Here is a 42,724-nt window from a genome sequence, read left to right as displayed (position 1 = left end):
AAGCGCTAGACGATGCGCGTCCGGTTCATGGTCATCCAGATCGTGAACCGGACGCGCTTTTGCGTGTCGCTTCGTTTCAGTGCCCGCGCTAGTGCTCGGAGCCCTCGTTCTCCTTATCCGCGTCATCCGAGCCGCGTCCGGCTTTGAACACGCGCTGGTACCGTTCCTGCGCTTCCTGAACTGCCTTCTGCCCGATCCAGCCGAGCGCTTTGACGTCCACGACCAGCGGCTCGTGGTCGGGACCGTTGCCCACTACCCGGCCGAGCAGCACCCACGGCCGCTGATCCGGTCTGCCGTCGCTGAGATCCGCGTACTTGCACACCCGCCGAGCGACCCAGTGCGCGGTCGGCCGTGACCACCACGGTTCAGGGGTCAGATTCGTCACGGACAGGCCCGGCAACTCGACCTCGGCCTCGTAATCCATGCTCTTCGGCCCGTCGGTCTGCGGCCCGCGAGAGTAGCGCACGAACACCTGCTCGTGCCCGATCACCAGGTCGACCAGTGCATCGAAGTCATCGATGACCGGCAGATCCGGCGCATCGTCCCCGGCGCCCTGGCCACCGTTCCGCGGGCTCTCCTGCGTTTCAGTCTGCTGGGTCTCACTCATGGTTCAGGTTCCGGTCAGGATGGCTCGCCGGGCGGGATCTCGGCAAGGCGCTCGCGCTGCGGCACGACCGTGTACTTCGGGTCCCGAGCGCTGGCCACTCCCGCCTTGAAGATGCCGAAGCGGGTGACCGCCGAACCGGCGAGCAGCGCCGCCCCGGACGCCCGCCGAAGCAGGGCGCTGCGACGTGACACGGCCGCGCCGACCGCCCCGGCCGTGGTCAGCACCTCTGCCGCCCTGATCAGCTGACCCGCCGCGCCCTCGTGGTAGCACTCGGCGGCTAAGCCCATGCGCTCCTCCATGAGCTTGGACATGCTGACCTCGGCCATCCCGGCGATCGCGCCGAGGCGGCGCACAGGCTCCGTTTCCGCGGCCGGTGCGGCCAGCAGCCCCAAGCCGCAGGCGGCCGCGGTGGCCGAGGACGCGAACACGAACGGCATCTCGCGGTGGCCCTCGTGCCAGGCCGGAACGGCGGTGTTGGAAATAAGCGCGGCCGTGTACGTCGCCAACGCCGGACCGAGCGCGCCCGCGCCGTAGGTCGCGGCAGTGCCGATCGGACGCAGCTTGCCGGTCACCGCGCATGCGGCGGCGGCGCCGGAGAGCGGCGCGAAACCAGCCAGGATCCACGAACCGACGCTCATCGGCGAGGTCGGCTTGAACATTCGCAGCATATTGAGGAAGCGCGCGGGTCGACCGAGGTCGTGAACGAGCGCGGCCAGCGACAGTCCGGCGGACCCGGCCACGCCGGCCTTCATCACCCGCGCGAGTCCGGGCCGTCCGCTCGCCTGCGCCGCAGCCGCGATCGTGGCGCCGGCGCCGGCCAGACCGCCCAAGAACAGATAGCCCGCGATATCAGCAGCCTGCCAAGTTGGTTCGTTCAGGATCGGTTTGCCGTAGTAGGACTGGAACTCGGCCCGCGGGACCATGAGTTCCTCGCGCTTCCCGCCGCCCCGGCGCGACGCGTGGCCGTTCGCGTCAGGCTCAGGCCTCTTAGACGCGGCCTCGGCGACCACGGCCGAACCGGGTACCGCCTCGCGCCCGGGCTGCGCCATCGGCGACAGGCCCTCGCGGGTGACCGCGTGCGCATGCCCGTTGCCGTCGTGCGGCGCCGTCGCCGCCCGCCGGGCCTTCTTCGTCTTACTGCTCATCGCCGCACTCTCCCCACCGCTGTCCCAGCTCCCCGGCCCGGCGTCGCGGCGAAGACCGCGGCCACGCCTCCGGCCAGTGCGAGCGCCGCCATACCGACCCGCCGCCACATCTGCGGCAGATCCCTCGTCGTCACCTTCGGATCCGGCGGCAGGCCGTACACCTCCGGCTCGTCCAGCAGCAGGAAGAACGCGCCGTCGCCGCCCACTCCGTCGCCAGGGTCGTGACCGTACAGCCGCGCCTCCGGGACGCCGGACCCGTGCAGCTGGGCCAACCGCTCGTCGGCGCGGGCGCGCAACTCGTCGAGCGGTCCGAACTGGATCGAGTCGGTCGGACAAGCCTTCGCGCACGCGGGCTCGGCCCCGACCTGGAGCCGGTCGTAGCACAGCGTGCACTTCCACATCCGGCCGTCATCAGGGCGCTGATCGATCACGCCGTACGGGCAAGCCGGAACGCAGTACCCGCAGCCGTTGCACACGTCCTCCTGCACGACGACGGTGCCGAACTCGGTGCGGATCAGCGCACCGGTCGGGCACACGTCCAAGCACGCGGCCTCGGTGCAGTGCTTGCACACGTCCGAGGCCATCAGCCAGCGCACCGGGTTGTCGCCGTCGCCACCGTCGCCCGCTGTCGCAGGGAGCTGAGCACCAGCACCAGCACTATCCCCGACCTGCGCCGGCGTGGTGATCTGCGCGCCCATCGACTTGGTCTGCTCGATGAACGCGACATGCCGCCAGGTGTCCGCACCGAGGCCCTGCGTGTTGTCGTAGGACATCCCGGTGAAAACCAGGCCATCCTCCGGAACGTGGTTCCACTCCTTGCACGCCACTTCACAGGCCTTGCAGCCGATACACACCGAGGTGTCGGTGAAGAAACCCATGCGCGGCGGCGCGTCCTGGTACCCGGTCGCACGCGCCGGATCCCGACCGTTGTCGAAGGCTGAGATCTCAACGTCCACGATGGCCATCAGCGCACCTCCATCCCGGTCTGCTCGGTGATCCCGGCCCGCCGGCAGTACGCCTCGACCAGTTCCCGCCTGGCCTTGCCGATCGGGCGGCGGCCCGGCTGGATGTCCACGGCGAACGCCTTGTCCTCCTGGATGTGCACGTTCGGGTCAAGGGTGACCGCGAGCAGATCGTTGGCCGAGTCACCTTTTGAAAGGCCCGAACGGCCCCAGTGGAACGGCAGGCCGACCTGATGCAGCGTGCGGCCGTCAACTTTCAGCGGCTTGATTCGCTCGGTCACCAGCACTCGCGCCTCGATCGCGCTGCGCGCGGTGATGATCGTGGCCCAGTCGCCGTGCACCAGGCCGCGTTCCTCGGCCAGTTGCGGCGAGACCTCGCAGAAGAACTCCGGTTGCAGCTCGGAGAGGTACGGCGTCCAGCGGCTCATGCCGCCCGCGGTGAAGTGCTCGGTGAGCCGATATGTGGTCGCCACGAACGGGAACACCTCGGCGCCCGGCTCGTTGCCGCTCGGCTGATACCGGTTGAGCTCGCGCGAGTACACCTGCCGTACCGGGCTGCGCTGCTGCCCGTAGAGCGGATTGGCGACCGGCGATTCCTGTGGCTCGTAATGCGTAGGCAGCGGCCCGTCGATCAGGCCCGCCGGGACATACAGCCAGCCTTTGCCGTCGCCCTGCATGATGAACGGCTGCGTGCCGGAGATCGCCTCGGGCCCGGTCGCCCCGGCCGGCGGGTTGTAGTGCGGCGACTTCGGCTTCTCGAAGTCGGGGATATCGTGGCCGGTCCATTCGGCCTCGTCCTCGTCCCACCAAACCAGGGTCTTGCGTTCGCTCCACGGCTTGCCGTCCGGGTCGGCCGAGGCGCGATTGTACAGGATGCGCCGGTTCGCCGGCCAGGCCCAGCACCACTCGGGGCCGAGCCAGTTCTGCTCCTTGCCCGGCTTGCGCCGCGCCGCCTGATTGACGCCGTCAGCGTAGACGCCGCAGTAGATCCAGCAGCCGCAGGCCGTGGAACCGTCCTCGTTGAGCTGGTCGTAGGCGGCCAGCGGACGGCCTTCGGCGTCCCAGCCGTTGATCTCGGCGAGCACCGCCTCCGCCTTCGGCTCAGCGATGGCGCCTTCCACGGGGTAGTCCCAGGTCAGGTCGAGGACCGGCCGGTCGCGCTCGTCCTGGGAGCCGTCGAGCAGCGCGCGGATCTTGTTGCCGAGGTGGTACATGAACCACAGGTCGCTGCGTGCGTCACCCTCCGGTTCGACCGCCATCCAGTGCCATTGCAGCATCCGGTTGGTGTTGGTGAAGGACCCAGATTTCTCGGTGTGGCTGGCGGCCGGGAAGAAGAACACCTCGGTGGCGATGTCCTCGGTACGCAGCTCCCCGGACTCGATCTCCGGGCCGTCCTTCCACCAGGTGGCCGACTCGATCAGGGAGAAGTCGCGCACCACCAACCAGTCCAGCTCGGCCATCGCCATCCGCTGCATCCGGCCGTTCGCCGACCCGACCGCAGGGTTCTGACCCAGCAGGAAGTAGCCCTTGCACACCCCGTCGAGCTGCGCCATCACCGTCTCATAGGTGCTGTGCGAGCCGGTCAGCCGCGGCAGATAGTCGAAGCAGTAGTCGTTCTGCGCCGTCGCGTGCGGACCCCAGTAGGCCTTCAGCAGGCTGACCATGTAGGCCTTCATGTTGCCCCAGAAGCCCTGTTCCGCCGACTCGCCCTTGACGTAGGCATCAAGGTCCTCATGCTCATGCGCGTGCGGCATCGGCAGGTAACCGGGCAGCAGGTTGAACAGCGTCGGGATGTCGGTCGAGCCCTGGATGCTGGCGTGCCCGCGCAGCGCCTGGATGCCGCCGCCGGGGCGGCCGATGTTACCGAGCAGCAGTTGCAGGATCGAGGCGGTGCGGATCATCTGCGAGCCGTCGCTGTGCTGGGTCCAGCCGACCGCGTAGGCGAAGGCGCTGGTGCGGTCGCGGCCGGAGTTGCGCACCAGAGTGCGGCAGACCAGGTCGAACAGCTCGCGCGGTATGCCGCAGACTCGCTCGACCATCTCGGGTGTGTAGCGGGAGTAGTGCCGCTTGAGGATCTGCATCACGCAGCGCGGGTGCTGGAGCGTGGGGTCGGTTTCCGGCTGGCCGTGGAAGGCCGCGCCACCGGAGCCGTGCGACTCGGAACGGCCGGCGTGTCCATGGCTGCTTCCGCCCCGGCCGCGACTGCCGTTGCCCTTGCCGTTGCCATGACCGCCACCGTTGCCGCCGCTTTCCGCTTCCTCCCCGCCCGAACCCTCCGCGGCGCCCTGGCCGACTTTCTGTTGCTCCTTGTACTGCTCGTCGCGTTCGCCGGCCGCGGACTGCATGTCCAGGCCCTCGTACTGCCAGGCCTCGGTGTTGTATTCGCGCCCGTCCTCGGACAGCCCACTGAACACGCCGTCCAGGTCCTCGGTGTCCGCGAAATCGTCGCGAATGATCGTCGATGCGTTCGTATATGCGAGCACGTAGTCGTGGAACCAGGCATCGTTGCTCAGCACGTAGTTGATGATCCCGCCGAGGAAGGCCACGTCGCTTCCGGCCCGCAGCGGCACGTGGACGTCGCTGACCGCGCTGGTGCGGGTGTAGCGCGGGTCGACATGGATCACGGTCGCGCCACGTGCCTTCGCCTCCATCACCCATTGAAAGCCGACCGGGTGCGCCTCGGCGAAGTTCGAGCCCTCAATCACGATGCAGTCGGCGTTCTGCAGGTCCTGCAGGCAGGTCGTCGCGCCGCCGCGGCCGAAGGAGGTGCCGAGTCCGGCGACCGTGGAGGCGTGGCACAGCCGCGCCTGGTTCTCCACCTGGATGATGCCGAGCGCGGTGAACAGCTTCTTGATGAGGTAGTTCTCCTCGTTGTCGAGGGTCGCGCCGCCGAGGCTGGCGATGCCGAGAGTGCGGCGAACTCGCTTGTCCTCTTCGTTCCACTGCCAGGTATCGCGCCGCGTCTCGACGACCCGCTTCGCCACCATGTCGAGCGCGGTGTCCAGCGGGATGCGCTCCCACTCGGTGGCGTGCGGGCGGCGGTAAAGCACGTGGTGCTCACGGGATTCGCCGGTGGTGAGCTGGAGCGAGGCGGCGCCCTTCGGGCAGAGCCGGCCGCGGCTGACCGGCGAGTCCGGGTCGCCTTCGATCTGGATGACCTTGTCGTCTTTGACGTACACGTTCTGGCCGCAGCCGACGCCGCAATACGGGCAGATGGACTTGACTACCTTGTCGGCGGTGATTGTTCGCGGCCGCAGTTCTTCGGTGCGGCGGGAGCGCGCCGCGGCTCCGCGTCCGGTGCGGTCGCTGCCGGTGATCTGGCGCAGGACCGGCCATGGCAGGTTGGCGATCGTCATGGTTCAGCCGGCCTTTCCAGTAGCGGCGATGCTTGCGGAATTTGCGCTGCGCGCGGCCTTGAACCGCCGGCCGGCCTCCTCGCGCGCCGCTTCGTCGACCCGCTCGCGCAATTCGGCGAGCACGGTGTCCTCGAAGGCGACGTGCTTGCGCAACGCGCTCGTCAGCGTCCTGACGAGTTCGTCAAACTCCGGCGTGGCCGGATCCGCCGACTCGATCTGCGCCAGCAGCCCCTCGGCCTCGTGCTCCTGCTGCTCGGCGCGCTGGGCGAGGTCCCCGCCCTTCGGCAGTCGATCGCGCACCAGCGGCCAGAACACCTCTTCCTCGGCATGCTCGTGTGCCTTGAGCTTGGCGCGCAGAAGGGCAAAGGCCTCGGCGCGGCGGCGCAGGTCGTCGGGCCGGCCGCCAGAGGAGGCACCGGGAAGGGTCTGCAACTGAAGCTGAAGGTGTCGGGCCTGGCCGTGGTCGTGCCCGATCACGTCGATGATGTCGTCGTCGTCTTCCGCGAGCGCCGACGGCGCGACGCCGTGCGCGGCCCAGGCGGCGCGTAGCGCGGGATCGGCAAGCGCGCGCTCACGAATCCAGGCGTCGGTTTGCTCGTCCCGCTGCGGAACGATCGACTTCGGGTTGCTCAGGTGTTGTGTGCTGGTCGATAGCGCACCCGGCCGCTTATCGGTCTCCCATCCGGGCGCATCACCGCCGTCGGCAGGCAGGCCGGTGGCGATGAGATAGGCCAAGCCCGGCGTCACCCCGAGCCGCTCGCCGATCTGCGGGTAGCTCAGGCCTGAACGCACCAGGGTGAGTATGGACTCCCGGGTCGGCATCGCGGCTCCTCTCGCGCGCGTCCCACCGTCCGCTCCCGGCGGGGCGCGATTGTCTACCCGATACCGCGCGGGAAATGCGCACCTTTGACCCGACCGCACTAACGAGCGTCGCCCGCGCCCTGTGTCGCCCTGTGCTCCTCGTGGACCTGGCCAGGTCGCCCGGTCCAGCCATTCGTCCGGGCGGGTCTGCCTCGCTGGTCGTGATCACCCCACTCGTCATCGCGGAAGTTCACGATCTGCTCAGTACGGCTGGCCAGCACGAGGCAGCCCACGACTTTCTCGATGATGTCTCCGGGAGGCCGGCGGGCCACTCAGTGCGTCGCAGGGCCCTGTCTCATCTGGTTGAGGCGGCGGGCCGCGCGATCGTTCAGCGCCGTCATCGCCCCGACCAGCCGTGAGTCGAGGCGGCGCGCTGCCGCAGCTCCAACCGCGCTCTCGGCGGCGGGGTCCTCGGCACGGCTCTTGCCCAGTGCGAGCTGCTGTTGCGGTGACTCGGTCGCGGCACGCATCAGCCGCGCCGTCGCGGTCAGCACGCGCGTAGTCGTCGCGGGTGCGATTCCTTGTATGCGCACAATCGCGTGGGCTGCCGCGCCGAGGATGATCTCGGGGCGGCGGTGCTCTGCGGCCCGGACCACGGCACGCGCCGCGCGGTCGGCGTCCATGGAAAGCCCTGGCAGGCTCGCCGCGGCCGCGAACCAGGCGTACTCGCGCTGCGTCTGACCACGGAACTCGGCCCCGAGATGGGAGCCGGTGCGCATCAAACCGGGGATCACCGTCGTCACGCTGATCTTGTCGGCGGCCAGTTCGGCGCGCAGCCCCTCGGACAGGCCGGCGAGTGCGAACTTCGCGCTGTCGTACGGCAGCAGGTGCGGGGCCGCGATCCGGCCGCCGAGCGAGCTGACGTTCACGATCGTGCCGCCACCGGAGCGCCGCATGATCGGCGCGATCGCGAGCACCAGACGCAGTGGCGCAAAGAACATCGCCTCCATCGCGGACCGGAAATCCGCCTCGTCCATGGAGGCGAGCGGTCCGACCTGGATGATGCCGGCGTTGTTGACGAGTATGTCGATGCCGCCGTAGCGCAGTTCCGCCTCCGCGATCAGGCGCTCTGCGGCGTGCTCGTCGGTGATGTCGCAGGGTACTGCGTAGACCTCCGCGCCCGCGTCATGCAGCTTCCACGCCGCCTGGTCCAGCGCCGTGGCGTCGCGGGCACAGATCAGCAGGCGTGCACCGCGGTTGGCCAGTTCGCGGGCGATGGCGAAACCCAGGCCGCGTGAAGCCCCGGTAACCAGTGCCGAGGCGCCCTTGAAGCGGTTCATGATCTACCTTCCGGCTCAGTGGGTTCGGCCCAGTTCGCTCAGCGCGGCATGGCCGCGGCGATCGCCAAATACTCATCGTTGGTGACCTCCACCGCGAGCCAGGCAGTGCCCTTGGATGCCAGCTCGACGCCGGGCACGACGTACACCGGCCCGCTGCGGTGCTCACCGATCCAGGCCTTCACCTCGTCGGTGTGCAGGCTGGGCAGTCGCACGTCCTCCCAGATCAACCCCTCGGGCACGACTTCATCCGGTCCGACCGCGATGACCGAGACGACCGCGTCGTGCAGTTTCGGAGTGTGCATCTCGCTCTCCTGTGTGCTCGAGTAATCAGGCTTGCGCAGCCCAAGCCCACGTAACCTGAGGACGGCCGGCTATGCGCAGATTCGATCGTTTACCGGGCGAACCTGTCGATCACCGCGGGAGCGGCGGCGCCAGCGACCGTCGCGGCGAGTGAGGACGCGCCAACGATGCCCCACGCCACCGGTCCGAGCGGAGTGCAGCCGAAGAAGCGGCTGACGACCGGTGTCTCCACGACCACGACGAGCGCCGCCGCCGAGGCCACGCAGGTGCCGATGACCAGCGGGCTGTGCCGCCCGGTCACGAGGGTCTGGCCTAGCTGGGTGCCGACGAGCGCCGCCAGACCCATGGTCGAGGCCCGGCGGCTGCGGCCAGTCACGCGGCCGGCCTGCCAGGCGAGCGTGGCGCCGAGCGCGGTCGCGCTGCCGCGTGCGGCAAGGTCGCGGGCCAGGGCCGGACCCCACACGCCGCCGAGTGAACCGGAGTCCGCGTTGCTGGACGCGGTGGCCGCGCCTGCGCTCGCGCCCTCGCCGTTCGTGGGCGGTCGGGCCGGGGCGAGCGCGACTGCGAGCGCAGGCAACATGTCCGTCATCATGTTGACCAGCAGGAACTGCCGTGTACCGAGTGGCGCACGTCCACCGATGGCGGTCCCGAGCACGGTGAACGCGACCTCACCGGCGTTGCCGCCGACGAGAATCGAGACCGCGTCACGAACGCTGCGCCACAGCGCCTTGCCCTCGGCAAGCGCGTCCACGATGCGCGCCGGGTCGGGGGAGGAGAGCACCAGGTCGGCCGCGTTGCGCGCGGGCATGGTTCCCTTACCGGCTAGCGCGATTCCCACATCGGCGAGCCGGATCGCTGCGGCGTCGTTGCTGCCGTCTCCGGTCATCGCCACGACGCGGCCGGACCGCTGAAGCGCCTGAACGATACGCACCTTGTGTTGTGGCGAAACACGAGCGAAGACACTGCTCGCGGCGATGCGGGCCTCGCGCTGGGACTTCGGCAGCCGGTCGAGTTCGGCGCCGGTGAGTACGTGCTGGGCGTTCGGGATGCCTAGCTGCCGCGCGATCGCCACGGCGGTCCGCGGATGGTCACCGGTGATCATGATGGTGCGGACTGCGGTGGCCGCCAGGCGCTCGATGGTCTCGGCCGCGCCAGGGCGCGGCGTGTCGGCGATGGCGACGAAGCCGACCAGGGTGAGCTTGGTGACCAGGTCCGCGAGGTGTTCCGGAGAGTCACCGCGAGCCGCGCCCTCGTTGGTGACCGCGCCGGTCTGCGCGATGGCGAGCACGCGCAGTCCCTCGTCGGCGAGCCGCTTCAGCGTGGCGGAGGCGGTGCTGCGACGCTGCTGCGTGAACGGCTTCGCGCCGCTGTCCGTCACGACACGGTCGCAGCGTTCGAGGATAACCTCTGGCGCGCCCTTGACAGCCAGCAGCATGCGACCGTCCTGCTTGCCGAGCGAGGCCGAGTAGCCCCGGGTGGTCTCGAAGGGCAGTTCCGATTCGAGATGCCAGGCCTCGTGTTCCGTTGCCGCATGCTCTCGCGCCGCCTGCACCACCGCGATATCCGTGGTGTGCACCAGGGTTCGCGCCGGATCGTCGCCGATATCAGGACACGCACACGCTGCGACGTGCAGCACATCGCGACCTCGTTTCGTGTCCAGCGGAAGATCCTGATCGAATGCTGCGATGCGACTGACGGAAAGCCGGCCCTCGGTCAGCGTGCCGGTCTTGTCGAAGCAGACCGTATCCACTCGGCCGAGCGCTTCCAGCGTGCTGGACGAGCGCACCAGCACGCCGTAGCGCGACAGCCTGCGCGCGGCGGCGAGCTGCGCGACGGTCGCCACCAGCGGCAATCCTTCCGGGACTGCGGCCACCGCGATGGCGACCCCGGATGCGACCGCCTGGCGCAGCGGCACTCCGCGCAGCACGGCCAGGCCGGTGACCGCCAGTCCGCCAATTCCGGTGGCAGGCAACGCGATCCCGGCAAGTTCGCTCAGCCGGGCCTGGATTCCGACCCGCGGCGGGGCAAAGGCGCTCGCGACCGTCGCGGCGCGGCCCGCCTCCGTGTCTGAGCCGATCGCGGTGACCACGGCGTATCCGGTCCCTGCGACGATGGTGCAACCCTCGTAGACCATGCAGGTTCGGTCCGCGAGCTCGGCTCCCGCGGTGGCCTCGACGGACTTGGCCACAGGCAGCGATTCGCCGGTGAGCGCGGATTCGTCGACCTCCAGCTCCTCGGCGCGGATCAGCCGGGCATCGGCGGGCACGATGTCGCTGGCCCGCAACACGATCACATCGCCGATCCGCAGCCGTTCGGCCGGAATGGTTTTTGTTCGGGCGCCGGTCAGCCCGGCGGTCCAATCGGCGTCAGAGTCCGCGTTGGCGAAACCGCTCGAGTGCTGATTCTCCGGACCGGACCAGCCGGCGATGCGTGCATTGGTCCGTTCGCCGAGCATCAGGCGGCGTAGCGCGCGCCGGGCCCGCAACTGCTGGCCGGCGCTGATGACCGCGTTGCCGCCCATCACGCCGCCGACCAGGATCGCGTCCACGCTTGAGCCGACCACCGCCGAGGCAGCCGCGCCGAGCGCGAGCACGGGGGTGAGCGGGTCGCGCAACTCTTCGGCGATCGCTCCCGCGAAGGTTGCCGTGCCGCGAGCCGGAGTGACGACCAGCTGTCGTATCGGCGTCGTCGACGCGGCTCGGCTCGCCGTACTGCGTGCGGCGCGAATCAAAGCCGGGGCCTGCGCCGCAGCAGCCTGCCGGTCCGCTTCCAGCCGGTACTCGCGCAACCGGGCGAACGCGTCCTGCGCCGAGAGCACGTGCCAGGACTCGTATACGGTGCCGCGGGGCTTTGCCGCACGCCCGATCCGCAATCCGCTGTACGCTCCGCCGGCCACGGCGATCATGGCTGCGCTGTGTACCGGAGACACCTGCGGTCCACGTCCACGCCCACGGCGCCGGTTCCCCGTCGTGGCCAGCAGCGCACCGAGCGCGCTGCCGCCCCAGGCGAGCCGGCTGGAGCGCTCGCTCACCGCGCGTGCGATCGGCACCGCGTTCAGGATCCGCCAGGCCTGCTCAAGTCCGGGGCCGCAGATCAGGTCGGCCGACCAGCCGACCGCGCCAGTAACCTCGCCGTTCGCGTGGCGCAGCACTGCGACGCCCACATCGGCCGCGCCAAGAGCGGCGTCGTGTGCGTTGGAGATGAGCAGCACACCGTGACCCTCGCCCTGAAGGCGCCGCACATGGTTGTGCAGATAGCCGTCGCTAGGCAGTACCTCATCAGCCCACTGCATCAACTCGCCGACGCTCGCGTGCTGTGTCAGCACAACTCGGTCCACGGCCGCGTGTGCGGCGGCGAGGACCGCGTCGGCCAGCGGATCGAGGGCGCAACCCACCTGGACGGTTCCACGCCGCGTGCCAGCCTCGTCCAGAAGGTCCAGCGTCAGCGCTCCTGGCTCGGCGGCCGATCGCGGTTGCTTCGACCGGCCTCGCGCGGACCGCGCCGAATAGCGCAGCCTCCACTGGTCGCTTGTCCACAGGTCTGTGGACCGATCGGGCGGCGAGCCGAGGAGCGCGGCTTCGACAACGGCCGCGCTCACCCGCTCGGCTTCCGCCGAATCAGAATCCGACGATGTATCAGATCCCTTCGTGCCGACGGTGATCAGGCGCGCGGCGATCTGCCAGACCTCAGCGTCATCGAGTCCTGTCTCTGCGTCCGCACCGCCTATGGCCGAAGCGGAGAGCACGACCGGCTTGGGTGCGCACAGCACCGACGAGTCGATGACCACCGTGTCGATCCGGTCCAGGCGGCGCAGTGCGGTCCCGTCCATCGGCACGACACCACGCCTGGCCAACTCCCAGCCGAGCGCGGCCGCGAATGCCTCACGTCCCTGCCGTCCGGCCTTCGGCATCGTGGCCAGCATCAGGTCGGCCGCCCGGCCCGGATTCCGCGTGAACGCGAGTGCGCCACCCGCGCCGAACAGCGAAGCGATCGACGAGCGCTCGCCAAGTCGCTCCACGGGCCCCGGCGGCAGTGGCGCGGGACGGGGCGTGTGTTCGTGTGCCTCCCGTACCAGCCCCTGCCCGTCGCGCACCAACTCGGACTCGCGCTGCCGCCAAACTGCCTGCCGGCTCAACCGCTCGATGAGCCGCACCGCGTGCTGAAAGCTGTCCACGGCCAGCGGCCCCGGCCCGCTGCTCGCCGCATTCACTGTCGAGGTCGCGAGCGAAACCAAGAGTTCCGCGTGCTGATGCCCTAGTCGAGTCGCCAGCAGTTCACGCAGCCGGGGATACGTGTCGGCGAACAGCAGCGGTATACGGGCACTGCGAGGCAAGAGCGAGACGTGCAGAAGCTGAGCGGTCGTCGCTACACCGAGCCCGGCCAGGTCGGTCATCAGCGCTACCGCCATGATCGCGACCGGTGCGTCATCCGCCGGATGCTCCGGCGTGCATCCGGCGCCCTCACCGGTGGAGAAGTCGCAGTCGCCGGTGCCGTGAATCTCCTCCACGGTCTTGATTACGGAGAGGATGTCCTCGATGTCGACGCGGTCCTCATCGAAGGCGAGCAGGACTTGCTGCGTAACAGCGTTGACCTGCGTCCACTTCACGCCCTTGAGCCGCTGGAGCGCGGCCGTGACGTCATCCGCGATGCGGCGATGCTGCTCACCGCTCCCCGTCATGCCCTTGACCTCGATGTGCGCGCGTCCACGCCGAGTCCACACCCGCCGGACCCCGCGGCTCGGCCCGACGTCGGTCAGCGAGCCCAGTGCCGAGACGTAGCGATACGGCAGGTTCTTCGCGGCGCGCGATGCGGCCTGGGAGGTGACGTGGGCGGTGGTCCCAACGGCGGTGGCAGCCGCCTGGCCGGCCGTCGCGCCGGCGACTGCGCGGGTGACGGTAGCGGTACCTCGGGCGGTCGCGGCGGCGAGGCGCGCCGATCCCGCTGTCGTGGCGAGTGTGTAAGCGGCTGCGGCGCGAGCGGTCGATAGGACGGAACGCTGTGAGCGAGACCGTGCATTGTGAAGCCGTGCATTGTGAGGCTGTGCATTGTGAGGCTGCGCAAGACGAACCATCGAGCTGACCGCCACTCCTCGACTGACCCGGGTGGGCCCGCCTAGTACCCGGCGAATCAGGGCTAAACGCGCGAAGCGGCTGTCCGGTGGATAGGTGCGGACGGCGCGGCGCAGGCGCGCAACGCCTGGTCTAGGTCCTCCCACAGGTCTTCCACGTCTTCCAGGCCCACGGACATCCGCAGCAGCCGGTCGCTGATCCCCGTCGCGGCCCGGTCCTGCGGATCCATGATGTGGTGGCTGATCGATGCGGGGTGCTGAATCAGCGTGTCGACACTGCCGAGACTCACCGCGGGAGTGATCAGACGGACCGCGCTGATCACGGCGTGCGGGTCGCCGATCGTCTCGAAGGACACGAGCGCGCCGCCCGAGGCCATCTGCATCGCAGGACGCTGATGGTCGCGGCCAGGGTAGTAGACGCGGCCGACCGCGGGGTGCCTGGCGAGCCGGTTCGCCAGTTCGGCGGCCGTCGCCGAGGCGGCGCGAACACGTAGTGGAAGCGTCGAAAGGCCGCGCAGCAGCAGATATCCGGCGAGTGGGTGCAAGACCGCGCCGGTGAGGAAGCGGATTTGTCGCAGTGTACGTGCATACTCCTCATCGCAGGCGATGACTCCTCCGAGCACATCGCCGTGGCCGCCGAGGAACTTCGTGGCGCTGTGCAGCACGAGCCGGGCACCGTGCTCGGCCGGCCGTTGCAGGACCGGGGTGGCGAAGGTGTTGTCCGCGAGTAGCGGCACCGGTGCGCACGCCTCGGCTAACTCGCGCAGGTCCACCTCGTTCAGCGTCGGGTTGGCCGGGCTCTCCACGATGACCAGACCGGTGTCCGGTCGCAGCGCGGTAGCTGCCTTCTCCGGCTCGACAAAGGTGACCTCGTTGCCGAGTAAGCCGGAGTCGATGAGGTGATCGCTGCTGCCATAAAGCGGACGCACGGCGACGACGTGCGGCTTTCCGGCGCTGACCGAGGCGAGCAGGCACGCCGTCAGCGCGGCCATGCCGCTGGCGAACGCGACCGCCGTCTCGCAGCCTTCGAGTTCGGCGAGCGCTTCCTCGAACCGGGCCACGGTCGGGTTGCTGATCCGCGCATAGACCGGCGGCCCGGGGCAGATCTCGCCGGTGCCCAGGACGTCAAGGCGCGCGGCCTCGCCGCGGCTGTCGCGGGATGGGTACGTGGTTGACAGGTCCAGCGGCGCCGCATGCAGGCCGAGATCGGCCAGGTCGTCGCGGCCTGCGTGGACCGCGCGCGTGGCGAGGGCGGCGGCGGGCACGCCGCGGCGGGTGGTCGGCTTCGCGGAGAGACGCTGCGTCATGAACCTTCATGCTCGGCACTTGCACGGGCCGACACCATATGTCCCGTATCTTGTTCGGATGAACGGCGAAAATGCCCGGCTTGATCCGGTAGACATCGCGATTCTGCGTGAGTTGCAGAACGACGGCCGGATGCCGAACAAAGACCTTGCCGACAAGGTCGGGATCGCGCCCTCGACCTGCCTCGATCGAGTGGCCAGACTGCGCCGCGTCGGCGCCATCACCGGGTATACGGCGCGGGTCAGCGCGCAGGCGATCGGGCGCCCGATCGAGGCGCTGCTCGCGGTGCAGGTCCGGCCGCACGCGAGGGCGGTGGTCGATCCGTTCATCGCGCACGTGCTGGCGCTGCCGGAGACCCGGTCGCTGCACCACACCAGCGGGCCGGACGACTACTTCGTGCACGTCGCCTGCGGCAGCGTCCAGGATCTGCAAAGCCTGGTACTCGACCAGTTCACCGCCAGGCCCGAGGTCGCCAGGCTCCAGACGCACCTGATCTTCGCGACCTGGGAGGGCAGCCCACTGTTGCCGTACGACGCGACGGGCGGCGCGGGTAGTAAAGGCGGCGCGGGTAGTAAAGACGGCGCGGGTAGTAAAGACGGTGTCGCCGGTCGGCGGCAGGATGGGGAGAAGAGAGCGAGAAGGTGACCGCAGCTCGGCGGCGGGAGGGTGATGAGCGTGGCAGGCGAGGAGGCACTGAAGTGCGCGGTCGTTGCGGTTGACCGCCTGCGCGCGCTCTGCCTCGCGTTGCCGGAGGTCGTTGAACGGCTCAGCCCCGGCGAGCCTGATCCGAGAGCTTGACGCGGACTGCGCAGAATCTCGCTGATCGCGTCTCGTCTCTGGTCTAGTTAATTCCCTTCACTCAAAGGGGTGCCCTCGGGCGAAGGTGCGAGTACATTCGGCTGCGTAGCCGTGATTCACATAGATGCCTACGATTCATATATGTGAAAGGTGCGCTGTGTCGAAGAGGACCGCAACGCAGAAAGCTCCGCTGAAGAAGATCACCGCCCTCGTCCTGGCCACCGGCGTCGCGTGCGCCGTGGCCCTCGTACCCGCGTCCGGCGCATCAGCGGCCACCGCCACCGCTGACACTGCGGCCAACATCCCGCCCAGCATCTCAGCACACTGCGGTTGGCCCGAGCCGCAAACGCTCTGCCCGCCCGCAACCGTGGTACTGGACGGAAACCGGCTCTTGCTGAACCGCCTAGGCCTACTCGTCGGCGACCCCACCCTGCACAAGTCGCTCAACAATCTGCTGGCCATCACGCAGCCCGAGCTGACCGCGGGACCCTGGTCAGTTACCGACAAGACGATGCTGCCGCCAAGCGGTGACAAGCACGATTACCTCAGCCTCGCGCCGTACTGGTGGCCCACGCAGCCGATGACGCCGGCCAATCCCTGGGGCTGCCCATATATCCAGAAGGACGGCCAGCGCGACCCGATCGTCGACAGCATTCCCGACCACGCCGAACGCGGCAGCGCCTTCTCAGCCATCTACGATCTCTCGCTCGCCTGGTACTACACCCGCGATCCGCGTTACGCGCAGCGCGCCGAACTTGACGTGCGTACATGGTTCCTCGACACGGCGACGAAGATGAATCCGAACCTGAACTACTCGCAGGGAATCCCCTGCCAGGTGGACGGGCGCGGCATCGGCATCATCGAGTTCTCCGAAGCACTCACCGACGTCGTCGACGCCACCGCGATCCTCGACGATGGCGCGCCCGGCTGGACCCGGACCGACCACAGCGGCATGACCGATTGGTACTCCGCGTTCCTCACCTGGCTTCGCACCAGCTCGAACGGAAGCGATGAAGCGTCCCAGCAGAACAACCACGGCACCTTCTACGACATGCTGTGCGCCGCGCTCGCGCTTTCGGCCGGCCAGCGGGATACCGCGCGCGCCATCGTGCAGCAGGCCGAAACGAAGCGAATCAACGTTCAGATCAGCGCGTCCGGCAGCGAGCCGCTTGAGATATCAAGGACGCGCAGCTGGCACTACTCCACCTTCAACCTGGTCGCGCTGACGAGACTCGCCCAAGTCGGCCGCCATGTCGGTGTCGACCTTTGGGATTACAAGTCCCCGGCTGGCAGCGGCCTGGCCAGCGCGGTCGACTTCCTGCTCCCGGCGGCAGTAGGCGGGAAGTCCGCGTGGCCGTACCCGGAACTCAGCTTCCAGCAAGACGCCGCACTCGACATCGTGCACGAGGCGGCCGATGCCGGGGATCGTCAGGCGAGGGCAGCGCTGCCGAACATTCCTGCCCCGTCATTCGGTGACCTATATCCGATCGCTCCGGCGGCAGAGCAGTTAGACGATATATCTGGCTCCTGATTATCCGGTACCGTCCGGAATCCGATTTACAGAGCACTGATGCCGGCCGTACCGTGCGGCGACTCCTCCGCGCGGTACCGCCAGCAGTTGTGCTCGCAGAGCAGCACCCCGTCTGCATCATGCAGTTGCAGAGAGATCAGGTGCGTTGCCGAGAAATACGCCGGCCGGGAGACGACGAATCCGGCCGCGACGGATAAGGGCTCGATGGTGACTTCCCGCTGCTCGATCTGGCTCAGCTGCTTACCGAAAGGCTCGTAGATCCGCGCCGAGATGCTGGCTGCGACGATGGGTACCGCGGTGTGGTTGATCGCGAAGATCTGCCACGTCACGGGATCGGCCTGGACATGAAGCGGCGGGCAGTCGGCGAAGCACGGCGGCACAGTGACGCCGAGGTCGATCCGCGGCCCGGTGAACAGTTCGTCGACCGTCGCGAGATCGGTCCACGTCTGGCCGTCGCCGGACACCGCAACTCGCAGTGCGAGATCGCTTGTGTCCGGTGCGTCCGATGCAACGCAGACTTGCTCGAAGAACACTGAATCGCCGAGATCGACCTGTATCCACGGCCGATCGTCATGAGGAGCGGGCAACCACCGGGTACACGGATTGCCGTCGACCGCGCTGGCTGGGGCCATGGGGTTGTCGGCTATTGAGCCTCCCGGTGCCATGGAAGACGCGGACACCTGCTTGCGCAGCGCGAGATCGATGGAGGGCGAGGACCCGTCGAGCACTGACAGGGCTCTGATCGGCGCAGGCAAGATCGCGTGGTCGGCTGATTCCAACGAGACCCGCACGTGCCGCGCCTGCTGCCTGGGGAATGTAACGATGCGCGGCGCAGCGCCGACCCGAGGTACTCGTGTCCGCGGCACGGACGCCGTCCTCTCGGCGAACAGGACAGGTCGCGCGCGGTTCCCTTCAACAGTGCCCGCTTCTACGGCGCCCCCGGGAACACTGCTTCCTTGAGGTGGAGCGAGCAGGGTGGCGCCGCCGAATTGGAACCCTGGGCGAGACACGGCCATGGTGCAGGCCCTACCCTTCTCGGGTATGACAACGTTGTCAGGGGAATCCTCGCCGTCCGCCGGAATGCTGTCAACCCTTCCGGCGCGCGCCGGACCGCAGGGGTCACCGTCGACTTGAGCGCACGCGAACGACCCCGGATAAGACAGGAAGCCAGATGAGCGGGCCAGCGCCGACCGAGCCGAGCCGACCGACGCTGCGGCAGGTCGCCGATCTGTCCGGAGTGAGCCTCAAGACCGCCTCGCGCGTGTTCAACGAGGAGCAGTATGTCGCGCCCGAGACCGCGGCCCGAGTGCGCGCTGCCGCGGCCCAACTCGGCTTCCGGCCGAACACGATCGCTCGCGAGCTGCGGGCCGGTGCCCGCTCAGCTCTGGTCGGCCTGATCATCGGTGACGTCGCGAACCCGTTCTACGCGCGGATCGCGCGTGGGGCTGAGCGACGGCTGCGTGACGCCGGCCTACGGCTGATCACCGCGAGCACCGAGGAGGACCCGGCGCTGGAGCGGGCGCTGGTCTCCGATCTGCTGGAGCGGCGGGTGAGCGCGATGTTGATCGTGACCTGCGGCTCCGATCACGGCTACCTGCAACCGGAGCGCAATCTCGGCACACCGCTCGCATTCCTGGACCGCGCGCCGCAGGACATTGACGCCGACTCCGTGGTGCTGGACAACCACGCGGGAGTGACCGACGCCGTTCGTCAGCTACTCGATCGCGGGCATCGCCGAATCGCTTTCGTCGGCGACCTAAGCCGGCTGCCGACGCACCTCGAGCGTGTCGCAGCCTTCGAACAAGCCGTTACCGAGGCGGGTATTGCTGACTGGCGCCGCTACATGCGCGATGGAGCGCACGAGACGGACAGCGCGGAAGCGGAAGTGCGGGCGCTGCTCTCGCTGCCGATCCCGCCGACCGCCTTGGTGACCGCGAACAACCGGATCACCATCGGCGCGTTGCGCGCGCTGCGCGGCTCGACGCAGCCCCCCGCGCTGATCGGGTTCGACGATTTCGACCTGGCCGACCTGCTGGGTGTGACGGTGATAGCGCACGATCCAGAGCAGATGGGGCAGCTGGGAGCCGAGCTGCTGCTCGACCGGCTGGCCGGCCGCTGGGGCCCGACCCGCAGGGTGCTGATGCCGACCCGGCTGCTACCCCGCGGCTCCGGCGAGCGCGAACTGGCCGTGACCGCCTGAGCACTTCTTGGGTCCTTAGCTGTTGCCCTGCACTACTGCCGCACGCGCTGCGCGACAACCGACGCGGTGTAGGTGATGCCGCCGACTGCGGCGAGCCAGATATACGGAGAGCCGGAGTGCCCGCGTTCCAGTTCGACGACTGCGGGCGTGATCCAGAAAACCGCACCGTGCTTGCGGCCAAGCCTCTTGGCCGGCTTACCGCTCTGCGACATGGAAGACCTTCTCGACAGTGGTTCCGAAGAACCTGGCCAGAGCGATGGACAAGGCGAGAGACGGGGTGTAGCGGCCGGTCTCGATCGAGTTGACGGTCTGCCGGGACACCCCGAGCGCCGCGGCCAGGTCGGCCTGCGACAGGTTCTTCGCCGCGCGCAGTTCGCGCACGACATTCCCGGTGACCACTAACTCCATCGCCCGACGCTCCGCTCGTTCGCCTGCTTGCCCGCCGCACACATGTAAAGCTTGCTTGACATCGCCAGTGTCGCCAAAGCGCGGAGAGATGTCAAGCAAGCTTTACAGTGCCGGTTGCGCGGGTCGCCGACCCGAGTCAGTGGTTGCCGCAGCTACCGCCTTACAGTGGCGGGTATGACGGGAAGCTGCACGACGGGACGCTGCCGCTGCCCGAGATGTTGCTGACCGTCACGCCGGTGCCTGAGGCGGTGATATTGGAGTTGTAGAGCCCGATGTTCGCGTACTGAGCCGTCGTCTTGGTCACGTCGAGCTTGATGTTCTCCAGCTTCAGGCCGAGCGGGTGCGACGAGTCGTACCCGTCGAGCTGCGAGGTGGCGCTGGACGCCGAGCTGACCGAGACCACGCCGTTGAGCGTGATGTCGGAGAAGTTCGGGATCGCCGAACCGTTGCCGCTGGAGTAGTTGGGATCCATCACGATCAGGTCCTTGACCCCGGTCATGCAAATATTCTGATACACGACCTGCGAAACGGTGCCGCCGGCGCTCGAATCGCTCTTGACCCGGATGCCGTTGTTGCTGGAACTGGTGATCCCGCCGGTGTCCGTACCCGCGACCGTGTCGTTGAGGAAGGTCACGTTGTTGACGCCGCCGGCCGTCTGGCTGCCGATCGACAGGCCGTGCGTGCCCCAGCAGTGCGTGTTCTCGACCGTGATGTGGCTGGTCAACGAACCGGAGTCGGACTTGACCGCGATGCAGTCGTCGCCGTCCTGGATGTAGGAGTCGTTGATCAGCACATTGGTCGTGTTCTGCGGGTCCACGCCATCGGTGTTGCGCGAGTTGGCCGGTGTCTTGATCCGGATGCCCCAGACCGTGATCCCGCTGCCGCCCTTGAACAGCGCGTGATACATCGGTGAGTTGATCAGGTCGATGTCATACAGCGTCAGATTGCTCGCGCCGTTGCTCTGGACCAGCTTCGGGTTGTTCTGCGAGCCGCCGCTCTTGGCCGCGGTCGCCAGCTGCCACCAGGTCTCGCTGGTGCCCAGCATGGCCTGGCCGCCGCGTCCGTCGACGATGCCTTGGCTGCCCGAGGAACTGCGGGTGCCCATCAGCCCGGCGCCGGAACCGCTCAGCGTGATGAACGGAGTGCAGCCGTTGTCGCTGGAGGTGATGGTGCCGCAGGTCGACTTGCCGGAGATCTGGTAGTTGGCAGGGTTGCGGGAGGCGTACAGCGTCACGCCGGCGTCAACCAGCAGTACCTCGTTGCTGCCGATGCTCAGCGGGCCGCTGAGGAACGCGGTGTTGCTTCCGCTCGCCTTCAGCTCGACTGCCTTGCCGCTGCCCGCGCAGCTGCTTAGCGCGGACTGGATCCGCGCGGTGTCTGGCGGGGCCGACTCAGCGCTCGAAGAGAACTGCTCGTTGCTGGTGGCCAGGGTCGCGCTAAGCGGCTGACAGGTCGCCGGCACGCTCGGCTGCCCCGGCTGGCCCGGCGAGGAGGAAGGACTGGCCGATGGACTTGCCGAGACGGATTTCGACGGCGAGGCCGACGGGCTCGGGGTGCTGCTGGGAGTGGACGAGGAGCCGGACGCCGACGGGGTCGGCCCGCCGCCGCCGTTGCAGGCGACGCCGTTCAGCGTGAACGCGGTCGGGTCGGTGTTCGAGCTCGTATAGGTGCCGGTGAAGCCGATCGAGGTGCTGGCTCCGGTGGCCAGCGCGCCGTTCCAGCTCGCGCTCGCCACGGTCACGTTGTGCCCGCTCTGCGTCCAGGTCCCGCTCCAGCCGCTGGCGACCTGCTGGTCGCCGGGGAAGGCGAAGGCCAGGGTCCAGTTGCTGATCGGCGAGCCGTTGTTGGTGATCGTGATCCCGGCCTGGAAGCCGCCGGGCCAGCTACCGGTCACCGAATACGAGACCTGACATGGCGCGGTCGCGGCGGTGGCGCTCATGGACACCGCGGTCAGGCCCGCCGCGACGAGCGCGGTGACGCCGGTGACGCACGCCAGGGCGCGGCCGGTCCTTCGGTGGTCCGGCCGAGAATGTGTGGAGTCTGCGGAAGGTGGTCTCATCGCGTTCCTTAGCTGCCTTGGTCCGGCGAGAACAGTGGCCGCCACCCTCGAACGGCACGCGCAATGTAGACGGGGTCGCAGAGGCGGACAACGAGCGTCCCGGCCTTTCATACCTGCAGCGGCGTCGAATATCCGTCGAACACTGAGGTGGCACCACGCGCTGCCGCCCAAGCCCATGCCAGTGACCGGAATCGAAACTTTCACTGACCGTTGACGAGCCGTCGTGTGATGGATACTTTGCATCGCACGTCATATATGAGACTTCGGATCTGGTCCGAGCGCGCGCGGCTGCGAGCCGGGTCTCGATGGCGCGGTTCCATCCGAAACACCTAGCCCGCGCGGGCGGCCGGCCTTCACCCTCATTTAGGGCCGGCTTCCCGCGCGGGACCTTTGTTTCCGGGGCGGAATCGGGCGAATCGGCACAAGCGGTCGAGGGCCGAATCAACCCGCGGCGACCTATTGACCTGTGCGTTCCGACGGCGTAGCTTCAGCACATCGTATATGAAATATTCAATGACAAATCTTGATCAGCGGACGGACGGCCGCGCACCGAACGGAGTCAGATGTCGAACACGGTCGTGCCCTCGGTCTCGGTGCCCTCGCGCACCGAGGCGGTGCTGGACGCGCTCAAGCACGCGATCCTCACCGGGCGGCTGCCTCCCGGCCAGCCGCTGATCGAGAACGACCTGGCCGCGCAGCTCGGCGTTTCGAAGACCCCGGTCCGTGAGGCGCTCAAGACGCTGGCCGGCGCCGGCCTGGTGACCATGAGCCCGTATAAGGGCGCCATGGTGCGCACCGTGGACGACGCGCTCGCGCACTCGGTCTACGACATCAGGCTGCTGCTTGAGCCGGAGGCGGTGCGCCGGGCCGTGGCCAGCGGAGCCGCGGCGGCCGCGCACTGGACGGCCGCGGGCGATGCGCTCGACCGGGCCGACGCGTGCAGCGACCGGGCCGACCGCTCGCTGGCCAACCGCGAGTTCCACCGGGCGCTGTACCTCGGCTGCGGCAACGACCTGATGGTCGGCATCCTCGACGGCCTACGCGACCAGACCGCATTGGTCTCGGCCGTCGTGTGGAATCGCACGCCCACCTGGGAGCAGGAGGCCGCCGAGCACCGGGCGATCCTCGAAGCGGTTCTGGATGGATCCGCAGCCCGGGCCGCACAACTGCTGCGCGAGCACATCGCCGCGTTCGTCGAGCGCAACTTCGGCACGGCGTTGCTCACAAAGCTGTGAACGAACCGGCACGAACCCGGGCTGCCCGATCCGGCCCGAACAGAACGGCCTTGATGTACGGCGGTCCGGCCCGCGGCAACGGACCGGACCGCCTCTGAACCGCACACGCTCCGCACCGCACCGTGAAATGAAGTTGGAGCAGCATGCAACCCGATGATGACAGAGGTACGGCCGTCCCGGGACTGGAACGCGCTCGCGCCGCTCTGACGGGCGTGGTCGCCATCCCGGTGACCCCGTTCGCCGCGGACGGCGGGGTCGATTGGGACCAGCACGGCGCCCTGCTGCGCCGCCTGGTCTCCGGCGGGATCGGCGTGGTCACCCCTAACGGCAACACCGGCGAGTTCTACACGCTGGACCCGGCCGAGGCCCGCCGCGCCGTCGAGAACACGGTCAAGGAGGTCGGCGACCGGGCGGCCGTAGTTGTCGGCATCGGCCTCGACACCGCGAGCGCGATCGCCGCGGCGACGCACGCCCGCGACTGCGGCGCGCAGATGGTGATGATCCATCAGCCGGTACACCCGTACATTTCCGGTGAGGGTTGGACCGAGTACCACCGCACCATTGCCGACGCGGTGCCGGAACTCGGCGTCGTGCTGTACATCCGGGACGCGCGCATCACCGGCGAGCAGATCGCCCGCCTCGGCGAGCTGTCCCCGAATGTGATCGGCGTGAAGTACTCGGTCGCCGACCCGGTCCGCTTCGCCTCGGTCGCCCACGACGCGGGACGCGAGCGCTTCGTGTGGATCGCGGGCTTGGCCGAGCTATCCGCGCCGGGGTATTTCGCGGTCGGCGCCTCTGGCTTCACCTCAGGACTGGCGAACGTGGCGCCGGTGGTCTCCTTGGAGATGTACCGGCTGCTCGCGGCCGGTGACTACCGCGGCGCGCTCGAAGTCTGGGACCTGATTCGCCCGTTCGAGCAGCTGCGTGCGGCGGATTCGGCGGCCGACAACGTGAGCGTGGTCAAGGAGGCGCTGGCGCAGCTCGGCCTCTCCCGCCGCGATGTGCGTCCGCCATCGCGCACTCTGCCCGGGCCGCTGCGTGATCACGTCGAGTCGATCCTCGCCAACTGGGGCGCCCGATGGCAGTTCTAGACAGTGTTGTTTCAGACCGTGCAGCCTCAGACAGCGCCGCCTCAGGCAGCACCGGTTCACCCTCGCCCACCGCACAGCCCGCGCTGCGCAGCGCGGCCTGGTTCGGCGAGGGCGAGATCGGCGACCACATGCGCGCCTTCAGCCACCGCTCGCGGATCAGTCAGCTCGGCTACCAACCCGAGGAATACCTGGGCAAGCCGATCATCGCGATTCTGAACACGTGGTCTGACATCAACCCGTGCCACATGCACCTGCGCGAGCGCGCCGAGGCGGTCAAGCGCGGAGTCTGGCAGGCCGGCGGTTTCCCGCTGGAGTTTCCGGTCTCCACCCTCTCCGAGACCTTCCAGAAGCCGACCCCGATGCTCTACCGCAATCTGCTCGCCATGGAAGCGGAGGAGCTGCTGCGCTCCTACCCGGTGGACGGCGCGGTGCTGATGGGTGGCTGCGACAAGACCACGCCGGCGCTGCTGATGGGTGCGACCAGCGCGAACCTGCCCGCGGTGTTCGTGCCGGCCGGTCCGATGCTGCGCGGCAACTACCGCGGCAAGGTCCTCGGCAGCGGAACGGATCTGTTCGGGTACTGGGACGAGCACCGCGCCGGCCGGATCACCGACTGCGAGCTAGCCGAGGTCGGCCGCGGCCTGGCCCGCTCGCCAGGGCACTGCATGACGATGGGCACCGCCTCGACGATGACCTCGGTCGCGGAGGTGCTCGGCGTGGCGCTGCCCGGCTCGGCTTCGATTCCCGCGGTCGACTCGGCGCACCACCGGATGGCCGCGTCGGCCGGGATGACCGCGGTGCGGCTGGTCCAAGAAGGCCGGGTCATCCGCGACTACCTGAGCCGCGAGGCCTTCGAGGACGCGGCCGCGACCGTGTTCGCGCTCGGCGGCTCGACCAATGCCCTGATTCACTTGGTGGCGATGGCCGGGCGCGCCGGGGTGGAGTTGAACCTCGACGACTTCGACGCGATCTCCCGCCGGATCCCGGTACTGGCGAACCTGCGGCCCGGCGGCGAGTACCTGATGGAGGACTTCTACTACGCCGGCGGCCTGCCCGCGCTGCTCGCGCAGCTGGCCGAGGCGCCCGGGGCGCTGCACCTGGATCGTCCGACGGTCGGCGGCGGCACCGTCGGCGAGCATCTGGCCGACGTCCACCCCAACAACCCAGACGTGATCCGCTCGGTGGAAGAGCCCTGCGACCCCGAGGGCGGCCTCGCGGTGCTGCGTGGCAACATCTGCCCTGACGGCGCGGTCATCAAATACATCGCGTCGCGCAAACCCAGCCTGCTCAAGCACACCGGCCCGGCGGTCGTCTTCGACTCGTACCCGCAGTTGCGCGAAAACATCGACGACCCCAAGTACAACATCACGCCGGACACGGTGCTCGTGCTGCGCGGCGCCGGACCGATCGGTGGTCCCGGCATGCCCGAGTACGGCATGCTGCCGATCCCCAAATACCTGCTGGAGCAAGGCGTCACCGACCTGGTCCGGATCTCCGACGCGCGGATGAGCGGAACCAGCTACGGCACCTGCGTCCTACACATCGCCCCCGAATCCCATGTCGGCGGCCCGCTCGCGCTGGTGCGCACCGGCGACCAGATCAGCCTTGACGTCGAAGCCAGAACCCTGACACTCGACGTCGGGCAGGACGAACTGGACCGCCGCCGCACCGAGTGGCGCCGCCCCGAACCCCGGTACGAGCGCGGCTACGGCGCGCTGTACCAGGACCACATCACCCAGGCGAACCAGGGTTGTGACTTCGACTTCCTGGCCCGCCCGGGCGAGAACCCGCAGCCCGACCCACACTGAACCGGCCCACTGCGCCCACTGAGGAGCATGCGCCCACTGAGAAGCACCGGCACGCCGCTAGTCCCGGGCGGTTCCCGCACTGAACCGCCCGGGCGTACCGCTCGCCACCACCATTGTCCGGCACGACCGCACGGCTCAATTCCTTGTACGACGACGTAGAAGGTGTGAAAACCGATGTCCGCTCAGCTTCCCGAAATCAGCCGCCGCGCCCTGCTCGGCACGATCGCCGCCGGCGCCTCGGTCCCGGTGATCGCCGCCTGCGGGGCACCGAGCAGCGGCACCTCGACCTCCTCGAGTAGCAGCCCGGCGGCGTCCGTCGCCGCCACCCCGAGCAAGCCGGTGACGATCAACGTCCTGGACGTGGCCGGAAACCTGGCCCTGACCAAGCCGGCCATCGAGGCGTTCAAGTCGGCGCACCCTGAGATCATCTCCTCGGTCACCTACTCCACCGGCACCGCGCCGCAGCTGGCCTCGAAGATCCAGGCGCAGCAGCAGGCCGGCAACGTGCAGATCCACCTGGTGCTCACCGGCACCGACGGCCTGGCCGCCGGGATCAAGCTCGGGCTGTGGGAGAACCTCAAGAGCTACTACGGCCAGTTCTTCCCGGGCCTGATGAACAACTACCAGCCGGCCGCCGCGAACATGGCCACGCTCGCGCAGGATCAGGGTATTGAGATCGTCTGGTACCCCTCGGGCCCGCTGATCGAGTACAACCCGGCGAAGGTGGCCACCCCGCCGGACTCGACCGACGCGCTGCTGGCGTGGGCCAAGGCCAACCCCGGCAAGTACCAGTACGCCCAGCCACGCAACTCAGGGCCCGGACGTACCTGGCTGATGGGCCTGCCCTACCTGCTCGGCGACTCGGACCCGACCGACCCGACCAACGGCTGGTCGAAGACCTGGGCGTATCTCACGGAGCTGAACAAGTACGTCACCAGCTACCCGAGCGGCACCACGGCCACCATGAAGAACATCGCGGCCGGCACCGTGGACATCATCGCCTCCACCACCGGCTGGTACATCAACGGCCGCGCGATCGGCACCGTGCCCGCCCCGATCAAGGTGGCCAAGTTCCAGAGCTTCACCTGGGTCACCGACGCGCAGTACGGCGTGATCCCCAAGGGCGTCTCCAGCGACGTGCTGATCGCGAATATGCGGCTGCTTGAGTGGATCCTGACCCCCGAGCAGCAGGCGGTCACCTACGACAAGGGCTACTTCTACCCCGGGCCCGCGGTCAAGAACGTGCCGCTCAGCGCCGCCCCGGCCAGCTCGCAGCAGGTCATCCAGCAGTACGGCGTCCCGGACTTCGACACCTGGATGACGCAGTACCCGATGAAGAACTCGCTGCCCGCCGACGCTCAGGTCACCGCGTTCGACCTGTGGGACAAGAACATCGGGTCCACCAAGTAGGCACAGCCCCGTACACAGCCCTAGACCGAATGATCAGCCGAGGCGGACCTGGTGAGTACCGTGACCGACACGACCTTGACCCCGCAGCCCTCCGGCGGCACCCGGGCCGCGGCCCGGGACCGCGCCGGGCATTTCAGCGAGCTGCGCCTGAGCGGCATCAGCCGGGCGTACGGCGCGCACGTCGCGCTGCACCCGCTGGACCTGACCATCCGCGGTGGCGAGTTCATCGCGCTGCTCGGGCCGTCCGGCTGCGGTAAGACCACGGCGCTCAACAGCATCGCCGGGCTGCTGCCGCTCACGGCGGGCTCGATCGAGCTGGACGGCCGCCGGATCGACACGCTGCCGCCGGAGCGGCGCGGGTTCGGGATGGTCTTCCAGAACTACGCGCTGTTCCCGCACCTGACCGTGCGCGCCAACGTCGCGTTCGGCCTGAAGATGCAGAAGCGGCCGAAGGCCGAGATCAAGCAGCGGGTCGAGGACGTGCTGAAGCTGGTGCGGCTGACCGAGCACGCGCACAAGCACCCCGGGCAGCTGTCCGGCGGTCAGCAGCAGCGCGTCGCGATCGCCCGCGCCATCGTCCTCGAGCCGCCGCTGGTGCTGATGGACGAGCCGCTATCCAACCTGGACGCCGCGCTGCGCCTGGACATGCGTGCGGAGATCCGCCGTATCCACCAGGAGTTCGGCCTCACCACGCTGTACGTCACGCACGACCAGGAGGAGGCGCTTTCTCTCGCCGACCGGCTCGTGGTGCTCGACTCCGGGCACGTCGCGCAGATCGGCACGCCGGCCGAGCTGTATGAGAGCCCTGCCAGCGCGTACGTGGCCGCATTCATGGGATACCGCAACATCCTGACACTTACGGTGGACTCGGTGACCGCGGACGCTGTGCGCGCCAGCCGAGGCGGAATCTCGTTGCTCGGCAAGCCGAGCGCGGGCGCGAGCGTCGCCGAGGGTTCCGAGGTACAGGCCGCGATTCGCCCGGAGGACGTCCGGATCGTCGGCGGCGACGGCGCTGACACGACAGCCGGGCACTCCGGAGTGTTCGATGCGGTGGCCGAAATCGTCGAGTACCACGGCCGTACCTTCCACATCGACGCGCTCACTGCGGCCGGGGACCGCGTGCACCTGCGCACCGACCAGCGCGTCGCGCCAGGCGACCCGCTGCGGCTGACCGCGGCAGCCGAGCGGGTACTGGTCTTCCCGGGCATCGCGCCGCTGCCCGAGACCGGAGCCGACGAATGAGCACCCTGACAACTGAGCCGAGCGTGGCCCCGCCCGAGCCGACCCGCACCGCGCTGCGGCACCGCATGGCCGAGCGCGGCGTGGACCGCACGCTGCTGCTGCTCCTGCCGGGTGTCGTAGCCGTCATCGCGCTTTTCGTCTACCCATTCGTCTACGGACTCCAGCTTTCCTTCCAGCCACAGGGAGTCAACGCGCACGGCGGCGTCTTCGCCTCCTACAGCGCTTTCTTCCACGACAAGTTCGCTCGCGGCTCCATCGGCACCACCTTCTATCTCGCGATCCCGGCGTCGCTGATCAACGTCGGCTTCGCGGTGCCGATCTCGTACCGGATGCGCTCGGACTTCCGCGGCAAGCGACTGTTGCTGACCATCCTGGTCGTGCCGATCACGCTGGGCACGGTGCTGACCGCCGAGGGCATCATCGAGTACTTCGGTCCGGTGGGCTGGTTCAACTCGACGATCCAGTGGCTGCACCTGAGCAATCACCCGCTCACCTTGACCAACAACTACTGGGGCGTGCTGTTCTCGCTGATCATCAGCGGGTTCCCGTTCGCCTTCCTGCTGACTCACTCCTACCTTTCCGGCATCCACCCCTCCTTGGAGAAGGCCGCGGCGACGCTGGGCGCGGGCTGGTGGCAGCGCTTCCGGCACGTGACCTTCCCGCTGCTGTTGCCGGGCCTGCTCACCACTTTCTGCCTCACCTTCGTGCTCGCCTTCACCGTCTTCCCGTCGGCCATGATGGTCGGCGATCCGGACGGCAAGACCCACGTGATCTCCATCGAGGCGTACGAACAGGCGCTGCAGAAGTTCAACTACTCGCAGGGCTGTGCGATCGCCATGGTGATGACCGCCCTGATGTTCGCGGTGATCGGCGTCGCGATGGCGCTGCGCTCCCGCCTCTACACCGGTTCCACAGGAGGCAAGGGATGAGCACGGCGATCGTCGATCCGACCGCGGCGCCCGCGCCGAGCACCGGACCGCAGCGCGCGCTGCCGCACCGCCGTTCGGTGGCGCTGCGGCCGGGCACCTGGCTGGTGTGGGCCGTGGTCGCCTTCTTCCTGATCAACCTGTTCGGCGTGATAGCCACAGTGGTGCTCGACTCCTTCGGCCGCACCTGGTTCGCCGGCTGGCTGCCGAAGGGATATACGGGTTCGAACTACTCGGACGCGTGGAGCGAATTCTCCCTTGGCCAGGTCATGACGGTGACCTTCGAGCTCTCCTTCCTCGTGGTAGTCGTTTCGCTGCTGCTCGGCGTCCCGGCGGCGTACGCGCTGGCCCGGCGCGACTTCCCGGGCAAGAAGGCGGTGATGCTGCTGTTCGTGCTGCCGATCCTGGTGCCGCCGATCGCCTACGGCATCCCGCTGGCCACCGTGCTCTACAAGTTCCACCTGGCCGGCTCGCTGACCGGCGTGCTGCTGGCCAACCTGGTGCCCTCCATCCCGTTCGTCGTCTACACCATGACGCCGTTCATCGAGCAGGTGGACCCGCGGCTGGAGGCGGCGGCCCGGATGTGCGGCGCGCCGACCCGCGCCGTGCTCGGCCGGATCATCGCGCCGCTGTTGCTGCCAGGCATGCTGGCGGCCGCAATCCTGGTGCTGGTGCGCACTTTCGGCATGTTCGAGCTGACCTTCCTCACCGCGGGCCCGACCAGCCAGACCCTTGTGGTCAGCCTGTTCTCCGCGGTCTTCTCCGCCGGCATCCGCAGCGCGCAGTCCATCGACGCGATGGCCGTGGTGTATACGGGCTCGATGCTCGTGCTGCTGGTTCTGGCGCTGCGTTTCGTCAATCCCACTCAGCTGGTCGCGCGCACTCGCGACTAGGCGCTGCGCACCACGAAAAGTTAATCCCGTTCCATTCACCCTCATCCGCCAACCCTCGCGGAGAATGGATCCTTCATGTCCACACCCTTCGATCGGCGTGCCTTTTTGCGCGCAAGCACCGCAGCCGCAGCACTCGCCGCGGTTCCCTTCACCGGCGCGGCGGCGCACGCCGCAGCCACCTCATCCAACGCGAACACCGCAGGTCCCAACTGCGGCCCCAACCCGGACCGCGCTCTCGACGAGGCGGCCGACGCGATCATCCGCCGGATTCGCAGGCCCCGCATTCCCCGCCGCGACTTCCCGGTGACCCGCTTCGGCGCGGTCGCGGACGGCGCCACGGACAACACCGCCGCCATCGCCGCCGCGGTCGCTGCGGCGTCCCGGTTCGGAGGTGGCCGCGTCGTCATCCCAGCCGGACCGACCGGCACCGCGAGCTACGCGACCGGCCCGATCCACCTCAAATCCCGGGTCGAACTACACGTCGAGACCGGCGCCACGCTGCTGTTCTCCACCGACCCGAACGCGTATCTGCCAGCTGTCTTCACCCGCTGGCAGGGCATCGAGTGCTACAACTACTCGCCGCTGATCTACGCCTACGGCCAGACGGACATCGCGATCACCGGCGGCGGCGTGCTGGACGGCCAGGCCTCCACCGCGAACTGGTGGGCGTGGAAGAGCCTTGAGACGCCCGACTTCAACCAGCTCGTCGCGCAGGCCGACGCGGGAGTGCCGGTCGCCCAGCGCATTTACGGCGCCGGGTTCCATCTGCCGCCGACCTTCGTCGAGCCCTACAACTGTCAGCGGGTGCTGATTCAGGGCGTCACCTTCCGCAACTCCCCGTTCTGGCACCTGCACCCAACGCTGAGCAGCGAGGTCACCATCGAGGGCGTGACGGTCAACTCCACCGGCCCGAACACCGACGGCTGCGACCCGGAGTGCTGCGACGGCGTGTTGATCGACGGCGTGACCTTCGACGTCGGCGACGACTGCATCGCGATCAAGTCCGGTCGCAATACCGATGGCCGCCGGGTCAACGTCCCCAGCCAGAACATCGTCATCCAGAATTGTTCCTTCGCCGCGGGCCACGGCGGGGTGACCATTGGCAGCGAGATGACCGGCGGCGTGAAGAACGTCTACGGTCGCGACCTGACCATGAACAGCCCGATCCTGCAGTCCGGACACCGGCTCAAGACCAACTCGGTGCGCGGCGGCTACATCGAGAACAGCAACATCTACCGGGTCACCGCCGGGCAGATCGGCGGGCCGGTGTTGCTGATCGACTTCAACTACGGTGAAGGCAACACCGGCACCTTCCCGCCGACCGTCACCGGCATCACCCTGAAGCACTGGACGGTCAACACAGCGGTCGCGGGCTGGACCGCCGCAGGCTACTCGACCGACCACATCGGCTCGATCCTGCTCGACGATGTCACGATCACCACGATGACCGGCAAGAACTCCTCGCAGTACGTTGACGACTTCCAACTGGTAGACGTCACGATCAACGGGCAGCCGGTGACCACCCCGTGAACCGGACACGAGCCTTAGCCTCGATCTCGTGCGCCGCGTTCCTGCTGATCACCTCAGCCGGCGCGGCAGCCGCCGACACGAGCGTCATCGAAAGCAACGCCGCCAGGCAATCCGAGAGCATCAGCGGTCTGTTTCTCGTCGCACCCGCAACCACGCACCTTCCCCCTGGCGTGCACGCCTTCACCTCAATCCAGGCCGCAGTCAACGCGATCACGCCGGGCACACACCGCCACACCACCATCGTGGTCGCGCCGGGAACGTACATCGGCCAGGTCTACATCCCGGCCGACAAGCCGGACGTGACGATCATCGGCGCTACCGGCAAAGCAGCTGACGTGACGATCGAAGACAACATCGCGCACGGCATGTACGCGCCCAACGGAAACCTCTACGGCACCGATTGCTCGGCGACACTCACCGTCGCAGGGGACGAATTCCAGGCGTACGGCGTCACCGTCGCGAACACCTTCGATCGCACCGCCGACCCGGCCGATGCCGCCCGCGGTCCGCAGGCGGTCGCGGTCAAAGCAGTAGCCGACAAGGTGATCTTCGCGCACGACACCTTCACCGGCGTACAGGACACCGTGTTCGCATCCTCATACGCGGACAACTTCCAGCCCCAGGAGTGCTTCACCGAGGACGGCGTGGCTCAGCCGCCCGCGACCAGCCCGCCCGCGACCGCCACCCCGTCACCGGCGCGGCAGTACTACCTGGACGACACGATCAGCGGCTCGATCGACTTCATCTGCGGGTCCGCGACGGCCGTATTCGACCACGACGACATCAACATCCTCGGCGGCCACTCCGGCGGCTCGGTCTCCGCGCCGGACACGCCAACCGCGTTCACCTACGGCTATCTGATCACCAACAGCCGCATCGACAACGCGGACGGCACGCTCGCCGCCGGCGCCGACTTCCTCAGCCGGCCCTGGCGGCACACCGGAACCACGAACCCGGTGGCGCAGATGACGATCCGGGACACCTACCTCGGCGCCGCCATCTCCTCAGCCCACTACGAGAACTGGTCAAGCCCGTTCTTCAAGTGGACCGACGCACGCTACTTCGAGTACCAGAACACCGGACCGGCGGCAGCGGACGTCGCCGCAGACGTACCGCAGCTCACTGACTCACAAGCCGCCTCGTACACGATCCGAACCTACTTCGGCGACTGGCGCCCGTTCACGCCCTAGCCAGCATCGCCGTACCCAGCACCATCATCGTCACCGCGATGATCCCGTCGAGCACGGACCAGGCGCGCGGCCTGGCGAAGAACCGAGCCAGCCGCCGCGCGCCGAATCCGAGCCCGCTGAACCAGATCGCGCTTCCGGTCGCGGCCCCGGCCGCGAAGAACCAGCGTCCTGATCCGTAGCTGTTTGCGGCCGAGCCGATCAGCAGCACCGTGTCCAAGTAAACGTGCGGATTCAGCCAGGTAAGCGCAAGGCACGTAAGTACCGCCGCGCCGAGGGAGCCCCTGCTGCCTCCCTCGGCGCGCGCCGCGTCGAGCTTGTCCGGCCGCACAGCACGCACCGCGGCGCGCAGGCCGTAGCTGATGAGGAACGCCCCGCCGATCCACGCCACGACGGCGACCGCGTGCGGCCAATGCCGCACCAGCGCCCCGAGTCCGCCGATCCCGGCCGCGATGAGCGCCACGTCCGAGACCGTACAGATCGCGACGATCACGCCGACGTGCTGACGCCGCAATCCCTGTCGCAGCACGTACGCGTTTTGCGCGCCGATCGCCACGATCAGCGAAAGACCAGTTCCGAGTCCGGCCAGCCCGGCCGTCAAGCCACTCACCTGGTCGATGCTAGAAAGCCGCTCGCCAACAGGCCAGCTAAACTTTCTTATCTATCATTAGCAATTGTGATGACCGATCTCCCGCTCGACCACGTCCGCACCCTGCTCACCGCGGTGGACGAGGGCACCTTCGAGGCGGCCGCCCGGGCGCTCCACGTCACGCCCTCGGCGATCAGTCAGCGGATCAAGGCGCTCGAACAGCGCACCGGCCGGGTCCTGCTAGTGCGCTCGAAGCCGGTACGGCTGACCGAATCCGGGACAGCCGTCGTCCGCTTCGCGCGGCAACTCGCCGCGCTAGAACGTGACGCCGCAGCCGAGCTCGGTCTGCCGGGCGGGGACGAACCGGTCGCCCTCTCCATCGCGGTCAACGCCGACTCCCTCGCGACCTGGTTCCTCGCTGCGCTCGCGAGCGTGCCTAAAGATCCGCTGGTCTGCTACGAACTGCACCGCGAAGATCAGGACTACACCGATCAACTGCTGCGCCAAGGCCTGGTGATGGCCGCCGTGTCCTCTTCGCCGCAACCAGTGCAGGGCTGCATCGTGCGTAAGCTCGGCCGGATGCGTTACCGCGCGATGGCGACGCGGTCCTTCGTCGATCGCTGGCTATCGCAGGCTCCACTGAGGCAGGCGCTCAGCAGCGCGCCAGTCGTGATCTTCAATCGAAAGGATGATCTTCAGGATCGATTCCTGCGCCGCCTCGGTCCACGCGTCACCTCGGGACCCCGGCATTACGTGCCGGCCTCCGAGGCCTTCTTCGAAGCGGTGGCGGCGGGATTCGGCTGGGGCATGCTGCCGGACATCCAGGTCGTCGAACGCGGCAGCGGTGATCTGGTCGAGGTCGCGCCCGAGCACCCAGTCGATGTGCCGCTTTACTGGCAGCAGTGGAAGCTCGGCTCGCCGGCATTGGCTGCCGTCGGCGATGCGGTGACCGCGACCGCCGCCCGCGTCCTGAACTAGTTCGCGCCAAGCCTGTCCAGCTGAACGGGACAACCTGCTTTTCCCACCCTCGAGCCGCCGGCCGCCATCCCGCTTTCCCCATACAAACCCCGCGATGTCATCTCCGCTACGCGGCTTGAATGCAGCGGCGAGTCTCGTTTACGGCGGCGCTGGGCCACAGACGTCCTTGCGCGCTGGTTGTCTCGCGATAGCTTCGCCGACGGCGGTTGACGGTAATGCGGGACACGCGTGCACGGACTTTAAAAAAGGCGGGCACCAGCGAACCCGCCGGTTCTAGCGGAGATGTCATCGCGGGGGTTTTGTATGGGGGAAAGCGGGATGGCGGGCGGCGGTTGGTCCGGAGGGGAAAGCGGGTTGTCCAGCTGAACGGGACAGCGCGACGGCTTCACTTGGCCAGTGCCGCGTACACGACGATGTTGTCCAGATAGTGTCCGTCCGCGAACGCACCTCCGCAGGTGATCAGCCGCAGCTCCGGATCGGGCCGCGCGCCGTACACGTCCTGGGTCGGGAAATCAGTCTTCGGATAATGCTGCACCAGCATCACCTGGAACGCCACACTCTGACCCGAGCTGAGCCCCACGGTGATCCGATCTCCCGGATTCAGTGACTTGACATTGAAGAAGACCGCCGGGCCGTTGAAAGAGTCCACGTGTCCTGCGATGACCGACGGTCCATTCTGGCCCGGCACCGAGCTGCCGGTGTACCAGCCGGCCTCGGTCAGGTTCGTCGGCGGCTCCAGAGCGCCCGACGCGTCGAGGCCGAGCGTTTGCAGCGTGGTGTGCACGTTGATCACTGGAATGTCGATCGACACCGGATGCGCATCGACGGCCGGGGAGCTGCTCGCGCTCGCGTCGTCGCCGGTGGGCGAGGCGATCGGTACCACGACCACTGCCGGTGACTTCGCCTTCGGTGCCGGGGAGGAGGCGCCGCGCGCTATGGCGGCCGTTACTCCGACAACTGTGGCCACCGCGAGTGCGGCCGCGGCGACGCGTCCTAGCGAAGGCCGGCCGTCCTTGACGAACCACTGGTGCGGCCTGGCGTGCTTGGGATGCCATCTCATCGCGTGCTCACCCGGATTGCCGACGCCGGTTGAGTTGTCTGATCGCGGCGAGCCCCAGCATCGCGGCCAGCAGCGAGAGCTCCAGGGCTGGCGCGTAGTCATGCCTCGTGTTGGCGGTACCGCCGAAACCGGTGGCTACACCGCCTTTCGGCATTGCGTTCATTCCGGTGGCATCACCGACCACGAGCACGCGTGCGATGTCCTCCGCTCCATCCAAGATCACTACGCTGTACGTACTGTTCGCGACCAGGTTGGTGGAGATTGTCTGCGTGGTGACGGCCTTGGTCGTGACCAGCAGTGCGCCCGCTCCCGGATTGACCGCCTGGTAAGGCGAAGCGCCCGGCGAACGCAGGTTGGCGGCCAAGGGCTCGGTGCCCAACATGACGGACGCGGTCGGGCTCAGCCGTGACGCTTCGATGACGCGGACGCTCGCCTTTCCGGCTGGCGCGGTCAGTGCGTCGTCCAGCACCTGGAGGTTGGCCGCCGTACCGAAGGCCGCGACCGTGTACGCCTGTCCGGCCGTCACGGTGAGCTGGGTCGTGGCCAGCGGGTTTGCTGTCGCGGAGCTGCCGGCCGCGCGGAACGCCGCGATATAGCTTCCCGGCGCGACCGGTTGATACTGCGAAATCGTCCCGTACGCGGCGTGCGCCATGGCTGGTTGTGTCTGCGCACTCGGGGAGAGGTACCCGTCGACGGGCGCCATCGTTGGGGAAAGCTGCGCGAGCCTCACCCAACCCACCGTGGACGTGGCGGCGCTCGCCGCGATCGGCTGAGCGTCGATGGCGAGGAGGAGAGCGGCGGCGACCATCGATGTTCTACGTATTCGGGTGCGCACCGGTGGCTCCTTGGGCGGCCGTACTTGACCTGATCCCCGCCTCGCGGACGATGTGGCGAAGGACCGACGCCGGATCGGCCCTTCGGGTTCGTCGCGAGCCATGCCACAGATTGTCATCCAGGCCGACTTATGGGAAGAGTGTGGCCGTGGCCAGCGTCTTAAGTCATCACGCGTCGCGCCTCCGCAGCACATAGTTGGCCAATGCGAGCAGGACGACCGGATAGGCGACGATCATCACGAACGACCACGGCCGGGAAAGATCGTTGGCATGCGGTTGCTGCGAGATCAGCTGCCCAAGGCAGTCCGTGGGCAGGAACTTGCCGATCCGGTCGCCCCACGGCGCCGGGAACGCGGAAATCACCCCCGGCAGGATGAACACGAGGCCGAATACCGCGCAGATCGCCCAGGCCGTGTGCCGCAGCAACACCCCGAAGGCGAGCCCGATCAGCGCCAGCACGGCGAGGTAGAAACCGGCGATCAGTACGGCGCGCAGGGCTCCGGGTGAGCCGAGCGACACGCCAACGCCGACCTTGTGCATGATCGCCTGGACGGGGAAGAACACGGAGAAGGACAGGATCTCGCCGCACAGCAGCGCCAGCACGCCGATCATCACGGTCTTGGCGGCGAGCACCGCGCGCCGCTGCGGCGTCGCGGCGAAGGTCGAGCGAATCAGGCCACTGGAATACTCGGCGCTGATCACGAGCACTCCGAGCACGCCCATGACCAGCTGGCTGAATTCGAAGCCGTCGAAACTCGAGGCGAGCGCGTCGAACTTGAAATCCGGGTGCACGATGAGGTTCGCCCAGTTGGAGCTGACGTTCTGGGCGATGAGAATGCCGACCAGGATCGACGGCACGGCCGCGAACAGCAGCGCCCAGTACGTGCTGCGCACCGAGCGGAACTTGATCCACTCGGCGGCGAGCAGGTCGAGGAATCGCGCCGGCGGACCGCCGAGCGGGGTGTTCGAGCCCGTGAGCGTCACGGTTTCCCGCCCAGCTCCCGAGCCTGCTCCCATCGCTTCCGTTGCTGTCGCGGTGCTCATTGCGGCTCTCCAGCCGCGCGATACTCGACGCTTTCCTCGGTCAACTCCATGAACGCCTCTTCCAGCGAGGCGCGGTCCGCCCGCATTTCGTGAATCGCCAGCCCATGCGCTGCGGCTATGTCGCCGATCCGCTCCTGCGTCACGCCGGTCACCGCGAGCATCGCGCGCTCGGCAGGTTCCACCCGCGCGCCCTGCGCCACCAGCAGCCGGGCCAGATCACCGGCATAGGGCGTGCGCACGAGAATCCGGCCCGCCGAACCGGCGTCCACGAACTCTTCGACGCCGGTGTCTGCGATCAACCGGCCCCGCCCGATCACCACCAAATGGTCCGCAGTCTGCGCCATCTCGCTGAGTAGATGGCTGGAAACGAGCACCGTGCGCCCTTCCGTCGCCAGCGACCGAAACAGTTCGCGTACCCAGCGCACGCCCTGTGGGTCCAGGCCGTTGACCGGCTCGTCGAACATGAGCACCTGCGGCTCGCCGAGCAGCGCCGCCGCGATGCCGAGCCGCTGCTTCATGCCGAGCGAGAACCCGCCGACTCGCTTTGCGGCCACCTCACTCAATCCGACTTGTTCCAGCACGGCGTCGACTCGTGGACGGCGCATTCCGTTGCTGCGAGCGAGGGCTTCGAGGTGCGCGCGTGCGCTGCGGCCGCCGTGCACAGCTGTCGCGTCGAGCAGAGCGCCGATGCGGTACAGCGGCCGTTTGAATTCGACGTACCGGTGGCCGTCGATGCGGATCTCGCCGCGATCCGGTTCGTCGAGGCCGAGGATCATGCGCATCGTGGTGCTTTTCCCGGCGCCGTTCGGACCGAGGAAGCCGGTGACCATTCCCGGTCGCACGGCGAACGACAGGCCGTCGACCGCGAGCTTCCCGCCGTAGCGTTTGCTGATGTCCTTGATTTCGATCATGCGGAACTCCGCTGAATTCGGGACCTCGGCGCGCGGCCGGATCCGACGATGCTGACCTGATCAGCCTCCCGGCGAACACATCGCGCGTCGTCGGACCGGCGTATCGAGCCGGGAGAAGTACGGCTGCTTCGGCGATGCCATTACGTACGCCCTCGGAATGAGGCGCCGCGGTACATCCGCGGGACGATGCGCAGGCAGCGCGCACGGATTACGGTCAGGACGTGAAGCTCTCCGCGATCGACTGGCGTCGTGCGTCACCGTTCGTCGTGGACGCGGCGGCCGGTTCCGTACTCAATCTGCTGCTGATCAGGTCGGCGCTGATACCGCAGCATCCGCGGCCGTTGGCGCTGCCGATGAGCGTGGGCGTCGCCGCGGCCGTGCTTTCAGGAGTCGCCATCGCGCTGCGGCGGCTCGCCCCGCTCTCCATGCTCGTGCTGGCCTTCGTGGCCTGCGTCGTCTCCTACCTGGGCGGATTCCAGCGGGATCCATTCATCGCGGTGGGCCTGGCGTTGTACATCGTGGCGGCGGTCCGCCCGAAGCGGGTTTCGCTCGGCGCGCTGATCGGCTCGATTCTCATCATGGTGCTGTTCTTCGGTGCTGCTCCGAACCGGTCTGTGGTCCAGGCTCCCAAGCAGGAGCAATGGGTCTTCATCGCGCAGTCGGTGACGCCCGCGGCCGTGCTGTGTGCGGCGTGGGCGATCGGCTTCGCGGTGCGCAGGCAGCGCGCATACGTCGCGGCGGTCCGGGCGCAGGCCCAGGATCAGATGCGGGCAGAGCACGAACTGGCTTGGCGCACGGTGACTGAGGAAAGGCTGCGCATCGCCCGCGAGCTGCACGATGTGGTGGCGCACGGCATGAGCGTGATCACCGTGCAGGCCGGAGTCGGGCGGCACGTGCTCGACACGCAACCTGAGCAGGCGCGCTCGGCGCTGGCCGTGATCGAGACGACTGGAAGGGAAGCGCTCGCGGAGCTGCGGCAGCTGCTTGGAGTGCTGCGCGAAGACTCCAGCGAGACGGTACGCGCTCCGGCGCCGCGCATCGCAGACCTCGATGACATGATCAGCCGGGTGCGGCAGGCGGGCACCGCTGTGGACGTGGATATCCGCGGACCACAGCGGGCGCTGCCCGGGGGAGTGGAGCTGTCGGCGTATCGGATCGTGCAGGAAGCGCTGACCAACGTGGTGAAGCATGCGCGGACCGACCGCTGCCGCATCCGTCTCGCCTACGCGCCGGACGCGCTGAATATCGAGGTGACCGACGACGGGGTCGGCATGGTTGCACCGGCCGGTCCCGGCCACGGCATCATCGGCATGCGTGAGCGCGCGGTTCTCCATGGTGGCGGATTCGAGGCGGGGCCCTTGCCGCTGCGCGGATTCCGCGTCGCGGCCAGTCTGCCGGTGGATCACAGCCTGCTGCTGGACGGCGGCGCCGCATGATCAGAGTGCTGATCGTGGACGATCAGGCGCTGGTCCGCGGCGCGTTCGAGGTGCTGGTCAACTCCGCCCCGGAAATGACGGTCGTCGGCGCGGCGGCCGATGGAGCGGAGGCGATCGAGCTGGCGCAGCGTGAGCGCCCGGATGTGGTGCTGATGGACGTCCGTATGCCGAAGCTCGACGGGATCGAGGCCACCCGCAGGATCATCGCCGCCGGGCGTGAGCGCGCCGAGTCCGGCGGCGGATCGGATTCGCACTCGGACGCCGAAGTGTGCGGTGCCCGTGTCCTGATTCTGACCACCTTCGACCTCGACGAGTACGTATTCGCCGCATTGCGCGCCGGGGCGAGCGGATTCCTGCTCAAGGACACCGCGCCGGCCCAACTGCTCGACGCGATCACGGTCGTCGCCGCAGGAGAAGCGCTGCTCGCGCCGACCGTCACTCGGCGCCTGATCGAGCAGTTCAGCCGCAGTCCGCAGCCGTCGCGCGCGCCGCGCGTCTCGCTTGACGGCGTCACCGACCGCGAACACGAAGTGCTGGCATTGGTCGGCCGCGGCCTGTCAAACGCGGAGATCGCCGAGCATCTGCACCTGGCTTCGCCCACCGTCAAGACCCATGTCAGCAGGCTGCTGATGAAGCTGGGCGCGCGAGACCGGGCGCAGTTGGTGATCGTCGCGTACGAGAGCGGCCTTCTTGATCAACAGCCGTTCCCGCACGCACCCTCCTGAGCCGCTCGACGCGGCCGCTTGGGACCGTCGCCCGATCTGCCCCGCTACCTCCCGTATACCTCCACTCGGGGAAAGCTTTGCCTCAAGGGGTGGCGCCCGGCCGCTTTGTCGGTCACGGTGAGAGGAACCCAGGCCGAACTCCAAAGGCGGAGGACACCATGAGGGTCAGAGACGTACTCGAACACAAGGGCGGCGGCGTCGTCACCGTCCGGCCCGACGCCACCTGCCGCGACCTGCTCGCTTTGCTGGCCCAGCACAATATCGGCGCGGTCGTGGTCTCCCCGGACGGGATCACGGTCGCCGGCATCGTTTCCGAGCGCGACGTGGTGCGCCGCTTGAACGATCGCGGCGCCGAGGTCCTAGACGCCCCGGTGGAGCAGATAGCCACGCTTCAGGTGAAGACCTGCCATCCCGAGGATTCGCTGGACGAACTGCGCGAGACGATGACCATGCGCCGATTCCGGCACATTCCGGTGGTCTCACAGAACCGGCTGGTCGGCATCGTCAGCATCGGTGACGTGGTCAAGAGCACCATCAGCCAGCTGGAAGACGAGAAGCAGCACCTGATCGACTACCTGCAAGGCTGACCGCTACCGGAACCTGCGGCCCACTGCGCCGCACCGCCTGACCGAGCGTCAGGCGGTGCGGCGCAGCTGTGTCTGGGCCTTCCTGCGCAACCGGACCCGAGACCGTTGCGCAGCCGTTATTGATCGTTTACGCCGGGGCATTGCGCGCTGACCTCATATAGTTTAACTTCCTTACAAATTCGCGGCCGCCCGGCCGCGGCAGCCGGAACTCGGGAGCCGCGCGTGGACGCACCACCGGTCGTGCTGGGGCTGGACTTCGGCGGAACGAAGACCGCCCTGGCCGTGGCGCAAACGGACGGAACCCGGCTGGGCTCGGCCACCCGGGACACCCGGGCCGGGCTCGGTGCCGCCGCCAGCCTCGCCGGAGCGATCCAGGCCGCGCGGGAACTGCTGGACACGGTCGCGCCGGGCCGCTCGCTGGCCGCGGTCGGCGTGGCGACCATCGGGATTCCGGGCGAGGACGGCGTCGCCCTCGCGCCGAACATCCCCGGCTGGGACGCTCTCGCGCTCGGCCGGGAACTGCGCGAGGCCTTTCCCGGCGCGCAAATCCGGCTGGCCACCGACGTGAAGGCGGCCGCCCGAGTCGAGGCCGAGTCGGGCGCGCTGGTCGGCTGCGACCCGGCGATCTACCTCAACCTCGGCACCGGGCTCGCGGTCGCGATCGTGGCCAACGGCGCGGTGATCGACGGTCGCAACGGCGCTTCCGGCGAGATCGGCTACAACCTGCGCGGGCTCGACGACGTGGGCCGCGCCGCCGCGCAGCGCATCCCGCTGGAGGACGTCGTCAGCGGAAAAGCCCTGATGCTCGAAGCCGCGGCCGTGCTGTCCGCGGGGGACGGACAGCGAATCGACGGTCGCGGCGGCGATGACGAGATCGGCGCGCTCGCCGCCGAGTTCTTTGCCCGAGCCGAAGCCGCCGGATCTGACGGCGCCGACCCGAAACCGGCCCGGCTGGTCGACCGCTTCGTGGCGGAACTCTCCTTCCACCTGGTCAATCTGGCGATCGCGGTGGACCCGGTGCGCATCGCGGTCGGCGGCGGGCTGGTGCGTTCCTGGGCACCGATCCGCGACGGATTGCGCCGCGCTCTGGACGCCGCCGTGCCTTATCCACCCGAACTCGTTCGCGCCGCGTACCCGTACGACGCCCCCCTGCTCGGCGCGCTCACTCTCGCCCTGGCCGCGGCCAGGGACGACGAAAAGCTCAGCGACAGCTCGCTTTTGACACCGAAGACTGCCCCGGCGGCACCGGGACTCTCCCGAAGGGACTAGCAGGATGAGACGACGCTCCACCCGGCTGCTCGCCGCCGCCGCGGCGATCTGCCTGACCGCCTCCGCGTGTTCGAGCACGCAGCACCGCGG

34 protein-coding genes and 1 pseudogene are annotated in these 42,724 nt (G+C 68.3%); 17 read left to right on the top strand and 18 right to left on the bottom strand.

The window, feature by feature from the left end:
* Positions 1-88: 88 nt before the first annotated feature.
* The 9 genes from VN779_RS12835 to VN779_RS12795 all read right to left on the bottom strand — a co-directional run bounded on the left by VN779_RS12835 (position 89) and on the right by VN779_RS12795 (position 14,886).
* Entirely contained in the window at positions 89-607 is a 519-nt protein-coding gene (locus VN779_RS12835) for a DUF6098 family protein (RefSeq protein WP_325722822.1), read from the bottom strand.
* A gap of 14 nt (positions 608-621) precedes the next feature.
* Positions 622-1,752, bottom strand: coding sequence for an NrfD/PsrC family molybdoenzyme membrane anchor subunit (gene nrfD, locus VN779_RS12830; RefSeq protein WP_325722820.1), 1,131 nt, complete (start codon positions 1,750-1,752; stop codon positions 622-624).
* Positions 1,749-2,717, bottom strand: coding sequence for a 4Fe-4S dicluster domain-containing protein (locus VN779_RS12825; protein WP_325722818.1), 969 nt, complete (start codon positions 2,715-2,717; stop codon positions 1,749-1,751). Before VN779_RS12825 ends, nrfD begins: the two co-directional genes overlap by 4 nt.
* Positions 2,717-6,070, bottom strand: a complete 3,354-nt coding sequence (gene fdh / locus VN779_RS12820) for a formate dehydrogenase (protein ID WP_325722816.1) — start codon at positions 6,068-6,070, stop codon at positions 2,717-2,719. Before fdh ends, VN779_RS12825 begins: the two co-directional genes overlap by 1 nt.
* Positions 6,071-6,073: 3 nt before the next feature.
* Complete coding sequence (locus tag VN779_RS12815) at positions 6,074-6,892, bottom strand: hemerythrin domain-containing protein (protein ID WP_325722814.1); 819 nt, start codon at positions 6,890-6,892, stop codon at positions 6,074-6,076.
* 311 nt (positions 6,893-7,203) lie between these two features.
* Positions 7,204-8,211 (bottom strand): SDR family oxidoreductase, encoded by a 1,008-nt coding sequence (locus VN779_RS12810; protein ID WP_325722812.1) that lies wholly within the window; start codon positions 8,209-8,211, stop codon positions 7,204-7,206.
* A 38-nt stretch (positions 8,212-8,249) separates the two neighbouring features.
* On the bottom strand, positions 8,250-8,513 hold the full coding sequence (locus VN779_RS12805) for a hypothetical protein (protein WP_325722810.1): 264 nt from the start codon (positions 8,511-8,513) through the stop codon (positions 8,250-8,252).
* Between the two features lie 89 nt (positions 8,514-8,602).
* The gene (locus VN779_RS12800) at positions 8,603-13,189 is read right to left on the bottom strand and encodes an HAD-IC family P-type ATPase (protein WP_325722808.1); all 4,587 of its coding nucleotides are present in this window, start codon (positions 13,187-13,189) and stop codon (positions 8,603-8,605) included.
* A gap of 455 nt (positions 13,190-13,644) precedes the next feature.
* Entirely contained in the window at positions 13,645-14,886 is a 1,242-nt protein-coding gene (locus VN779_RS12795; protein WP_325722806.1) for a trans-sulfuration enzyme family protein, read from the bottom strand.
* A gap of 58 nt (positions 14,887-14,944) precedes the next feature.
* On the opposite strand from VN779_RS12795, the pseudogene VN779_RS12790 reads away from it, so the two are divergent.
* Both VN779_RS12790 and VN779_RS12785 read left to right on the top strand, forming a co-directional pair.
* Positions 14,945-15,412 (top strand): annotated as a pseudogene (locus tag VN779_RS12790) (Lrp/AsnC family transcriptional regulator); the annotation flags it as partial.
* A 508-nt stretch (positions 15,413-15,920) separates the two neighbouring features.
* A complete protein-coding gene (locus VN779_RS12785; RefSeq protein WP_414639661.1) occupies positions 15,921-17,213 on the top strand; it encodes an alginate lyase family protein in 1,293 nt (430 codons plus the stop codon).
* A gap of 26 nt (positions 17,214-17,239) precedes the next feature.
* Here VN779_RS12785 and VN779_RS12780 read toward each other — a convergent pair whose 3' ends face one another.
* A complete protein-coding gene (locus VN779_RS12780) occupies positions 17,240-18,079 on the bottom strand; it encodes a discoidin domain-containing protein (RefSeq protein WP_325722800.1) in 840 nt (279 codons plus the stop codon).
* Between the two features lie 305 nt (positions 18,080-18,384).
* Here VN779_RS12780 and VN779_RS12775 point away from each other — a divergent pair, with 305 nt between their 5' ends.
* Positions 18,385-19,413, top strand: coding sequence for a LacI family DNA-binding transcriptional regulator (locus tag VN779_RS12775; protein WP_325722798.1), 1,029 nt, complete (start codon positions 18,385-18,387; stop codon positions 19,411-19,413).
* A 32-nt stretch (positions 19,414-19,445) separates the two neighbouring features.
* Here VN779_RS12775 and VN779_RS12770 read toward each other — a convergent pair whose 3' ends face one another.
* The 3 genes from VN779_RS12770 to VN779_RS12760 form a co-directional block, all read right to left on the bottom strand.
* Positions 19,446-19,625 carry a hypothetical protein gene (locus tag VN779_RS12770; protein ID WP_325722796.1) on the bottom strand — a complete coding sequence of 60 codons (180 nt, stop codon included), beginning with the start codon at positions 19,623-19,625 and terminating at the stop codon, positions 19,446-19,448.
* Positions 19,609-19,821, bottom strand: coding sequence for a helix-turn-helix transcriptional regulator (locus tag VN779_RS12765; protein ID WP_325722794.1), 213 nt, complete (start codon positions 19,819-19,821; stop codon positions 19,609-19,611). The genes VN779_RS12770 and VN779_RS12765 overlap by 17 nt, the downstream gene beginning before the upstream one ends.
* Positions 19,822-19,981: 160 nt before the next feature.
* The gene (locus tag VN779_RS12760) at positions 19,982-21,880 is read right to left on the bottom strand and encodes a glycosyl hydrolase family 28 protein (RefSeq protein WP_325722792.1); all 1,899 of its coding nucleotides are present in this window, start codon (positions 21,878-21,880) and stop codon (positions 19,982-19,984) included.
* Between the two features lie 563 nt (positions 21,881-22,443).
* On the opposite strand from VN779_RS12760, the gene VN779_RS12755 reads away from it, so the two are divergent.
* The 9 genes from VN779_RS12755 (at position 22,444) to VN779_RS12715 (ending at position 33,205) form a co-directional block, all read left to right on the top strand.
* Positions 22,444-23,115 carry a GntR family transcriptional regulator gene (locus VN779_RS12755; protein ID WP_325722788.1) on the top strand — a complete coding sequence of 224 codons (672 nt, stop codon included), beginning with the start codon at positions 22,444-22,446 and terminating at the stop codon, positions 23,113-23,115.
* A gap of 143 nt (positions 23,116-23,258) precedes the next feature.
* Positions 23,259-24,206: a dihydrodipicolinate synthase family protein gene (locus tag VN779_RS12750; protein WP_349260761.1), complete on the top strand. Its 948-nt coding sequence runs from the start codon at positions 23,259-23,261 to the stop codon at positions 24,204-24,206.
* A gap of 128 nt (positions 24,207-24,334) precedes the next feature.
* Positions 24,335-26,014 carry an IlvD/Edd family dehydratase gene (locus VN779_RS12745; protein ID WP_414639660.1) on the top strand — a complete coding sequence of 560 codons (1,680 nt, stop codon included), beginning with the start codon at positions 24,335-24,337 and terminating at the stop codon, positions 26,012-26,014.
* A 174-nt stretch (positions 26,015-26,188) separates the two neighbouring features.
* Positions 26,189-27,424, top strand: a complete 1,236-nt coding sequence (locus VN779_RS12740; protein WP_325722782.1) for an extracellular solute-binding protein — start codon at positions 26,189-26,191, stop codon at positions 27,422-27,424.
* A 75-nt stretch (positions 27,425-27,499) separates the two neighbouring features.
* A complete protein-coding gene (locus VN779_RS12735) occupies positions 27,500-28,666 on the top strand; it encodes an ABC transporter ATP-binding protein (RefSeq protein WP_414639659.1) in 1,167 nt (388 codons plus the stop codon).
* Positions 28,663-29,595 carry a sugar ABC transporter permease gene (locus VN779_RS12730; RefSeq protein ID WP_325722778.1) on the top strand — a complete coding sequence of 311 codons (933 nt, stop codon included), beginning with the start codon at positions 28,663-28,665 and terminating at the stop codon, positions 29,593-29,595. Before VN779_RS12735 ends, VN779_RS12730 begins: the two co-directional genes overlap by 4 nt.
* Positions 29,592-30,485 carry an ABC transporter permease gene (locus VN779_RS12725; protein ID WP_325722776.1) on the top strand — a complete coding sequence of 298 codons (894 nt, stop codon included), beginning with the start codon at positions 29,592-29,594 and terminating at the stop codon, positions 30,483-30,485. Before VN779_RS12730 ends, VN779_RS12725 begins: the two co-directional genes overlap by 4 nt.
* 75 nt (positions 30,486-30,560) lie before the next feature.
* Positions 30,561-32,015, top strand: a complete 1,455-nt coding sequence (locus tag VN779_RS12720; RefSeq protein WP_325722774.1) for a glycoside hydrolase family 28 protein — start codon at positions 30,561-30,563, stop codon at positions 32,013-32,015.
* Positions 32,012-33,205: a pectinesterase family protein gene (locus VN779_RS12715; protein ID WP_325722772.1), complete on the top strand. Its 1,194-nt coding sequence runs from the start codon at positions 32,012-32,014 to the stop codon at positions 33,203-33,205. Before VN779_RS12720 ends, VN779_RS12715 begins: the two co-directional genes overlap by 4 nt.
* On the opposite strand, the gene VN779_RS12710 is transcribed toward VN779_RS12715, so the two are convergent.
* Entirely contained in the window at positions 33,195-33,821 is a 627-nt protein-coding gene (locus VN779_RS12710; protein WP_349260762.1) for a LysE/ArgO family amino acid transporter, read from the bottom strand. The genes VN779_RS12715 and VN779_RS12710 overlap by 11 nt on opposite strands.
* 60 nt (positions 33,822-33,881) lie before the next feature.
* Here VN779_RS12710 and VN779_RS12705 point away from each other — a divergent pair, with 60 nt between their 5' ends.
* Complete coding sequence (locus tag VN779_RS12705) at positions 33,882-34,769, top strand: LysR family transcriptional regulator ArgP (protein ID WP_325722768.1); 888 nt, start codon at positions 33,882-33,884, stop codon at positions 34,767-34,769.
* Between the two features lie 385 nt (positions 34,770-35,154).
* Here VN779_RS12705 and VN779_RS12700 read toward each other — a convergent pair whose 3' ends face one another.
* The 4 genes from VN779_RS12700 to VN779_RS12685 all read right to left on the bottom strand — a co-directional run bounded on the left by VN779_RS12700 (position 35,155) and on the right by VN779_RS12685 (position 38,617).
* Entirely contained in the window at positions 35,155-35,829 is a 675-nt protein-coding gene (locus tag VN779_RS12700) for a class F sortase (RefSeq protein WP_325722766.1), read from the bottom strand.
* Positions 35,830-35,836: 7 nt separating this feature from the next.
* Entirely contained in the window at positions 35,837-36,664 is an 828-nt protein-coding gene (locus VN779_RS12695) for a DUF4397 domain-containing protein (protein ID WP_325722764.1), read from the bottom strand.
* A 166-nt stretch (positions 36,665-36,830) separates the two neighbouring features.
* On the bottom strand, positions 36,831-37,706 hold the full coding sequence (locus VN779_RS12690) for an ABC transporter permease subunit (RefSeq protein WP_325722762.1): 876 nt from the start codon (positions 37,704-37,706) through the stop codon (positions 36,831-36,833).
* Positions 37,703-38,617, bottom strand: coding sequence for an ABC transporter ATP-binding protein (locus VN779_RS12685; RefSeq protein WP_325722760.1), 915 nt, complete (start codon positions 38,615-38,617; stop codon positions 37,703-37,705). The genes VN779_RS12690 and VN779_RS12685 overlap by 4 nt, the downstream gene beginning before the upstream one ends.
* Positions 38,618-38,838: 221 nt before the next feature.
* Here VN779_RS12685 and VN779_RS12680 point away from each other — a divergent pair, with 221 nt between their 5' ends.
* The 4 genes from VN779_RS12680 (at position 38,839) to VN779_RS12665 (ending at position 42,634) form a co-directional block, all read left to right on the top strand.
* Positions 38,839-40,053, top strand: a complete 1,215-nt coding sequence (locus VN779_RS12680) for a sensor histidine kinase (protein ID WP_325722758.1) — start codon at positions 38,839-38,841, stop codon at positions 40,051-40,053.
* Positions 40,050-40,778, top strand: a complete 729-nt coding sequence (locus VN779_RS12675; RefSeq protein WP_325722756.1) for a response regulator transcription factor — start codon at positions 40,050-40,052, stop codon at positions 40,776-40,778. Before VN779_RS12680 ends, VN779_RS12675 begins: the two co-directional genes overlap by 4 nt.
* A 158-nt stretch (positions 40,779-40,936) precedes the next feature.
* The gene (locus VN779_RS12670; RefSeq protein WP_325722754.1) at positions 40,937-41,365 is read left to right on the top strand and encodes a CBS domain-containing protein; all 429 of its coding nucleotides are present in this window, start codon (positions 40,937-40,939) and stop codon (positions 41,363-41,365) included.
* A 222-nt stretch (positions 41,366-41,587) separates the two neighbouring features.
* Entirely contained in the window at positions 41,588-42,634 is a 1,047-nt protein-coding gene (locus VN779_RS12665) for an ROK family protein (RefSeq protein WP_325722752.1), read from the top strand.
* The last annotated feature ends 90 nt before the right edge of the window (positions 42,635-42,724 follow it).

Source organism: Actinocrinis sp. (assembly GCF_035605935.1).
GTDB lineage: Bacteria > Actinomycetota > Actinomycetes > Streptomycetales > Catenulisporaceae > Actinocrinis.
The sequence above is the reverse complement of the archived record's forward strand: the minus strand, read 5'-3'. Positions and strand labels throughout refer to the sequence as shown.

Excerpts from the sequence above, each read along its gene's own strand:
- VN779_RS12800 (WP_325722808.1), bottom strand. The coding sequence starts at position 13,189 with ATGACGGGGAGCGGTGAGCAGCATCGCCGCATCGCGGATGACGTCACG.
- nrfD (WP_325722820.1), bottom strand. The coding sequence starts at position 1,752 with ATGAGCAGTAAGACGAAGAAGGCCCGGCGGGCGGCGACGGCGCCGCAC.
- VN779_RS12700 (WP_325722766.1), bottom strand. The coding sequence starts at position 35,829 with ATGAGATGGCATCCCAAGCACGCCAGGCCGCACCAGTGGTTCGTCAAG.
- VN779_RS12770 (WP_325722796.1), bottom strand. The coding sequence starts at position 19,625 with ATGTCGCAGAGCGGTAAGCCGGCCAAGAGGCTTGGCCGCAAGCACGGT.
- VN779_RS12805 (WP_325722810.1), bottom strand. The coding sequence starts at position 8,513 with ATGCACACTCCGAAACTGCACGACGCGGTCGTCTCGGTCATCGCGGTC.
- VN779_RS12755 (WP_325722788.1), top strand. The coding sequence starts at position 22,444 with ATGTCGAACACGGTCGTGCCCTCGGTCTCGGTGCCCTCGCGCACCGAG.
- VN779_RS12825 (WP_325722818.1), bottom strand. The coding sequence starts at position 2,717 with ATGGCCATCGTGGACGTTGAGATCTCAGCCTTCGACAACGGTCGGGAT.
- VN779_RS12685 (WP_325722760.1), bottom strand. The coding sequence starts at position 38,617 with ATGATCGAAATCAAGGACATCAGCAAACGCTACGGCGGGAAGCTCGCG.
- VN779_RS12745 (WP_414639660.1), top strand. The coding sequence starts at position 24,335 with ATGCGCGCCTTCAGCCACCGCTCGCGGATCAGTCAGCTCGGCTACCAA.
- VN779_RS12740 (WP_325722782.1), top strand. The coding sequence starts at position 26,189 with ATGTCCGCTCAGCTTCCCGAAATCAGCCGCCGCGCCCTGCTCGGCACG.
- VN779_RS12765 (WP_325722794.1), bottom strand. The coding sequence starts at position 19,821 with ATGGAGTTAGTGGTCACCGGGAATGTCGTGCGCGAACTGCGCGCGGCG.
- VN779_RS12775 (WP_325722798.1), top strand. The coding sequence starts at position 18,385 with ATGAGCGGGCCAGCGCCGACCGAGCCGAGCCGACCGACGCTGCGGCAG.
- VN779_RS12750 (WP_349260761.1), top strand. The coding sequence starts at position 23,259 with ATGCAACCCGATGATGACAGAGGTACGGCCGTCCCGGGACTGGAACGC.
- VN779_RS12815 (WP_325722814.1), bottom strand. The coding sequence starts at position 6,892 with ATGCCGACCCGGGAGTCCATACTCACCCTGGTGCGTTCAGGCCTGAGC.
- fdh (WP_325722816.1), bottom strand. The coding sequence starts at position 6,070 with ATGACGATCGCCAACCTGCCATGGCCGGTCCTGCGCCAGATCACCGGC.
- VN779_RS12670 (WP_325722754.1), top strand. The coding sequence starts at position 40,937 with ATGAGGGTCAGAGACGTACTCGAACACAAGGGCGGCGGCGTCGTCACC.
- VN779_RS12730 (WP_325722778.1), top strand. The coding sequence starts at position 28,663 with ATGAGCACCCTGACAACTGAGCCGAGCGTGGCCCCGCCCGAGCCGACC.
- VN779_RS12795 (WP_325722806.1), bottom strand. The coding sequence starts at position 14,886 with ATGACGCAGCGTCTCTCCGCGAAGCCGACCACCCGCCGCGGCGTGCCC.
- VN779_RS12835 (WP_325722822.1), bottom strand. The coding sequence starts at position 607 with ATGAGTGAGACCCAGCAGACTGAAACGCAGGAGAGCCCGCGGAACGGT.
- VN779_RS12725 (WP_325722776.1), top strand. The coding sequence starts at position 29,592 with ATGAGCACGGCGATCGTCGATCCGACCGCGGCGCCCGCGCCGAGCACC.
- VN779_RS12675 (WP_325722756.1), top strand. The coding sequence starts at position 40,050 with ATGATCAGAGTGCTGATCGTGGACGATCAGGCGCTGGTCCGCGGCGCG.
- VN779_RS12720 (WP_325722774.1), top strand. The coding sequence starts at position 30,561 with ATGTCCACACCCTTCGATCGGCGTGCCTTTTTGCGCGCAAGCACCGCA.
- VN779_RS12810 (WP_325722812.1), bottom strand. The coding sequence starts at position 8,211 with ATGAACCGCTTCAAGGGCGCCTCGGCACTGGTTACCGGGGCTTCACGC.
- VN779_RS12690 (WP_325722762.1), bottom strand. The coding sequence starts at position 37,706 with ATGAGCACCGCGACAGCAACGGAAGCGATGGGAGCAGGCTCGGGAGCT.
- VN779_RS12760 (WP_325722792.1), bottom strand. The coding sequence starts at position 21,880 with ATGAGACCACCTTCCGCAGACTCCACACATTCTCGGCCGGACCACCGA.
- VN779_RS12705 (WP_325722768.1), top strand. The coding sequence starts at position 33,882 with ATGACCGATCTCCCGCTCGACCACGTCCGCACCCTGCTCACCGCGGTG.